Genomic DNA, 57,181 nt, shown 5'->3' with positions numbered 1-57,181 from the left:
TGCATCCACAGCAGCACCGGCGTGACGCTTTCATGCGCCGTGCCCGAGACGAAAGACAGGAACACCGGCCAAGACAGCGCGCACGAAATGAACAGCGCGCCGGTCGTGATCGACTTGGCGACAGTGTTGCCGAGCATCCGGTTGCCCAGCCCCGCCACGATCGCGGCGAGCATGGGCAGGAAGACGATTGCGAGGATCGAATTCACCGGGATCACCCCTTCATCCGGTTGACGTCGTCAACGGCGATGGTGCCGCGGCGGCGGAAGTAGATCACGAGGATCGCAAGGCCCACGGCGGCTTCACCGGCAGCCACGGTCAGCACGAACATCGCGAAGATCTGCCCCGTAAGGTCGCCGAGGAAACTGCTGAAGGCGACCAGGTTGAGGTTCACCGCCAGCAGGATGAGCTCGATCGCCATCAGGATGACGATCACGTTCTTGCGGTTGAGGAAAATCCCCAGCACGCCCAGCGTGAACAGAATCGCGCTTACCGCGACGTAGTGTTCGATGCCGATCACAGCGAGACCCCCCCGCCCACTTCGGGCTTCACGTTGACCGTCGCGTCCTGCGGACGGCGGGCAACCTGTTTCGAGATGTTCTGCCCGCGCACGTCGGTGCGCTTGCGGTGAGTCAGCACGATCGCGCCGACCATGGCGACCAGCAGGATCATGCCGGCAGCTTCGAACAGGAACAGGTACTTGCTGTAAAGCAGCGCCCCGATTGCCTCGGTATTGCTGGCGCCGAGCGGCGTCGCGCCCTCACCCGATGGCTTGCCGAGTTGCAGCCCGCCAATGCGATAGGCGCCCACACCGATCACCAGTTCAGCGACGAGGATCACCGCGAGCACCAGACCCAGCGGGAAGTTCTTGATGAAACCGGCGCGCAATTCGGCAAAGTCGATGTCAAGCATCATGACCACGAACAGGAACAGCACTGCGACCGCGCCGACGTAGACGATCACCAGGAGCATGGCTATGAATTCGGCGCCAACGAGCACCATCAGGGCCGCCGCGTTGAAGAAGGCGAGGATCAGCCAGAGCACCGAGTGCACGGGATTGCGCGCCAGAATCGTCACCGCGCCCGACACACAGGTCAGGATGGCGAAAAGATAAAAGGCGAAGAGCTGGATCGTCATTGCGCGCGCCCCCTATCGATACGGCGCGTCGGCTTCAAGGTTCGCGGCTATCGCCCGCTCCCACTTGTCCCCGTTCGCCAGCAGCTTGGCCTTGTCGTAAAGCAGTTCTTCGCGCGTTTCGGTCGCGAATTCGAAGTTCGGCCCCTCGACCACGGCATCGACCGGGCAGGCTTCCTGGCAGAAACCGCAGTAGATGCACTTGGTCATGTCGATGTCATAGCGCGTGGTGCGGCGGCTGCCGTCCTCGCGCGGTTCCGCCTCGATGGTGATCGCCTGCGCCGGGCAGACGGCTTCACACAGCTTGCAAGCAATGCAACGTTCCTCGCCATTGGGATAGCGGCGCAGCGCATGCTCACCGCGGAAGCGGGGCGAGAGCGGGTTCTTCTCGAACGGATAGTTGATCGTCGCTTTGGGCTTGAAGAAGTACCTCAAGGTCAGCCAATGCGCCTTCAGGAATTCCCAAAGGGTGAACGATTTGATGAGCTGCGCGGCGGTCATGCGCCATACCTCGTGAACATGAGATAGCCGCTCACCAGAACGACGAACATCAGCGACACGGGCAGGAATACCTTCCAGCCCAGGCGCATCAGCTGGTCATAGCGGTAGCGGGGAACGGTAGCCTTCACCCATGAGAAGATGAAGAAGAAGAACAGGATCTTGAGCAGCAACCAGACCACGCCCGGAATGTCGAACCAGGGGATCAGGTCGATGTTCATCGGAGGCAGGTAGCCGCCCCAGAACAGCGTGGCGTTGAGCGCGCACATCAGCAGCACGTTGGCATATTCGCCAAGCCAGTAGAGCGCGAAGCTCATCGACGAATACTCGGTCTGGTAGCCGGCAACGAGCTCCGATTCCGCCTCGGTCAGGTCGAACGGCGCGCGACCGGTTTCAGCCATGCCCGAGATCAGGAACATCACCCACATCGGGAACAGCAGTGGGTTGAACACGAAGCCGTTGAACAGCCAGACATGCTCCTTCTGCGCCTCGACAATGGTCTTGAGGTTGAAGCTGTCCGCCCACAGGACGACGCAGATCAGGATGAAACCGATCGAAACTTCGTAGGAAATCATCTGCGCCGATGCGCGCATCGCCGAGAAGAACGGGTACTTCGAGTTCGACGACCAACCGGCGATCACGGTGCCGTAAACCCCCAGCGACGAGATCGCGAGGATGTAGAGCAGGCCGACGTTGATGTCGGCAAGGATCGCGCCAGAGTTGAACGGCAGCACCGCCCAAGCCATCAGCGCGACGGTGAAGGTGATTATCGGTGCGATCAGGAACAGGCCCTTGTTCGCCGCGCTCGGGATGATGGTTTCCTGCAGGAAAACCTTGAGCCCGTCGGCGAAGGACTGCAGCAGGCCCCACGGCCCGACCACGTTCGGCCCGCGCCGCAGCGCCATCGCCGCCCAGATCTTGCGGTCGGCATAGATGATCATCGCCACGCCAACCATGAGCGGCAGTGCGATGAGCAGGATGCCGGCGATCGTCGCCAGCGCCCAGGCCCAGTCGTGGCTCATGCCCCAATTCATGAAGGTCTGAGTCATTCCGCAGCCTCCTCGAAGTCTTCCCCGTGGAGCAATTCTGCCGAGCAGCGCTGCATCGTCGCGCTGGCGCGGGCGATCGGGTTGGTAAGGTAGAAGTCCTTGATCGGATATCCAGCGAGAGTGCCTGCAGCGTTGACCTTGGCGGCCTTAGGCAGCGCACCGTAGCTAGCCAATCCCTCTACGCCGAGCGACGGCACGGCGACGATCATCGCGGCGCGCAGCTGGTCGAAGCTGTCGAAGCCGACCGACACGCCCAGCGCATCGGCCATGGCGCGCAGGATCGTCCAGTCCTCTCGCGCATCGCCGGGGGCGAAGACCGCCTTGTCGGCAAATTGCACGCGGCCTTCGGTGTTGACGTAGGTGCCAGCCTTTTCGCTGAACGCCGATCCGGGTAGGATCACGTCGGCGGCATGGGCGCCCTTGTCGCCGTGGTGGCCGATGTAGACGATGATCGAGTCCGAGAACTTCGCGTAATCAACTTCATCCGCACCGAGCGAAATCAGCATCTTGGGCTTGGCGTCCGCGAGATCGGCAATGCCGCCCTTTTGAGCATAGCCCAGCATCAGCCCGCCCATGCGGCTGGCCGCCATGTGCAGGACGTTGAAGCCGTTCCAGCCGTCACGGACGAGTTTGAAAGTACCGGCAAAGGCCAGCGCCGCGCCCAGAGCGCCCTGCCCCAGCGCCGCTCCGCCGACGATGATCGCCGGACGTTCGGCATTCTTGAAGGCTTCGGTCACGTCGCTCGGCAGCTTGTCCAACACCGCAATGTCATTGCCCAGGAACGTCGTCGGCACGGTGGTTTCCCATTCCGGCCCGACGAGGAACAGCTTCGCGCCGCGCTTTGCCGCCTTGCGCAGGCGGGTCATCACCAGCGGCGCTTCCCAGCGCACGTGGCTGCCGACGATCAGGATCGCATCGGCTTCCTCGATGCCCGAGAACGTCGAATTGAAATTCACCGCCGCAAGGTTCGAGCAGTCATAGGACAGACCCGTCTGGCGGCCTTCGAGCATCGTGGAACCGAGCGCTCCGGCCAGCGCCTTGGCCGCAAACATCGTCTCGCAATCGACGAGATCACCCGCGACCACGCCAACATCCTTGCCCGGCTTGACCTTGGAAATGGCGGCAAACGCCTCTTCCCAAGTGGCCGCAACCAGCTTGCCGTTCTTGCGCAGCCACGGCTTGTCGAGCCGGCGCGCGGTGAGGCCATCGACCTGGAAGCGGCCCTTGTCGGACAGCCATTCCTCGTTCACGTCATCGTTCACACGCGGCAGGATGCGCAGGACCTCGCGGCCGCGGCTGTCGAGCCGGATGTTGGCCCCGCAGGCGTCGGACACGTCGATCGACAGCGTCTTCTTCAACTCCCACGGGCGCGCCTCGAAGGCATAGGGGCGCGAAGTGAGCGCGCCGACCGGGCAGAGGTCGATCACGTTGGCGCTCATTTCGTGAGTCGCCGCGCGCTCGAGGTAGGTGGTGATCTGCATTGCTTCGCCGCGATAAAGCGCGCCGATTTCGTCCACGCCGGCGATCTCTTCGGAGAAGCGCACGCAGCGGGTGCAGTGGATGCAGCGGGTCATCGCCGTCTTGATCAGCGGACCCATGTACTTTTCGGTGACCGCGCGCTTGTTCTCGTCATAGCGCGAGGCGCCGCGGCCATAAGCGACCGACTGGTCCTGCAGGTCGCACTCGCCGCCCTGATCGCAAATCGGGCAATCGAGCGGGTGGTTGATGAGGAGAAACTCCATCACCCCTTCGCGCGCCTTCTTGACCATTTCGCTGTCGGTGCGGATGTTCTGGCCATCGGCAGCGGGCAGCGCGCAGCTTGCCTGCGGCTTAGGCGGCCCGGGGGCAACCTCGACCAGGCACATGCGGCAATTACCCGCGATTGACAGGCGCTCATGATAGCAAAAGCGCGGGATTTCCTTGCCGGCCAGCTCGCAGGCCTGCAGGACGGTGGCGCCCTGCGGAACTTCGAGTTCGATGCCGTCGACGGTGACCTTGGGCATTACAGGGAGGCTCCGGAACTTTGAGCCTGTGACAGGCGATAATAGGCGATAGCGAGCGCGCCGCGCACGCTGATGCGGTCGAGGCTGACGGTTTCACCCGCCTTGACGCACTGGCCGAGCATCGGTCCGAGCGCGTTGAGCGACTGTAGCTCCGCTGGCGTTTCCAGCGCAGTGCCCAGCACCGTGCGCGACTGCTCCGGGGCAATGCGCACGACGCATTCGCCGAGCTTGCCCATCAGGGTCGCTTCGGTCTTGCGGGCTATGGCGGCGCGTTGGCGGGCGAGCTTTTCCTCGGGAACCGGCTTGCCGTCAGGGTAAGTCATGCGCAGCGGGCGCGGTTCGTCGTAGGTGAGGATCGCAACCGCCTTGAGGCCATCAATCGAGAGCGCCTTTGCACTCTTGCCGACCAGTGCTTCGGCTATGACGCCGCGATAGGTGTCATCGTCGAGACGCATGCGAAGCCGGCCCTGAAAGCCCGACGCGGTGTTCGCCAGCAGGTCCTCGTCCATGCATTCGCGTTGCTTCAGGCGCTTGCCTTCTGGACTTTCGCGATTGAAGTTAGCGCCCGAGACAACGGCCTTGTGCGCCAGTTCCGGCTCGCGTTTGGCAATGCAGGCGCCGTAATCGGCAAGGAACTTGCGGATCTGCGCGGGGCTCGGCGGTTCAGCAGCATGAGCCGGCAGCACGACGGCGGCGGTACAAAACGCCAGAATGGAACGAGTCAGCTTCATTCCGCCGCCTCCCGCACGTTTTCCGCGATGCGGCGTTCGAGTTCGGGGCGGAAATGCTTGATCAGGCCCTGAATCGGCCATGCCGCCGCATCGCCGAGCGCGCAGATGGTGTGGCCTTCGACCTGCTTGGTCACCTGCTGGAGCATGTCGATTTCGCCGACCTCAGCGTCGCCGGTGCGCAGGCGTTCCATCATGCGCCACATCCAGCCGGTGCCTTCGCGGCACGGCGTGCACTGGCCGCAGGACTCATGCTTGTAGAAGTACGAGAGGCGGCTGATGGCGCGGACGATGTCGGTCGACTTGTCCATGACAATGACCGCCGCCGTGCCGAGGCCCGAGCCGACAGCTTTCAGGCCGTCGAAGTCCATCGGCGCGTCCCAGATCTGGTCGGCGGGGACGAGCGGAACCGAGGAACCGCCGGGGATAACCGCGAGCAGGTTGTCGCGCCCGCCGCGAATGCCGCCGCAGTGCTTTTCGATCAGCTCGCTGAAGGGGATGCTCATTTCCTCTTCAACGACGCAGGGCTTGTTCACGTGGCCGCTGATCTGGAAGAGCTTGGTGCCCTTGTTACCTTCGCGGCCGAACGAGGAGAACCACGCCGCGCCGCGCCGGATGATCGTGGGGGCAACGGCGATCGATTCGACGTTGTTGACGGTTGTCGGGCAGCCATAGAGGCCCGCGCCGGCCGGGAATGGCGGCTTCAGGCGAGGCTGGCCCTTCTTGCCCTCGATCGATTCGATCATCGCGGTTTCTTCGCCGCAGATGTAGGCGCCGGCACCGCGGTGGACGAAGACGTCGAAATCGTAGCCGGACTTGCAGGCGTTCTTGCCGATCAGGCGGGCGTCATAGGCCTCCTGCACGGCGGCAAACAGCGTCTCGGCCTCGCGGATGTATTCGCCGCGAATGTAAATGTAGGCGGCGCGCGCGCCCATGGCGAAACCGGCGACCAGCGCGCCCTCGATCAGCTTGTGCGGATCGTGGCGGATGATCTCGCGGTCCTTGCACGAACCTGGCTCGGATTCGTCGGCGTTGATGACGAGAAAACCCGGACGGTCCGGACGGTATTCCTTGGGCATGAACGACCACTTTAGGCCGGTCGGGAACCCTGCCCCGCCGCGTCCGCGCAGCCCGGAATCCTTGACCTCCTGTACGATGGCATCGCGGCCCTTGGCAAGGATCGCCTTGGTATTGTCCCAGTCACCGCGCTTGCGGGCAGCCGCAAGGCTCCACGGCTGATAGCCGTAGACGTTGGTGAAAATGCGGTCCTTGTCAGCGAGAGCCATGGCTTACCACTCCCCTCGGTAATCGTGATTTTCGGTCGCCATCGCCTTCAGCGTCGAGAGCGCGCCGGCGGGCTCCACCGTGTGGCGGCCCGGTTCCTGCGTTCCGGCCTTGGGCGCCTTGCCGGCAGCAAGCGCATCGAGCACGGCATCGAGGCGTTCTGCGGTCAGGTCCTCGAAATTGTCGTCGTTAATCTGGACCATCGGGGCCGAGGCGCAATTGCCCATGCATTCGACCTCGGTCAGCGTCCACAACCCGTCATCGGTGGTGTGGCCAATGCTCATACCGCGCTTAGCGCAGGCGGTGAACAGGTCGTCGGAACCGCGCAGCATGCACGGCGTAGTGCCGCAGACCTGCACGTGGAACTTGCCCACCGGAACGAGGTTGTACATGAAATAGAAGGTCGCGACCTCGACCACGCGGATGACCGGCATCTCGAGGTATTTGGCGACATATTCCATCACCGGGATCGGCAGCCAGCCCTGCGTGTTCGTTTCCTCGCCCACCTGGCGCTGGGCATAGTCGAGCAACGCCATCACGGCCGAGCGCTGGCGCCCGGCGGGATAGCGCGCGACAGCGGCCTTGGCCTTGGCATCCCATGCGGGATTGAAGGTGAAGCCGGACCAGCGCTCGCGCAGTTCGGGTGTATCGGGGGCGAGACGGCGATCAGCCACGGCTGCGGTTCCTGCGCTGTGCGACCTGCTGGCCGAAGAAGAAGACTTCGAACCCGGCAATCGCGGCGGCGAGCGACGCGATCATGTCGAAATCGGCGCTGCCCGACAGGCCGAGCGCAATGGCCGCGAGCGCGAGCACTATGCCGGTCACTGCGGCAAGGACGCGCAATTGTTCAACAGGAGTGAAATTCACCGGACAAACTCCACGCGAGAGCATTTGTCGCCCTCGAAAGAATAGATTGCGACCACGTCGAACGGTTCGACCAGTTCCGAACCATCAGAGGCCGGACCGCGCGTCACGTGTTCGCGCATCAGGACATAGCTGCCGATGGCCTGAGCCTCGACGATTTCGGCATGGTTCTGCGGCCACTTGGCAAAAGCGGTAGCGAGGCCGGAGCGCGTGCCTTCCTTGCCCTCACGCACGACCGCACCGCGATAGTTCGCTTCGCAGGCGTCGTCGGTCATGAACGACACATAGGTGTCCACGTCCTGCGCGTTGTAGGCGGCGATCATGGCCTTGGCGGTTTCGAGGTTGGTCACCGGTCACACTCCCCGAACACCACGTCGATGGCGCCGATAATGGCGGTGACGTCGGGCAGCATGTGGCCCTTGGACATGAAGTCCATCGCCTGCAGGTGACTGAACGCGGTCGGGCGGATCTTGCAGCGATAGGGCTTGTTCGAGCCGTCGGCGACGAGATAGACGCCGAATTCGCCCTTGGGGCTTTCGGTGGCGACATAGACTTCGCCCGCCGGAACGTGGAAGCCTTCGGTGTAGAGCTTGAAGTGATGGATCAGCGCTTCCATCGACTGCTTCATCTCCGCGCGCTTCGGCGGTGAGACCTTGCGGTCGTCCGAGGCAACGGGGCCGCCCGGCATTTCGGCCAGGCACTGCTTCATAATGCGGGCCGACTGGCGCACTTCCTCGACGCGGACCATGAACCGGTCATAGCAATCGCCGCGCGTGCCGACCGGAATTTCGAAGTCCATCTTGGCATAGACGTCGTAGGGCTGGCTCTTGCGCAGGTCCCACGGAATGCCCGAGCCGCGGATCATCGGGCCGGAGAAGCCCCATGCCAGCGCGTCTTCCTTGGAGACCGTAGCGATATCGACGTTGCGCTGCTTGAAGATGCGGTTGTCGACCACGAGGCTCATCGCGTCCTCGAACAGTTGCGGCAGGCGGCTGTCGAGCCAGACGCCGATATCGACGAGCAGCTTTTCCGGCACGTCCTGATGCACGCCGCCGGGGCGGAACCACGCCGAGTGCATGCGGGCTCCGCTCGCGCGTTCGAAGAAGTTGAGGCAGTCCTCGCGGATTTCGAACATCCACAGGTTCGGCGTCATCGCGCCGACGTCCATGACGTGGCTGCCGAGGTTGAGCATGTGGTTGCAGATGCGGGTCAGCTCGGCAAACAGCACGCGCAGGTACTGCCCGCGCGCCGGCACTTCGATGTTGAGTAGCTTCTCGATCGCCAGCACATAGGAGTGCTCCATGGCGAGCGGCGAGCAATAGTCCAGCCGGTCGAAATAGGGCAGCGCCTGCAGGTAGGTCTTGTGCTCGATCAGCTTTTCGGTGCCGCGGTGCAGCAGGCCGACGTGCGGATCGATACGCTCGATGATCTCGCCATCAAGCTCCATGACCATGCGCAGCACGCCGTGCGCCGCCGGGTGCTGCGGGCCGAAGTTGATCGTGTAGTTGGTGATTACTTCATCACCGGTGGTCGGCGACTGTTCAAGCTGGAGCGACATGTTCAGCTACCCTCCGGCGCGCGGGGCGACTTGGCCGAGGCGCTCTTGGCGCGGGGTTTGCGAGCCGGGCGGCTCTCGGTCGGAGCAGGCGCGCCGGGTTCAGCCTTGGCGGTCCGCTTGGGCGCACCCGGCTTGGCAACCTTCTTGGCCGCGGCCTTGTTGGTCGCTGCACCAGCGCCGGTATCAGCGGGCTTTTCCGTCGTCTTGGGGGTCGGCGGCGCGGCGGGCGGCGGCGGAGGCGGCGATTGCACGGCCTTCTCGTCACCCGGCAGGACATAGTCCGCGCCTTCCCACGGGCTCATGAAATCGAACGAGCGCAGGTCCTGCGCCAGCTTGACCGGTTCATAGACCACGCGCTTGTCCTCTTCGGAATAACGCAGTTCCTGATAGCCGGTGAGCGGGAAGTCCTTGCGGAACGGATGGCCTTCGAAGCCATAATCGGTGAGGATGCGGCGCAGGTCGGCATTGCCGGCGAAGATCACGCCGTACATGTCATAGACTTCGCGCTCGAGCCATCCGGCGACCGGCCACAGCGTGGTGACGGTCGGCACCGGGGTGCTTTCCGAAGCCGTGACCTTGACCATCACGCGGTGGTTCTTCGTCACCGAAAGCAGCATGTAGACGACGTCGAACCGCTCGGCGCGCGACGGATAATCGACGCCGGCAATTTCCATCAGCTGCTGGTACTGGTGATCGTCCCGCAGCGTACGCAGCGCGTTCTCGATCTGGTCGCGCGCGACGGTGATGACGACTTCGCCATATTCCTCGCGAGCGGCAATAACCGAGGCGCCAAGTGCGGCGGTCAGCGTTTCAAGGACGCCATCGTTGCTGGCGAACTTCGGGGCGGAGTGGAGGACCTGTGCCATGCGTCCGTCCTCAGCGCTCAAGCGTGCCGACGCGGCGGATCTTCCGCTGCAACTGCATCACTGCATAGAGCAACGCCTCAGCCGTCGGCGGGCAGCCAGGGACATAGATGTCCACCGGCACGATCCGGTCACAGCCGCGAACGACGCTATACGAATAGTGATAGTACCCGCCGCCATTGGCGCAGGAACCCATCGAGATGACGTACTTCGGGTCCGACATCTGGTCGTAAACCTTGCGCAGCGCCGGGGCCATCTTGTTGCACAGCGTGCCGGCGACGATCATCACGTCCGACTGGCGCGGAGAGGCACGCGGGGCGACGCCGAAACGCTCCATGTCATAACGCGGCATGTTCACATGGATCATCTCGACCGCGCAGCAGGCGAGGCCGAAGGTCATCCACCACAGCGAGCCGGTGCGAGCCCACTGGAACAGTTCCTCGGTGCTCATGACAAGGAAGCCCTTGTCCGAAACCTCGGCATTGAGGCCGTCGAAGAACGACTGGTCGGGCGCCGTGATCAGGCCCGGAGCGGCGGGGGGGACGAGTGCATTCATCAGATCATTCCCAATCCAGCGCGCCGACTTTCCACGCATAGGCAAGGCCCACCAGCAGTTCGCCAAGGAAGACCATCATCGTGATCCAGCCCGGCCAGCCGGTGAAGTCCAGGCTGACCGCCCAGGGAAACAGGAAGGCCGCTTCAAGGTCGAAAACGATGAACAGGATCGCGACCAAATAGAACCGCACGTCGAACTGGCTGCGCGGATCCTCGAACGCGGGAAAGCCGCATTCGTATTCGCTGTTCTTTTCCGCATTCGGGTTGTGCGTGCCGGTAAGGTACGAAACGCCCATTGGCAGGAAGACGAATGCCGTCGACAGACCCAGCGCGATGACCAGGAAAATGAGGATCGGAAGATATTGTGACAGATCGACCATGATTACCCAGTGTGAGCGGCGGAATCGCCATCGATAAGGCTTTGATCCGGCCCCTAGTCCCGCCCTGCGGCGCGCGCAAGTGGGGTTAGGTCCATATTCCACGAAGCGCCGGTTCCCCTGCCTGTCGTCCCGGGCTTGACCCGGGACCGCTGGCCTCATCGACGCGGTGCCTCGTCCAGTCTCCAGCGGTCCCGGATCAAGTCCGGGACGACGATTATTTTCCCAGTTCCCGCCTCAACTGGGCCGCAGTTGCCTTGCCATAGGGCGGGCGCAGGCCGGCGATTCCGGCAACATTGATGCGGGTCTGGCGGAACACGGCGCGGGCATGGCTGAACTCGCGGAAGCCTTCGACGCCGTGGTAATGGCCCATGCCGGACGGGCCGATGCCGCCAAACGGCAGGTCATCGTTGGAAATGTGCATGATCACGTCGTTGACCGTCACCCCGCCCGACACGGTGCGCGACAGCACGCGCTCTTCCTCCGTCCGATCGCGCCCGAAGTAATAGAGCCCCAGCGGCCGGTCATGGGCATTCACGTAAGCAATCGCCTCGTCGATGCCGTCATAGGTCATCACCGGCAGCACCGGGCCAAAGACCTCTTCCTGCATCACGGTCATATCGTCATTCACCCCGCGCAGGATAGTGAGCGGCATCTTGTTGCCGTTGGATCCGGCAAAGTCCTCGCCCGCCGGGTTGACCTCAATCACTTCCGCGCCCTTGGCCCGCGCATCGGCGACATGGGCGGCGAGGCGGTCACGGTGGCGGGCGTTGATCACGCTGGCGTAGTTGTCGTTGGAAAGCAGCGTGGGATACATCGCCGAGGCCTGAGCGACGAGCGCACTCACCATCCGCGTTTCATCCTCACGGGGCACCAACAGGTAATCGGGCGCGAGGCAGATCTGCCCGGCGTTCATCATCTTGCCGAGAGCGATGCGGCCGGCTGCCTTGTCGATATCGGCGCTGCGCCCGATGATCGTCGGCGACTTGCCGCCCAATTCAAGCGTCACTGGCACAAGGTTGTCTGCGGCCGCGCGCATTACGTGCCGCCCGATAGAGGTCGCGCCGGTGAACATAAGGTGGTCGAACGGCAGTGCGGCGAAGGCTTGTCCCGTCTCTACTCCGCCGGTCACCACGGCGACTTCCTCGGGCGCGAAAAAGCGCGCGACCAATTCCGCCAGCAGGTCCGAAGTCCGCTCGGTAAATTCCGAAGGCTTGAGCATCGCGCGGTTGCCGGCCGACAGCACGCAGGCCAGCGGCGTCATCACCATGCCGATGGGGAAGTTCCACGGCGCCATGATGCCGATCACGCCCTTGGGCTGATAACGCACCTCTGCCTTCGCGCCCAGAAATCCGAGCGGAAACAACGGGCGGCGCTTGTCCCCCCTCGCCCAGCTGCGGAAATGCTTCCTGGCGTGGCGCAGCGCGTTCACCGCCGGGAGAATGTCCGTCAGCATGGTCTGTTCGCGGCTGCGGCTTCCGAAGTCGGCGGAAACGGCGGCGGCGAGCAGCTCCTTATTCTCGATCAGCAGGGCAATCGCCCGCTTCAGGCGACCATCCCGCGCATCGAGCGATTCGGGCATGGCGGCGGCAAAGGCGGCCTTCTGGGCGCGCAGGGCTGCGTTCATTCCCTCGGCGATGGTGGACATGTGCGGCTCCCCTGCGACTTTCACCGCGTTTTCAGGGCTGGACGCGTGAATGGCAAGGGCGGCGCGAAATTTGCCCTTGCCGCAGTGCAGCATTAGGATCACTGGGAATCAAACCCTAACCGTTTGCAGAAGGCTTCGCATTCACATGGCCCAGATCTCCGCCTCCGATCCGATCGTTGTCCTGTCCTATGCCCGCACCCCGATGGGCGGCCTTGCCGGTGCCTTCGCCGATGTCGCGGCGACCGATCTTGGCGCCACTGCGGTCAAGGCAGCGGTTGAGCGCGCCGGTATCGACGGCGCCGATGTCGAGCGGATCTACATGGGCTGCGTGCTTCCCGCCGGCCTCGGCCAAGCCCCTGCCCGCCAGGTCGCGCTCAAGGCCGGCCTGCCCAAGTCGGTCCAGGCAAGCACGGTCAACAAGGTCTGCGGCTCAGGCATGCAGACGGTGATCATGGGCGCCGAGGCGCTTGCCGCCGGTTCGCTCGATCTGGTGATCGCTGGCGGCATGGAAAGCATGACCAACGCGCCTTACCTGCTCAAGAAGCACCGCGCCGGCGCACGTGCGGGCCATGATACGGCCTATGACCACATGTTCCTCGACGGCCTTGAAGACGCATACGAAGGCGGCTCAATGGGCTCGTTCGCGCAGGTTTCGGCCGACGAATACCAGCTCACCCGCGAAGGGCAGGATGCTTATTCGATCGAATCGCTGCGCCGCGCGCAGGAAGCCATCGCCACCGGCGCTTTCGCCAGCGAAGTCGTGCCGGTAACGGTCAAGACCCGCGCCGGCGAAGTCATCGTCGATACCGACGAGCAGCCCGGCAAGGGCCGCCCGGACAAGATCCCCACCCTGCGCCCCGCCTTTTCGAAGGACGGCACGATCACCGCCGCATCCTCCTCGTCGATTTCCGACGGCGCGGCTGCCATGGTGCTCACCCGCCAGTCGGTCGCCGACGCCAAGGGCCTGACCCCGGTCGCGCGCATTGTTGCGGTTGCCGGCCATGCGCAGGAGCCTTCGAAGTTCACCACGGCTCCGGTCGGCGCGATCAAAAAGCTGATGGACAAGGCCGGCTGGGACCTTGCCGATGTCGACCTGTTCGAAATCAATGAGGCCTTTGCCTGCGTCGCCATGTTCGCCATGCACGACCTCGGCATCCCGCATGACAAGGTCAACGTCCACGGCGGCGCGACCGCGCTGGGCCACCCGATCGGCGCATCGGGCACGCGCATCATCACCACGCTGATCGGCGCGCTGAAGCACAAGGGCCTGAAGAAGGGCGTTGCCAGCCTGTGCATCGGCGGCGGCGAAGCCACTGCCGTTGCGATTGAACTGATCTGATTTGCTGGTCGTCCCGGGCTTGGCCCGGGACTGCCGGCCTCATCGAAGCAAACTTTCATCCAGCCGCCAGCGGTCCCGGATCAGGTCCGGGACGACGCGCGAATCACGCGTTTGTCTTGATCACGTGTCTTGATCACGGATTTTGGGCGCCCCACAGCCGGTCCTGCGGCACGAAGCCCTGGTGCCCGGTCGGCAGGCTGAAATCGCACCAGCCTTCGCTGCATTCGCCCAGCTTGCCGGTCACGCCCGGCTCCAGCCGCCACTTGAGCTTGGAACCGGCTTCGGGCTTTTCGTGCATTTCGGCGAGGCCTTTGCCCTGCACCAGCCCGGCCCGGCGCTGCGACATCAGGCTGCCCAGCACCCAGCCGGTCGCGCCGTCGGGATCCTCGACCCGCCACCAGCCTTCCTTGGTCCGCACAACCTTCATCGGCAGGCTGACGCGCTTGTAGACCCAGAGAACGCGGTAATCCTCACCCGGGCCAACGCGCATATTGACGGTTGCCGCCTTGGTCGAGGCCCAGAACGGCGGTTCGGGATCTTCAGCGGATAGGGGGCTGGCGAAAGTGGCGGCCAGCAGGGTGGCAAAAAGGGTAATCCGGCGCATCCGCTTGCCTTAGCGCCGATGGCTGTCCCGTATCAAGGCAGGTCGGCGTGTTACACGCGTTTCCGCAATATTGCTGCGCTGCGCCCCTTGATGCTGGCATATGCTTGCCTTAGAGGCGCAGGTGAGGAAATGCGCCGGGTGAGGCGGCGCACGTGAGGGGATTGCACCAATGAACAAATGGATCGCGCGCGCTGCTGCGCTGGGCATGCTGCTCGCCCCTGTTGCCGTGCAGGCGCAGGAAGCTGTGATCGATGCGGCGGATAGCGGCGATACGGCCTGGATCCTTGTTTCCTCGGCTTTTGTCCTGATGATGACCATGCCGGGACTTACCCTGTTCTATGGCGGTCTGGTCCGCTCGAAGAATTTCCTGTCGGTCTGCCTGCAGGTCGGCGCGATCGCGGCAGTGGTATCGCTGTTGTGGATCTTCGTTGGCTACACCTTTGCCTTCGGCCCCGTGACCAACGGCTGGCTGGGCGCGGGGACCAACTGGATGCTCAACAACATCGGTAATGTCCGTGATGGCTATAATGTGCCGGAAAGCGCCTTTGCCCTGTTCCAGCTGACCTTCGCGGCAATCACTCCCGCGCTGATGGTCGGCGCCTGGGTCGATCGCGCCCGCTTCGGCTGGGTCGTGCTGTTCAGCGCGCTGTGGAGCCTGATCGTTTACGTACCGGTCGCCCACTGGATCTGGGGCGGCGGCTGGATGGCCACCAAGCTCGGCACGCTGGATTTCGCGGGCGGCATTGTCGTCCACACCACCGCCGGCGTTTCGGCGCTGGTCACGGCCGCCCTGCTCGGCAAGCGCACCGGCTTCCCCAAGACGCTGATGCTGCCGCACAGCCCGGCGCTGACCATGGCCGGCGCGGCCCTGCTCTGGGTGGGCTGGTTCGGCTTCAACGGCGGCTCTTCTCTCGCCGCCACGGATGACGCGGCTTCGGCCATCATCAACACCCATGTTGGGGCCTGCGCTGCCGCAATGATGTGGCTGCTGATCGAACGCATCAAGGTGGGCAAGGCAACCAGCGTCGGCTTCGCCACCGGCGCGATTGCCGGACTTGCGACGGTTACACCGGCCGCGGGTTTTATCTCGCCGGGTGCCGCATTCCTCCTCGGCCTCATCGCCGCACTGGTCTGCTTCCCGATGATCCAGATCGTCAAGAACCGCTTCCACATCGACGATTCGCTCGACGTCTTCGCCGTCCACGGCGTCGGCGGCATCACAGGTTCGATCCTGCTGGCGGTGTTCTACAACCCGGCCCTCGGCGGCACTGCCGATCCGGCGACCTACTCGCTCGGCGGGCAGTTGATTGCCCAGATCGCCGGCGTCGGCATTGTCGCGGTGTGGTCGGCGATTGCCAGCTCGATCCTGGCCGTCGCAGTCGGGCTGATCTTCCCGATGCGGGTAAGCGAGGATGACGAACGCGAAGGGCTCGACCTTGCCAGCCACGGCGAGCGCGCTTGGGAAATGGACTGATCCCGAAATTCGGACGGTGGCCATCTTCAATTTGATTGCCACCGTCATCGAACTGACGCCGTTGAGTCATCTGCGCGACGCCAAAGGAGTCTAGGTTTCCCGTGTGAGCAAACACGGGACTTGGACGATATGCTCGGCGAAACAGACTTGATGGAACGCCTCACCAGAGGAAACTCCGGCAAGGGAAACACCCCCAACTGGCTCCTGCGGCCCGAACCGAAGGGGTTCCGCCCGAAACGGCGCTGCCGGGCGGTCTGGATCTCCGACATCCATCTCGGCACCAAGGGCTGCAAGGCCGAGATGCTGGTCGATTTTCTGCAGTCGATCGAGCCTGAGACGCTCTATCTGGTTGGCGATATTGTTGACGGCTGGTCGCTACGAAAAGGCTGGTACTGGCCCGACGCGCACAATGAAATCGTGAGGCGCATCCTCAAGATGGCGCACCGCAATACGCAGGTGATCTTTGTCGTCGGCAATCACGATGAAGTGCTTCGCGACTATGCCGGTTTGAGCTTTGGCGGCGTGTCGCTGGCGCTCGAGGCAGAGCATATTACCGCCGATGGCCGCCGACTGCTGATCACCCATGGTGACAGTTTCGACGGGGTCGTGCTCTATGCCCGCTGGCTCGCGTTCCTTGGCGACAAGGCCTATTCGCTGCTGCTGCGCGCCAATATCGTGGTCAATGCGGTCCGCCGGCGCTTGAACCTGCCGTACTGGTCGCTGTCCGCTTACCTCAAGAAGCGGGTCAAGAACGCCGTTCAGTTCGTCTGCAATTTCGAGGAAGCGCTCGTCCACGAGGCACGGAGTCGCGGTTTCGATGGCGTCGTCTGCGGCCATATCCATTCCGCCGAGATCCGCCAGATCGACGGCATCACTTATTACAATGATGGCGACTGGGTCGAAAGCTGCACCGCCTTGCTCGAAGATGCCGCTGGTCAGATCTCGATCATCGAATGGGGCCGCGAACCCGCTGATCCGATGATTGTTCCGGCGCAGATGGAGCAGGCGGCATGAGACTCGCAATCGCCACCGATGCCTGGCTACCGCAGGTCAACGGCGTTGTCCGCACCCTTGCCGCGACCGTCACCGAACTCGATCGCAGGGGCTACGAAGTCGAGCTTATCACTCCGGCGCAGTTCACGACCTTGCCGCTGCCGGGCTATTCCTCGATCGATGTCGCCATTGCGCCGCGCTTTACCGTGCGCCGCACCCTGAACGCCTTTGCTCCCGACGTCGTCCACATCCCGACCGAAGGACCAATCGGCTGGGCAGCGCGCAACTGGTGCCTGTCACACGGGGTCCCGCACACCACCGCCTTTCACACCCGGTTTCCCGACTATGTCGCGGCCCGGACGGGCATCAGCGCCGATCGCCTCTGGCCGATATTCCGGCGCTTTCACAAACACAGCCGCGCCGTTCTCGCCGCTACGCCCAGCCTTGAGAACGAGCTCATATCGCGCGGCATCGGGAAGGTTCGCCGCTGGACGCGCGGTATCGATCACTGGCTGTTCCGCGCAGAAGGCGCGTTACATCCGGCGATGGTCGACCTGCCCCGGCCCTTGCTGCTGAATGTCGGCCGGGTTTCCCGAGAGAAGAACCTTGAGGCTTTCCTTGCGCTCGACGTGCCGGGCACGAAAGTCGTCGTGGGTAGCGGGCCGGACGAGGAAATGCTCCGCCGCAAGTATCCGCACGTCCATTTCCTGGGGATGCTAGCGGGCGAAGAGCTGGCGAGCGCTTACCGCACGGCAGACTGCTTCGTCTTTCCCAGCCTGACCGATACGTTCGGACTGGTGGTGATCGAGGCACTGGCCTGCGGAGTGCCGGTTGCGGCCTTCCCGATATCCGGGCCGCTGGACATCATCGGACTAAGCGGCCGCGGGGCTGACAGCGATTTTCCAGCGCGCATAGGCAGCTGCGACGCCCGGCTCGATTCTGCGATCGCGGTGGCACAGCAATCAGATCGCCGGGCGGCAGCTGTTTTCGCGCAAAGGTTCAGCTGGGAGCACGCTACGGATCAGTTCCTTGCCGCGCTTACCGATGCCTTGGCAGGATCAAGCACCCAGTCCGGTGCCAAACCTCAATTTGCCGAATGAGCGGACGCGTCCTTGCCGAGGCGTTCGGCGATCAATCCGGCCACCGACCGCGCGGCCACCTTTGACGCAGCGAAGCCCATGTGGGTGCATGCCAGTTCGATCTGTTCGTCAGACTGATCGGGTTTGCCCCGGGATGTCTCTGGCGCAACGACTCCATCCAGCGGTGACCAGATTGCGACCGTGCGCACCGGCGGCTTGCGGGTGAAGGCAACGGGGATCGGCAGATTGTCGACGGTGTGGCTGTTGATCGCGTTGTAGAGCCGCCAAGCATGATTGGCATGCAGGTCACCCTCGAACGGACTGCCCAAGGTGACCACCATATCGACCAGATCAGGTGCCATATGCGCCAGTTCACGCGCATAGATTCCGCCCAGGCTCCACCCGACGACAATCACCTTCGCACCACCCGCAGATTGCGAGATGATGGCTAGCCGGGCGACAAGGGCAATGAGCAGATCGCCGCGCAAGCCAAGGTTGGAGCCGCGTCCCCATCCGTGCGCGGCAAAACCCGCTGCGCCAAGCGTATGACGCAAGACCGATGTCGATGCATCATTGGCCAGAAAACCCGGGATAACCATGACCGGCTCGCCATGCGCAAGCCGATCAATCTTCGCCGTCCCACGAAACCGAGCGGTGAGCAGCAACGGGACATCCGCCAGCTCGCGCAACAGCCGAGCCAGTTTCGGAGGCTTTGCCATCAGTCCCCGGTCAGGATGCGATCGACCAGTTCCTTCACGGTGGGCGTGAAGTTGTTCGAATAGAACGGGTCCTGCTTGAAACGATAGGCAGCGTGGCCGGCGAACATCAGGTTCTCGTCGATCGGGCCGCCGTGAGCGATGTCCTGCAGCGTCTTCTGAATGCAGAAGCTACGCGGATCGGCGAGGCGCCCGGTGGTGTAATCGTCATGGTCCTTCCACGACGAGAACCCGCAGTGCGACAAGCAGCCCATGCAATCGGACTGGTCCTGCTTGATCACCGCGCGCTCGGCCGGTGAGACGAAGATGATCGTATCGTCGGGGGTGCGCAGGCCTTCGGTGAAGCCGGCGCCGAACCATGCCCGGGCGCGGTTGAGGTCTGCGGGCGTCACCCAGAAGTTCTTGCCCTTCACGCCGACATCGAGCTGCACCGTGTGCTCGCCTGCTGCGACCTTCGAATAGGGCACCTGCCGTTCGCTGCGCGCTTCAAGGCTGCGCAGGAACGGATTGCGCACGGCGGAGGAATAAAAGCCGGTCGGGCTGAATTTATGCAGCAGCACGTCACCGGGTTCGAGTTCGCGCAGAGCGTTTTTCCAGCCCATCGGGATCGGGCTCTCTTCAGTCAACAAGGGCCGGGTGCCGAACTGGAACGCGATCTGGCCGAGCTCGGGATTGTCGATCCAGTTGTCCCACTCGCGCAGGAACCAGACGCCGCCGGCCATGACGATCGGCACCGAATCCGAAACACCCTCGGCCCGCATCGTATCGCGCAGCGCCTTGACGCGAGGATAGGGGTCTTCGGGTTTGCGCGGGTCTTCGGCGTTCGACAGGCCGTTGTGACCGCCGGCGAGCCAGGGATCTTCATAGACCACCGCGCCCAGCAGTTCGCTGACCTTGGAATAGGACCGCTTCCACAAGGCGCGGAAGGCGCGTGCGGAGCTGACGATCGGCAGATAGTGGACGTTGAAGCGCTGGGCGATCTCGGCCAGCTTGTAAGGCATGCCCGCGCCGCATGTGACGCCGGTGATCAAGCCCTTGGTGCGTTCGAGGATACCCTCGAGAATCGGCTGCGCGCCGCCCATTTCCCACAGGATGTTGATGTTGATCGCACCCTTGCCGTTCGAAACGTCATAGGCGCGCTTGACCTGTTCCACGGCGCCATCGATGCCGTACTGGATCAGTTCCAGATGCCGTTCCTTGCGGGTCAGCGCATGGTAAATCTGCGGGATGATCTTGCCTTCGGGATCATAGCTGTCAGCATTGACGGCGCTGACCGTGCCGATGCCGCCAGCAGCCGCCCAGGCACCCGAGCTCATGTGATTGGTGGCCGAAACGCCCTTGCCGCCTTCCACCAGCGGCCAGACTTCGCGTCCGCCGTAGGTAATCGGCTTTAACCCCTTGAAACTCATTGTACTTCCTCTGTCAGCGCTGCACTGCAGTGCCGTCTGCGCCCAACTTGCACGGCTTGATCGCAGCGGGTTCAGGGCGAGCGCCCACAGCCTCGAACTGCGCGTAATAGCCGGTCAGTTCCGGCTTACGGACAAATTGCACCAAGCGAAAGCCCACAGCGCCCATTTCACAAAACAAAAGCGCCGGGGGAATACCATGTTTATCGGTCGGCCGGTCGACATCGACCACGATAACCTGACCGCCCGGTTTCAGCGCCGGGCGCATGGCCCACAGGAAGCCATAGGGGTCGGCGACCTCATGATACATGTGGACCATGAACACCCGGTCAAACGAAGCATCTGGCAGACGCGGATTTTCCGGAAGGCCCGTCTTGATCGAGACATTGTCGAGCCGCTCGCGCTCAACCCGTTGGCCAAGCCGTTGGATCGCACCGGGATCGATATCGACCGCGAGCACCCTGCCCTTGGCGCCGACGCGTTCGGCCAGACGGACCGTGTAATAGCCCTCACCCGCGCCCAGATCGGCCACGGTGGTGCCTGCGCCGATCTTGGCCAGGTCCATCACCATATTGGCCTCGCCCAGCTTGTCGCGCTGGACTTCGGTCGAGAATTCGGTGGCGCCGACGGCCGAAACCGGACGGTCGGGTTTGGGAAACGTCGGAGACTGAGCCGGCTGCTTCGAACAGGCAGCCAGAGCGATTATCGTCAGGACCGAGGCAGCAAGTTGCCTCAATCGACGTCCTCCACCTCTACCTTTTCGCCGGTCACGCGCTGCGACAAAGCCGCCGCCATGAACTGGTCGAGATCGCCGTCCAGCACGTCATCCGGCGTCGGGCTGGTCACACCGGTGCGCAGGTCCTTCACCATCTGGTACGGCTGGAGAACGTAGGAACGGATCTGGTGGCCCCAGCCAATGTCGCTCTTCGCCGCAAATTCAACGTTGGCCGCCTCTTCGCGCTTCTGCATTTCGGCTTCGTAGAGCCGGGACTTGAGCATGCCCATGCAGATCTCGCGGTTCTTGTGCTGGCTGCGATCTTGCTGGCTGGCAACAATGATGCCTGAGGGCACGTGAGTCATGCGCACGGCCGAATCGGTGGTGTTGACGTGCTGGCCGCCGGCGCCAGACGCGCGGTAGGTGTCGATCTTGAGGTCAGCCGGGTTAATCTCGATATTGAAATTGTCATCGATCACCGGGAACACCCAGACCGAGCTGAACGAGGTGTGGCGCCGCGCCGAGCTATCATAAGGGCTGATGCGGACGAGGCGGTGGACGCCGCTCTCGGTCTTGGCATAGCCATAGGCGTTCTCGCCCTTGATAAGGATCGTCGCGGACTTGATTCCGGCCTGATCCCCTGCCTGGTATTCGATCGTTTCCGTCTTGAAACCGCGCTTGTCGGCCCAGCGGGTGTACATGCGGAACAGCATTTCCGCCCAGTCCTGGCTCTCGGTGCCGCCAGCGCCGGCGTGGATTTCGATGTAGGTATCGTTGCCGTCGGCTTCCCCTGCGAGCAGCGCCTGAACCTTGTCACGGTCGGCGCGCTGCGCGAGCGCAGCCAAGGCATCGAGCCCTTCCTGGACCGTCGCCTCGTCGCCTTCCAACTCGCCAAGTTCGACATATTCGACCGCGTCGGACATTTCCTGCGAAATGTCCTTCACCGCGCCAATCGACGCTTCGAGCCGGCGACGTTCCTTCATCACCGCTTCGGCTTCTTTGGGATTGTCCCAGAGCTTGGGATCTTCGACCCGGGCGTTCAGTTCATCGAGGCGGCGCAGAGCGCGCTCCCAGTCAAGGAACTTGCGGACCAGCGCGAGTGCGGCGTTGATCCGGTCAATATGGGCCTGCCCTTCGGCACGCATGATTCGTCACTCCAAGAACACGAAAAAGCAGGGCGGCACCTGCGCCGCCCCGCTTAGCGAAAGGGACCTGAAAGTAAAGGCCGCCCCGCCTGAGATGGGAATGCTGAGAGCCTCAGCCCTTCTTGCCGGCCTTCATCTTGCGCACCGCCTCAAGCGTCAGCTTGACGTGATCGCGCCAGTCGAGGTTCGAATGGACGAAAGCGATGCGGCCGTTCTTGCCGATGACATAGGACGTGCGCTTGGTCAGGCCTGCCGGCATGCCCGGGCGGCTGAGCGCGACGTCATAGGCCGCGACGATTTGCGGGGTTGCCGATGCGACCGCGAACTTGTCACGGCAGGCTTCCTTGGAGAACTTCTGCAAGGTGGGCACATCATCGTTCGACATGCCGACCACGCTGGCCCCGGCCTTGGCGAAATCGTCAGTCGCCTCGGCAAAGGCGTGAGCTTCAAGCGTGCAGCCCTGCGTGAAAGCCTTGGGATAGAAATAGAGCACCACCGGCCCCTGCTTGAGCCGCTTGGCCAGCGACACGTCGATCGGGTTCCCGGCCAGCGCACCCTTGGCAACGAACGCAGGTGCCTTGGCACCAACGGCGAGTTCAGCCGAAGCCGGAGCGGAGATGAGCATGGCGGCAACAGCGGCCAGCGGGGCGAGCGGGACAAGTCGGCGTGAGATCATGGCGCCGGGTATGCGCCGGGTGATCTCATCAGTAAAGCCCGACTGGATCGCCTGCAGGTTTGACTGGCGGCTCTTCCTTGGGCGCGGCTTCTGCTCCCTGCGGTTCCGACGCCTTGCGAACGCGGCGCACGGCGGCGACGAGGGCATCGCGCTGTTCTTTCAGCTTGTCCTCGCGGCTGGCCTCGCGCAGTTCGGCCTCGGCCTTGAAGGCTTCCCAGATGATCGCCGACTTGCCTTCGTTGATCGCGGTTCCGCCGAACACCTGCTTGCCGGTCACCCGGTCGACCTTGACCATGTGGATATCGCGCGGGGCGGTGAATGGCAGGCGCGACCAGCGCGGCTTTGTGGCCTGTACGACCTGCTTGAAGATCGGCGCGGCCATGGTGCCGCCCTGCGCATAGCCGCCGAGTGAACGCGGCTGATCGAAGCCAAGATAGACGCCGCCGACGATATCCTGATTGCCGCCCATGAACCAGACGTTGGTCGGGCCCGAACTGGTGCCGGTCTTGCCGAACAGGGGCAAGCCAAGATCACTGAGCACAGTGGCGGTGCCGCGCGTGACCACGCCTTCGAGCATGTGGACAACCTGATAGGCCGTGCGCGGATCCATCACTTCGCGGCCGCGCGGGGCAAAGCGCGGCATGGCGCTGCCATCCCATTCTGCCATGTTGCACTTTTCGCAGCGGCGCTCGTCCGCGCGCCAGATGACCTTGCCGTTGCGGTCCTGCACATAGTCGATCATCGACTGGTTGAACTGCACGCCATTGTTGGCCAGCGCCGCATAGGCGTTCACCATCTGGGCAACGGTCGTCTCGCCAGCGCCCAGCGCGAAGCTGAGATAGGGTTCGTACTTGCCGATGCCGACGCGGTCGATCGTCTTGACGACGCGGTCCATGCCGGTGTCATTGGCAATGTGGACGGTCATCAGGTTGCGCGACTGTTCAAGGCCCCAGCGCATGGTGTGAATCCCGCCCGCGCCGCGCATGTCGAAGTTGCGGAAGCACTTCTGCCCCAGAGCCGCACCCTGATAGACGCAGAAGGCCTGGTCGGGGACCATCGTCGCTGGCGTCATGCCGTAATCGAGGCCCGTGCCATAAACGAAAGGCTTGATCGTCGAGCCCGGCTGGCGCTGTGCCTGCGTCGCCCGGTTGAAGCTGCCCAGACCGGCGTCGAATCCGCCCTGCATCGCCAGCACGCGACCGGTACTTGCGTCCTGAAACAGCATCCCGCCCGAAACCTCGGGCACGGCGCGGACGGTCCAGGCGTTTCCGACCGGCGAGGCGGCGGTTACGTCGCCTGCCTTGATTGTCTGGGGCAGGCCGACCAGCGGCGCGGTCGAACCATCGGTAAAGCCGATGGTCGCCCGCGGGCCGTCGCGCTGGGTGACAACGCCAATACGCCAGTCCTGATAATGGATGGTATGGTTCGCCGCGACCAGCGGTCCGAGCCACTTGTCGGGCGTTACGTCCAGCTTGTCGATCGGGCCGACCCAGCCCCGCCCGCCATGATAGCGCAGCAGCGCGGCGCGCAGGGCTTCTTCGGTGGCCTTCTGCATTTGCGGGTCGAGCGAGGTGCGTACCCACAGGCCGCCGGAATAGACGCTGTTCGGCCCCTTGTCGGCAGTTTCACCGTATTTCTCGGCCAGTCGCCGGCGGACTTCCTCAACGAAATAGCCGTTCGAGGGGTCATAACTCTCCACCCGGCGGGCAATGATGCCAAGCGGCTGCGCCTTGGCTTCGGCCACCTGTTCAGGCGTCGCCCAGCCATTGTCGGCCATCTGCTCGAGCACCCAGTTGCGGCGCTCTATCGCAGCTTCTGCATATTTGGCGCGGCCATAACGTTCGGGCGCCTTGGGCAGGATGGCGAGGAACGCCGCCTCGCTCAGCGACAGCTGATCAACGTCCTTGCCGAAATAGGCCAATGCCGCCGCTTCCACGCCAAAGCTCTGCCGGCCAAGCGGGATTTCGTTGAGGTACAGCTCGAGAATCTGCTGTTTGTTGAGCACCGATTCAATGCGCCCAGCGAGGACCATTTCCTTGAACTTGCGGCCCAGCGAATATTCGTCGCCGATCAAGATGTTCTTCGCCACCTGCTGCGTGATGGTCGAGCCGCCTCGCGCACGGTTGCCCGAGCCGATCTTGGTGACATAGTCGACCACGGCGCCGGCGATGCCGGTGTAATCGATGCCGCCATGGCTCCAGAAGGTCTTGTCCTCGGCCGAGAGGAAGGCATTGATCACCGGCTTGGGGAAATCGACGAAACGCAGCTGGACGCGCCGCTCACGCGCATAGGAATAGACGATTTCGCCGTTCACGCCGCGCACCATGGTGGGCAGCGGCGGCTGGTAGGTCAGCAGGCTATCGGCCGATGGCAGCGTGCGCAGAATCGCCAGCCAGATCACCGCATAGATCGTCAGCAGCGCGCCCAGCAGATAGCCGCCCCACCGGAAACGCCGGCTTTCCCGCCAGTTCGAACGAAACCATTCAGCCGCGCCGCTCGCCTCGCGGCGAATGCGCAGGCGGGTCGAAGCCAAGCTCGATTCAGGGGCAGTCTCGTCGGCCATCGCCGGCTCCTAGCATGGGGTCGCGCGCTGTTGCCACAGGCTTTTCTCAACCGGGCTGATGACGGGCGAAATAGACGCGGATGGCCTGGGCAACGCTCTTCGAAAAGGCATCGCGCCCTTCCCCGGACTTGAGCCATGTCGCATCCTCGGGGTTGGTGATGTAACCGGCTTCGAACAGGACCGAAGGCAGGTCGGCGCTTTTCAGCACGATGAAGGCAGCCGACTGGATCGCGGATTCGCGGAACCGCATCTCGCCGCGCCCTTCGCGCAGGATCAGCGCAGCGAAATCCTCTGACTGGGCCAACGTTTCACGCTGCGCCAGATCGACCAGGATCGAGCTCACATCACCGGATTGCCGCGAAAGCTGCACGCCGTTGATCACGTTGGCGCGGTTTTCCTTTTCGGCCAGCAGCGCCGCTGTCTGGTTCGACCCGCGTTCCGACAGGACATAGACTGTGCCGCCGCTCGCTTCGTCAGTCGGCGCGGCATCGGCATGGATCGAAATGAACAGGTCCGCCTTAAGCCGGCGGGCGATTCCGGCCCGTTCTTCAAGGACCAGGAACTTGTCGTCACCGCGCGTCAGGGCAACCCGCACGCCCCCGCCTTCGATCAGGCGGTCGCGCAGCGCGCGGGCGAGAGCTAGGGTGACATCCTTTTCGCGCACCCGCTCGCTCCCTGCCCCGGGATCGAAGCCGCCGTGCCCGGCATCGATCACCACCAGTGGCCGGCTGGGATCGAGCGGGCCTTCGATCGGCGGCAGGCCAACCTCGCCCGCCGGCGGCGGCAGATCGAGCCGGATGACATAGTCGCGCCCGCGCCCGGCAAAGCCGAAGGCACTGTCAAGCCAGACCAGCCCCGCCAGCACCGCGACAGGGATCAGGAGCAACAGGATGAACGGCGGAGCGCGACGCATGGGATTTCCCGTTAAGCGGTTGTTAGGCCTGTCGCAATCGCTGCGCGCTATTCATCCTCAATCCTTGCGGGGCGGCACCAGCAGTGCTAGCAGACCCGCGCCGGAGCATGAATGTTCCGCTATGCCGGACCGCAAGAGTTCCGGATTCGAACAGGTTGATGCTGGAATGACAAGCCTTTCACCGTTTTGCCAAGCCCTGCGCCCCACGGCGCGGGCAACGCTGACGGTGCTGGAATCGCAATGCGATGCGCGCAACTTTTCGCCGCGCCTTGACTATCCCGCAGTCGCAACACGGCCATCTGGCCAGCCCGCGCGCGCATTTCGGCAGCGCGGAAACACCCACATCGCCATGACCAACACGGCAGGTTCATCCTGCTCCACCGGCCATGGCGTGTTTGCATATGGACGCGCCGCCCTTCTCCCGATGGAAGTGCGGCGGCGCGCATGGAGTAATACCAATGACAACGCGCATGCTTATCGATGCGCGCCACCAGGAAGAGACCCGGGTGGCGGTGCTAAAGGGGAACAGGATTGAGGAGTTCGACTTTGAATCTGCTGAACACAAGCAGATCAAGGGCAACATCTACCTCGCCAAGGTTACACGCGTAGAGCCATCGTTGCAGGCCGCTTTCGTCGATTTCGGCGGAAACCGGCACGGCTTCCTGGCTTTCAGCGAAATCCATCCCGACTACTACCAGATCCCCAAAGAGGATCGCGAACAGCTGCTTGCTGAAGAAGCCGCCCATGCCGAGGAAGAGGCCGCCCTGCGCGCCAAGGCCGAGGGTGAGGAAGACTTCGTTGGCGACGACGAGCTGGGTGAAACCCTGGCCGACGACATGGCCGGGACCAGCCACGAACATCACCACGATGGCGATGACTTCGGCGGCGTGATGGAAGTCGACACGGCCGAGAAGGACGAAGTTGCGACCATCGAGGATGGCCACGTCGAAAACGGCTTCGATCACGATGGTGAAGAAGCCGAAGAAGGCGAAGGCGGCGATGATCGTCGCGGCCGCGGCCGTGGACGCCGGCGTCAGGGTGGCGGCGGAAATCGCGGCCACGCCAAGGAAGCCGATGACCTGCGCGCCAAGCGCATGGCGCTGCGCCGCCGCTACAAGATCCAGGACGTCATCCAGCGCCGTCAGGTGCTGCTCGTCCAAGTCGTCAAGGAAGAACGCGGCAACAAGGGTGCTGCCCTGACCACGTACCTCAGCCTTGCCGGCCGTTACTGCGTGCTCATGCCCAATTCGAGCCATGGCGGCGGCATCAGCCGCAAGATCAACTCGGCAGCTGACCGCAAGCGGCTCAAGGGCATCATTGCCGAGATGGACCTGCCCAAGTCGATGGGTTGCATCGTCCGCACGGCAGGCCTGCAGCGCACCAAGACCGAGATCAAGCGTGACTTCGATTACCTTGCCCGCCTGTGGGACGGCATTCGTGAGACCACGATGCGGTCGAGCGCACCGGCGGCGATCCATTCGGACAGCGACCTGATCAAGCGGGCGATCCGCGATATCTACAACAAGGATATCGAAGAAGTCATCGTCGAAGGCGAACACGGCTACCGCGCCGCGCGCGACTTCATGAAGCTGCTGATGCCCAGCCACGCCAAGCGCGTGAAGGCCTATTCGGACCCGGTGCCGCTCTATCAGCGCTACGGGGCGGAAGACCAGCTAACCGCGATGTTCGAACCGGTCGTCCAACTCAAGAGCGGTGGCTATCTGGTTATCAACCCGACCGAGGCGCTGGTTTCGATCGACATCAACTCGGGCCGTTCCACCAAGGAGCACGGCATTGAGGCGACGGCGCTCAGCACCAACCTTGAAGCCGCCCGCGAAATCGCCCGTCAGTTGCGCCTTCGCGACATGGCCGGTCTCGTCGTGATCGACTTCATCGACATGGAATATGGCTCGAACGTCCGCAAGGTCGAGAAAGCCATGAAGGACGCGCTGAAGAACGACCGCGCCCGTATTCAGGTCGGCCGGATCTCCAGCTTCGGCCTGATGGAAATGAGCCGCCAGCGCCTGCGCACCGGCGTGCTTGAAGCCTCGACCCGCGCCTGCCCACACTGCGACGGCGTCGGCCTGGTCCGCACGGCATCAAGCTCGGGCCTTGCCGCACTTCGCCTGATCGAGGACGAAGCCGCCAAGGGCCGTGGCACGGTAATCACGCTCTATGCCTCGACCGAGGCATCGATCTACCTGCTCAACACCAAGCGCGCCGACCTGCACGAGATCGAGGAACGCTACGGTGTCCAGGTACAGGTCATCCCCGAAGGCGAGAACGAAGGCGCGAAGATGCGCGTCGCTTCGTCCGGCCCGCGCCCGACGGTGATGCCGCGCTTCGAGCCGATCAGCGAGCCCGAGGAAGACGATATCGTCGACGAGGACTTCGATGACAAGGAAGAAGAGGAAGAGCGCCAAGATCGCAGCGAACGCGGCGAGCGTAGTGAACGCGGTGAACGCGGTGAAGGTGAAGATCGCGGCAAACGCCGCCGTCGCCGCCGTGGCGGCAAGGGCCGCAGCCGTGATGGCGATCGTGAAGAAGGCGATCGTGAGGAAGGCCGGGAAAACGGCCCCGAGGAGCACCGTGAAGACGGCCGCTCTGACGACGACGCTGAAGGCGAAACCGGACGCGACGACGACGAGGAAATCGAAGGCGGCGAAGAGCGCGCCGAAGGTGAAGGCGATGGCGAAGGACCGCGCAAGCGTCGCCGTCGTGGTCGTCGCCGGCGTGGTGGCCGTGGTCGCGGTGAAGAGGGCAGCGAAGGCGGTAGCGAGGAAACCGCTGGCGAGGACGGCGATGCCGATCAGGCCGAGCCGGCTGCTAACGAGGCTCCTGCGGCCGAGGAAGCTGCTGCTGAAGAGCCCGCTCCCAAGAAGCGTACCCGCCGCAAAAAGGCCGATGTCGAAGCCGAGGCCGTAGAGGCTCCTGCTGAAGAAGCTCCGGTCGCGGAAGAAGCACAGGTGGCCGAAAAGCCCAAGCGGACGCGCAAGAAGAAGGTCGAGCCTGAAGCCGAAGAGGAAGCTCCGGCCCCTGTGGCAGAACCGGAAGCCGAAGTGACCGCCGAGCCGGTTGCCGAAGCCAAGCCGAAGCGCACCCGCAAGAAGAAGGCCGATGCCGAACCGGCAGCCGCCGTCGAAGCGGAAGCTGAGGTAGCAGCCAAAGCCGAACCGCGACCTGCTGCTGACCTGGTCGACGATGCCGGCGAAGAAGCACCCGCTTCCGGCCCTGCCCGTCGCGGTTGGTGGCAGCGCACCTTCGGCGAATAAGCCGCCAAGGTCTGCCAAGACCCAAACGAAACATCCCCTCCCCGCCACCCGGCCGGGAGGGGATTTTCGTTTGGGGGTCAGACTTTTCGAATTTCCACTGGCACGGCGGAAAAGCGCGGCATGAAGTTGATCGGCTGAACATGCTCGCTGAGCGAGGTCAGCCGCCCGACATTGCTCCCACCCTCGCCGCGCGGATCACCGGTGCCATCCAGCGTGCCGAACATGTGCGTCATCGAAACGACGCCGCGCCGCAGCCGGTCCTCGCCCTTCACAAAGGCCCGGATCGCGCCGTGGGTCGAGACGATCGCCACCTCGCAGCCGTCCTCCAGGCCCAGATCCGCCATGTCCGCCGGGGCCATGTAGGCGTGATTGACCGGATGCCGCTTGCGATTGCCGCGCGACTCCCTGAACGCGCCGTTGAGGGCATGGAGCACGCGCCGGCAGGTCAGGCGGAACGGCGCAGGATCGGGCGCTTCCTTTGCAACCACGGCCAGTTCCGCCGCCATATCGGACGGGCACAGATCTAGCCGCTGGTCCCAGCCCTCGGGCGCGGAGAGCACGTGAACCGGGTCGCGCTGCGGGCGCACCCCGCCGGGATTTGCGGCCAGTTCGTCAAACGTGACCGCACCGTCGCTGCACAGGAAGCGGCATAGGGCTTCAGGCTCTGGACGCTCTTCGCATGACAGCGGCAGACCGCCCGGGATCGAACCGTAATCCAGCCCATAGCCCCAATACTTGAACGTCAGATCCAGTCCCATCCGCGCGGCGACCGACCAGAAAAACTCCCAGTCGTCGACGACATCGCCGGGTTTCGCCACCAGCGGCGGCGAGTATTGTGCGAAGGGTTCAGGATAAAGCGCATCGGCGGCAAAGGTCAGTTCGTGCCGCTCGAATGGCTGGCTGGCGGCCACGACATAGTCGGCCAATTTACCGGTCTCGGTCATCCGGCAATCGAGCGAGACCAGCAGGTCGAGCGCCTCGAACGCAGGTTTGGCCACGCCGGGATCGCCCAGCGCCATCAGCGGATCACCGCCGAACACCACCAGCGCGCGGATGTGGTCGGGGTGGTCGGCTATGATCTCGCGCGGGATCAGGGCCGTGGGCAATTCGTGCATCAGCGGCCCGACCGGCTCGGACAGGCAGAACGGTGCCTTTTCAAAACTGCGGCTGGGCGCCAGCGCCATTTCGCGTACGACCTTGGGTTTGAGCGTGCCGGGATTGCGCACAAGGTCGCCCGCGCGGCGGTAGCCGCCGGCCAAAAGGCCGACGACATCAATCATCGTCTCGGCAAGGTTAGAATGGTCCGCCATCGATGGCCCGGTGCCGCTGCCCACGACCGGGCGCTTGGCCTCGCCGAGCCAGCGGGCGAGCGTTTCGATCTGTTCCACCGGCACGTCCGCCCGCGCTGCGGCCACTTCTGGCGTGAATGGCGCAACCGCCGCGCGCAGGTCTTCCAACCCGTTGCAATGGCGCGAAACGAAGCCGCTGTCCCACGTGCCATCGCGCAGCATAACGTGGGCCACCGCGGCAAAGATTGCCGCGTCTTGCCCCGGCCTCGGCTGAATATGCAGATCGGCATAGCGCGCGGTCTCGGTTCGGCGCGGGTCGATCAGCACGACCTTGCCGCCGCGTTCCTTGAGCCGTTCGAACGACCGCCCCGGCGCGCCGCTTTCGGCCACGGCATAAGGCGCGCCCTGATGTGTGACGACCGGATTACCGCCGCTGAGCACGGCCAGATCGGCATCGCGGATCGCATGTTTGCCGCTCGCCATGATGCCCACCCGCGCGGCGGATACCCATTTGCCAGACTGGTCGATGGTCATGGTCGAGAAGAAATTGGGCGTGCCGAGCTGCGCCACCCAGGCGCGCTCCATGATATTGCCAAGCACAGAGCGATAGGCCCCGGTGCCATGATAGACCGCCACCGCGCGCGGGCCATGTGCGGCGACGATTGCCGCGAGCCGGTCGGCGATTTCCGCCATCGCCGTGTGGCTGTCGATTGGCGCATAGCCGCCCTCGCCTGTCCGCTTCAGGCTGGCGAGCAGCCGTCCTTCCGCCCCGTTGTGAAAATCCACCGAGGCGCGACCCTTGGGGCACAGGTAAGCGCCATAAGGCGATAGCGTCCCATCGGGCCGCGCGCCCGCCAGCCGGCCATCGACCACGTCGACTTCCATCGCGCAGTGCGCGCTGCAATTACGGCAGAAGGTTTTGGCCGTGTGCCTCTCCATCGGCGCAGGCTAGGCCGCCTCGCCTGCACCGCAAGAGCGCAAGGCAGGCCAATCAAGCGAAAGCGCCGACAGGGTCAGGCGTTACATCCCGCCTGCCTCAAGCAGCATGGAGTTGGCCAGTTCCAGCGCCTCGGAAAAATCGTCGCGCGCCGATGGGATGTGCAGGCGATAGTTGAAGAAGCCGTGGATCGTGCCGTCGGCCTCCAGCAGCTTCGTCGGCACGCCTGCCGCTTCCAGCAGCCGCGCATATTCGCGGCCTTCGTCGCGCAGCGGATCGAGCCCGGCAGTGACGACCATCGCGGGCGGCAGTTCGGCGAGATCGGCGCGCGCTGGGGACGAACGCCAGTGCGAGACGTCGCTGGCATAGGCGCGGTCGAAGTAGGCCATGTCATTGCTCGACAGGAAGAAACCGTCTGCAAAGGTCCGGCGCGAAGGGTGGAGTGTCTGCGAATCGGTGACCGGGTAGATCAGGAACTGGAACAGCACCGGCAGCGCCGCCGGCGCGTCACGCAAGGCAATCGCAGTGACGGCGGCAAGGTTGCCCCCGGCGCTATCCCCGGCGAGCACCAGCGCGGTTGGTTCGATGCCCAAAGCCGCGCCGTTTTCCGCCACCCAGCGCGCTGCAGCCTCGGCATCGTCGGGCGCTGCGGGCCAGGGATTTTCCGGCGCGAGGCGGTATTCGACCGAGACCACCGGCAGGTTTATCGCCCGCGTTATGTCAGCGCAGACGGCGGCGTGACTGTCGATCGACCCAGCCGCAAAGCCGCCGCCGTGGTAATAGACCACCACCGGACCGGGTGCGCGTTCGGCCTTGGCATCGAACAGGCGCAGCGGAATGTCGCCGCCCGGCCCCGGCATTGTCAGGTCACGGATTACCGCCAGTTCGCCCACGGGCAGGTCGAGTGAGGGGATCGCTCCCGGCGGCAGGCTGCGCATATAGGCGACCAATTCATCGCTCATCGGCGGGCGGGGATTGGCCTTCATCATGTCGAGGAAAGCCTGAACGTCGGGCCGGACGAAATGGTCGCTCACAGGTGATCTTCTCCGGTCTGTTATCGTTGTATCAGGTCCTGCCCGGCCCGCAGCGCGCGTTGCACTGCCGGGCGGGCGACTATGGCGCCATGCCATGCGGCAAGGCGGGGCCGGCTGGCAAGCCCACCGCCGTTATCGGGGTATTTGTCGATCCACGTCCAGCAGGCCATGTCGGCAATCGAATAGGCACCGCAGAGGTATTCACGGCCTGCCAGCCGGGTTTCGAGCACGTCGAACAGCAGCGCGGTTTCCTTGGTGAAGCGGTGGATTGCCAAGCCGGTTTCCAAGGGATCGCGGCCGTCCTTGCGCGCTGCGCGGGTGAACCAGTTGACGTTGCCCGATGACGGCCCCAGTCCGGCCATCTGCCAGAACAGCCATGAATCGACTTCGGCCCGGCCGGCTTCGTCCGCCGGGTAGAACCGCCCGGACTTGCGCCCAAGGTACTGCAGGATCGCCGCGCTCTCGAACACGGTTACCGGGCCATCGGTGAGCACCGGGACCCGCCCGTTGGGGTTGAGCGCACGGAATTTCGGATCGTCCTGACCGCCGTTCAAGATGTCGATGAAAGCGATCTCGTAGGGCAGCTCCATTTCCTCTAGCGCGATCGTCACCTTGTGGGCGTTGAGCGTCGGGAACATGTGCAGGGTGATCGTCATGTGATCTCGCGGAATTCGATGGCCATGCGGGTGCGCGCCTCAAGCCCGATGTCGGGGAAGGTCGATACGTCATAGGGATCGCGGCCGCCGATATCGAAGTAGACCGCCGGGGCGTCGGAACGGTTCTGCAAGTGGTGGGCATTGGCGACCCCGGCCTTGAAGGCCACGCAATCCCCCGCGCGCAGCACTTCCTCGCCATCGTCGGTGACCAGCACCAGTTCGCCCGAAATGACGATCACCGCCTCGTCATTGGTCCGGTGCCAGTGGCGGTTTGACGACCAGCCGCCGGGTGGCAGCTCCACGCGGTTGACGCCGAACTGGGTCAGGCCGAATTCGCGCGTGACGATCCACGTCTTGCGCCCCTCCAGCTTCTCGCCATGTGGCGGCGGATAGGAGCTGGGGCCGCCGTGCGCCTTGTCCGGGCTGAAATCTGCCTTGGCCATGTCTGTCCTCTCAGAATTCAATGCGCTGTCCGTCCCACGCAAACAGGCCGCCGCTGTCTTCGCGGGCCAAGCCCTCGATGACCTCCAGCAGGTGCCCTGCGGAGCGATCCGGGGTAAACAGCTTGTCTTGCGGTACCCCGCGCTGGAAGGGCTGCGACAGGGCGGTGTCGACCGTCCCCGGATGGAGGGCGACCGCAATGGCCTTGGGCCGGGTGCGCGCGAATTCGATCGCGCAGTTGCGCACCAGCATGTTCAGCGCGGCTTTGGATGCGCGGTAGGAGTGCCAGCCTCCGAGCTTGTTGTCGCCAATCGATCCGACGCGCGCCGATAGCACGGCCAGCACCGCGCGGGATTCGCGGCAAAGCAGCGTCACGACATGTTTCATGACCAGCGCGGGACCGATGGTATTGAGCGCAAAGACCTGCGCCATCGCCGCGCCATCGATCTGCGAGAGACTCTTTTCCGGGCCTTTGCCTTCGCCGAGCGAGAGAATACCGGTGGCGATGATCGCAAGGTCGATCGCCCCGCCCTCGCCCATCTGAGCCACGGCGGCCGCTATCGTGGCTTCGTCGGTGAGGTCGAAGGCGAGGCTCGTAACCTTGTCCCCGCCCGCATCCGGCTGGCGCGACAGGGCAAAAACCTCCGCCACATCATCGCGCGCGGCCAGCCGGGCGACCAGCGCGGCACCAATCCCTCCGGACGCGCCGAAGACGCAGGCGCGCATGGTCATGGCCGTGCACCGGGACTGAAAACAGACGGTTTCATGTGCACCAAGGGACCACAGCCCAAGTCATCCGGCAAGCCGCCTTGGACGTTCATCGGACAGGCGTTGACATTGGTGAAAGTAGCTTGATGTTGCGCCCATTCCGATTTGGGGACACCTTTCGTATGCTTCGCACTTTTGCTGCCGTATCTACCCTCGCCATCGCCATTTCCGCCCCCGCCCTCGCCGCTGAACCAGCCAAGGAAGCCAAGTGGGACGTCAATGCCCCGCCGGGGATGAAGACCCGGCCCATCGCCATCGACACCGCCGAGGGCACGTGGATGAACCTCGACGTTTCGCCCGATGGCAAGCGCGTGGCCTTCGACCTGCTGGGGGATATCTACACCCTGCCAATCGAGGGCGGCACGCCAACCCGCATCGCGGAAGGCCTCGCCTATGAAACGCAGCCGCGCTTCTCGCCCGATGGCAAGCGGATCGCCTTCACTTCCGACCGGGGCGGCGGTGACAACATCTGGATCATGAACGCCGATGGCAGCGACAAGCGCCAGCTGACCACGGAAAACTTCCGCCTGCTCAACCAGCCGAGCTGGAGCCCCGACGGGCAGTACATCGTTGCCAAAAAGCACTTCACCACCCAGCGCTCACTCGGCACCGGGGAGGTCTGGATGTACCACGTTTCGGGCGGTGCCGGCGTGCAACTGGTCAAACGGCCCAACGAAACGCACCAGAAGGAACTGGGCGAACCGATCTTCGCGCCAGATGGCAAGCACATCTATTTCACCCGCAATACCACGCCGGGCGGCACCTTCATCTACGCACAGGACAGCAATACCCAGCTGTTTGCCATCGAACGCTATGACCTTGAAACCGGTGAGACCGATCAGGCCATCGGCGGCGAAGGCGGCGCGGTGCGGGCCACGCCTTCGCCCGATGGCAGCAAGATCGCCTATGTCCGGCGCGAACGGACGAAGTCGAAGCTCTATGTCCGCGATCTTGCCACCGGCACCGACCGCAAGGTTTATGACACGCTCGATCAGGACGTGCAGGAAACCTGGGCCGTGACCGGCGTCTATCCCAACATGGCCTGGACGCCTGACAGCAAGACCATCGTGTTCTGGGCCGGCGGCAAGCTCAACCGGCTCGACCTCGCCTCGGCCAAAGCGAGCGTGATCCCTTTCCGCGTCAATGACACGCGTCTCGTCGTCGATCCCCCGCGCCCGGCCATCCCGGTGGCACCGGCGACGTTCAACACCTCGATCCCGCGCGGCGCGACTGTTTCGCCAGATGGCAGCCAGATCGTCTTCGAAACGCTCGGCAAGCTGTGGGTCAAGCCCGCAGCCGGTGGCACGGCCCGCCGGCTGACCAGCGAGACCGAGGCGATGGAAGCCTATCCCGCATGGTCGCCTGACAGCCGCCGCGTGGCTTTCGTGCGCTGGACCGACACCGGCCTTGGCGAAGTCCGCACGGTGGGAACCGATGGCACCGGCGCAGCTTCCGTCACATCCACCCCCGGACATTATGCGCGCCCCACCTTCTCCCCCGATGGCCGCACAATCGTCTTCGAAAAGCAGCAAGGCGGCGGGCTCGTCTCCCCGCGCAATTCGGCGGAGCCCGGCCTCTACAAGGTCGCGACCACCGGCGGCGCAGTGACCCGCGTGTTGCGCGATGGCGGCCACCCGCAGTTCGGCGCGGCCAGCGACCGCGTGTTCGCCTATGTCTATGAAGGCGGTAAGGGCAAGCTGGTCAGCACCGACCTCAATGGCGAGGCCAAGCGCGTCCATGCCGAGGGCGAGCTGGTGAACGACTATGCGGTTTCGCCGGATGGCAAGTTCTTCGCCTTTCGCCAGAACTATCAAGCCTTCGTCATGCCGATGCTGCCGGGCACCCAGACGCTCTCCGCCCAGCCTTCGGGAACGCCGCTGCCGGTTACCAAGGCCAGCGCTGACGGGGCCGACTGGATCCACTGGTCGAACGCCGGTAACAAGCTGCACTGGTCTCTCGGCCCCGTGCTCTACACCGCCGACCGCGCCACGTTCTTCGCCAATGCCCCCGGCCCGCGCCCGGCGAAGTACACTCCCCCAACCACCGGCGTTTCCCTCTCCATGCCGGTCAGTCTCGACAAGCCGAAGGGTTCGGTTGCCATCACCGGCGCGCGGATCGTCACGATGAACGGCGCAGACGGCGGCGTGATCGAGGACGGCACGATCCTGATCGAGGGCGACCGCATCAAGGCCGTCGGCCCGCGCGCTTCCGTCGCGGTTCCGTCAGGCACGCCCACGGTTGACGCTTCCGGCAAGACGATCATCCCCGGCCTCGTCGATGCCCACGCCCACGGCCCCTACGGCATCGATGAACTGACCTTGCAGGCGAACTGGTCGGAACTGACCAACCTCGCGCTCGGCGTCACCACCCGGCACGATCCGTCAAGCCGGTTGGCGCTGGTCTTCCCGCAGCTGGAAATGCAGCGCGCCGGCCTCGTGCTCGGCCCGCGCAGCTTCTCGACCGGCGAGATCGTCTATGGCGCGAAGAGCCCCGGCGTTTACGCCGAGATCAACTCTTATGAGGACGCGCTTGCCCACGTCCGCCGCCTGAAGGCGCAGGGGGCATTCTCGATCAAGAACTACAACCAGCCCCGCCGCGAGCAGCGCCAGCAGGTGATGCGGGCTGCTATTGCCGAGAACATGCGCTCGGTGGCCGAAGGCGGTTCGCTGTTCGGCTTCGACATGTCACTGATCGCCGATGGCAACACCACGATCGAGCACAACGTGCCGGTCGATGTGATGTACACCGACGTGCTGCAATACTTCTCGCGCTCGAAGGTCGCCTACACGCCGACTCTGGTGGTGACCTATGGCGGCCCGGCGGCCGATCCCTATTGGCGCTCGCACACCGAGATCTGGAAGCACCCGCTGCTGCAAAAGCACGAACCGGCATCGGCCCTCGCCGCCGCCGGCGCGCGCCGCGAAATCGCTCCCGAAGAGGACTATGTCGACGATAACAGCGCGCGCGAGGCGGCCAAGCTCGCCCGGCTCGGCGTGCCGGTATCGATCGGCGCGCATGGTCAGGAAGCCGGGATCGCCGCCCACTGGGAACTGTGGTCCTTCGTGCGCGGCGGCATGACGCCAGTGGAGGCCCTTCGCGCCGGCACCATCGAAAGCGCCCGCAGCCTTGGCTTCGATGCGGATATCGGCAGCCTTGCACTAGGCAAGCTGGCCGATCTTGTCGTGCTCGATGCCGACCCGACCAAGGACATCCGCAATTCGGACAAGATCGCCAAGGTCATGATCGGCGGCCGGCTCTATGACGCGGCCACGCTTAACGAGGAAGTGACCGGCACCCGCAAGCGCCCGGGCTATTGGTGGGAAAGCGAAGGCGGCGCTGCCGGCTTCACCGGTCCTTCGGGCGGTTTGGGCGCGGACGTCGACTGAGTCTTTTACCGGAATCCGGGCCGCTGCCGAAGATCAGCGGCCCAGGTTCAGCGGTTGGCCGGCGGCGGGTTAACAGTGAGCGGCAGGCCTATCGCCTTGATCAGGCCGCTGTGCGGCACCAGACGGCGCGACCCTGCGACGCTGAGGTGGCTGCGGTCGCGGAACACCAGTTTCCCGTCGATAGCGGTGCGGCAAATACCTTCCGGGCATACCGCCTTGTCGAGCTGAACGAACCTAGCTCCGGTGCGCCGCGCCACTTCGTCCAGCAGTTCGCTGACGCGGAGGACCTGCGGATGAATGTCCTGCAGGGTGAAGGCACAGCTTTTCACGGAAAGGTTTGGCAGGCCTTCGCGCTGCCGGACCTCGCACTCGGCAGGATTGAACGTCGGATGCGGCACGGGCGAGACGAGGATGACGCGCTTGCCGCTGGCCTGGAGCCGGCGGATTGCGGCTTCCACTGCGGCAACCAGTTCCTCGGGCCGGGCATCGGTGCGCCCACCAAGCAGGAACGGCGTGTCACCTGTCAGCAGACGAAAGCGCGAACTGATGACAACGACATCGACCGCTTCCACCGCCCCCAGCTGATCGAGCACCGAATCCGTGAACTCAACGCAATTATCCATGGCGATGCGGTAGTAGCCCGGGCGCAACTCCGCAGCACCAGGGATCGGAGCACAGGCGCTGCGCGTAACTTGCAGCAAGGAATTGGCGATGCCCGGTTCGGCCAGCAGGCCGGGCAACAGGTGCATGGCGAAACTGTCTCCCCAGATGGCGATCCTCGGGGCTTGTCCGCTGCGGCACGCCTCTGCCGGCTGCCTGCGATTGCCCAGCTCTCCGCAGTCATTCGCCAGCCCGCGATTGGGGCGCAGTTCGTGGGCAAGCTCGGCCCCCCTCGCCTGCGGACCGCCGATCATCATCGGCAGGCTGGCTGCGGCAATAGCGGCGAGCATGATAACAGGCACGGCAATTGCTCGGCCGCGCTGCGCCCAGAATTCCGCGTGGCGCAACGGCTGTTCGACATGGCGATATTGCAGCCAACCCAAACCAATCGATACAAGCAACAACGCACATTTCAGCCAGAGCGGCGGGTTGCCGAGATAAACCAGCCCCGCAAACCACAGCAGCGGCCAGTGAATCAGATCGATCGAATAGGACCAGTCGCCGATCCGTGCGGTGGCCATTGTGACCAGATTGCCCGGAAGCCAGCCATCCCGTCCCAGCAGGATCAGCGCTGTCGCCGCGCAGACCGCAATCGCTGGCCAGCCCGGCTGGATATGATCCGATGCCATGCACAGATGGCGATGATGGCGGCCAGAGCCGGCCTCCGCCAGAGCAGACCCACGGCAGGACGGCGATGGATCGCCAGCCACGCGCACAGCGATCCGGCCAGCAGTTCCCAAGCCCGTGCCGGAAGCAGATAGAACGCCAGGTTCGCCTTGCCCCCCAAGCGTCGTCCAGTCCACTGCAATGGCCAGACTGGCCAGCAGCCCGGCAAGGATCAGCGCGAGTCGCCAGCGGCGCGGCGTGAATACCAGCGCAACCGGCAGGATCAGGTAATACTGCTCCTCAAGCGAGAGCGACTAGGTGTGCAGCAGCGGCTTCGTCGCCGCCTCGCTATCGAAATAACCCGCCTGGAACAGCAGCGCGACATTGGCGACGAAGGCCAGCGCGCAGTAAAGCTGGCGCAGATAGTCGTGCCACTGCGCCGAAGTCAGGAACAGCCAGCCCAGCAAGGTTGTGGCGAGAAGCGTCGTCCATGCGGCAGGAAGCAGGCGGCGCGCCCGGCGCAGGTAGAAGCCCGTGAAAGTGAATGTCCCGCGCCCCAGCCTGTCCAGAATGATCCGCGTAACGAGATAGCCGGACAGGACAAAGAACAGGTCGACGCCAAGGAAACCGCCGCGCGCGATTCCGGGGAACGCGTGGAAAGCCAGCACGAACATCACCGCGATCCCGCGCAGGACCTGGATATCGAAACGGTGCTCACGCGCTGACTGCATGTCTGCGATTTGACTGAGATGGCCGCACAAGGCCGGAACCTAAGGGTCCGTTTTGCGACTTGTCCGCGTTTTAGCGAACTTTCCTACACGGCTGCGGTCTGCCAAAGTCGGCTGGCTCTTTGACCTGTCCAGACCAACCGAAACCCGAAAAGCCGCGCCCACCAGAGCGGCTTTCGCACATCCAGGCCTCGCGCGCGAAAGACGCTGCGCTGCGCCTGTACTTCATCAACTTGCGTTTACTGCAATCAGGGGAGCGCAGTTCGCACCCGCGTTGCCTGCCCTCAAATACCCTGCCCCCTTGCCCCGCCGCGCTGAATCGCTAGAGGGGTGCGCAAAGCATAGGACGGAACCGGATTCATGGCCGAATTTTTCCTCGACGCGAAGAGCAAGATCAGCGGCAAGGGCCAGCACCACAAGGCTGAGGGTGCCGCGAAGGTGAAGAAGTTCACCGTCTATCGCTATGACCCGGATTCGGGCCAGAACCCGCGTTACGACACGTTCGAGATCGACCTCGAGAAATGCGGGCCGATGGTCCTCGACGCGATCATCAAGATCAAGAACGAGGTCGATCCGACGCTGACCTTCCGCCGTTCGTGCCGCGAAGGCATCTGCGGTTCCTGCGCCATGAACATGAACGGCCGCAACGGCCTCGCCTGCACCACCGCGATCGAAGACCTCAAGGGCGATATCCGCATCACCCCGCTTCCGCACATGGAAGTGATCAAGGACCTCGTCCCCGACTTCACCCATTTCTATGCGCAGTACGCCTCGATCCGCCCCTGGCTGCAATCGGTCACTCCGACGCCTTCGGGCAAGGAGCGCCTGCAGTCGCCCGAACAGCGCGAGAAGCTGGATGGCCTTTACGAGTGCATCCTCTGCGCCTGCTGCTCGACCTCGTGCCCGAGTTATTGGTGGAACTCGGACAAGTTCCTCGGCCCGGCAATTCTGCTTCAGGCCTATCGCTGGCTGGCTGACAGCCGCGACGAAATGACCGGCGAACGGCTCGACGAGCTGGAAGATCCCTTCCGCCTCTATCGCTGCCACACGATCATGAACTGCGCGAACGTCTGCCCCAAGGGTCTTTCACCCGCCAAGGCCATCGCCGAAATCAAGAAGATGCAGGTCGAACGGCACGTTTGACGGGCGCTGCGGCTAAGCCATGACTGACGCCGCCCAGCCCGTTCATATGCGCTGCGAACCCGACCCGGCCAATCCGGGATGGCTGGTCTATGAACTCGGCCCGGAGAGCGCTTATAACCGGGCAGTCCTCGGCAATTTCCTGTGCCGCCGCGAAGGTGATACCTGCCGAGTCCGGTTGCCGATTCAGCCGCACCACGTCAACTCGGCCGGCCGCATCCATGGCGGCATCGTGCTCGGACTTGTCGATGTCGGGATGTTTACCGGGGCCTACGTCCTGTGCGGTATCGAGCCGGCGGGCGCGGTATCGGTCGACCTGCAGTGCCAGTTCATCAGCCCGGGCGATGGCAAGCGGCCACTGGATCTGGTCGTCGAAGTTCTGCGGGAAACGGGGCGCCTGATATTCCTGCGCGGCAAGCTTGTGCAGGATGACGATCTCGTCGCCAGCTTTTCATCGATCGGCCGCAAGCCTACACGGCGTCCATGACAGGCCTAATTCAACGATACGAAGCGCTGGTGGCATCGGGCGAACTGCGCCCCGATGCCGAACAGGCGGCAGCGGCCGAACGGCTGGCTAATTTGCAGCGAGAGCTAGAGTCGACCGCCGCCCCGCGCGGGATGCTCGGCAAACTGTTCACCCGCAAGCCCCCTGCCCCGAAAGGCATATACCTGTGGGGCGGCGTCGGACGCGGCAAGTCCATGCTGATGGACCTGTTCCATGAAAACCTGAACATCCGCCGCAAGCGCCGCGTCCACTTCCACGCCTTCATGATGGAAGTTCATGCCCTGCTCCGCGAAGAGCGCAAGAAGGAAGCGGGCGATCCGATCCCGCCGGTCGCCAAGGCTCTAGGCCAACACATCCGCTGCCTCGCCTTTGACGAAATGGTGGTGAACAACAGCGCCGATGCCATGATCATGAGCCGGCTGTTCACCGCGCTGATCCGCGACGAAGGCGTGACTGTAGTGACGACCTCCAACCGCGCGCCGTCACAGCTTTACAAAGACGGGCTGAACCGCGAGCACTTCTTGCCCTTCATCTCGCTAATTGAACGCGAACTTGACGTGTTGGCACTTAACGGCCCGGTAGATTACCGGCTCGAACGGCTTGGCGGCATGCCCACCTGGCACGTGCCGCTTGGTGAAGCGGCGACGGCGCAGGTACGCGAAGCGTTCTTCCGGCTGACCGACTACTCGCCTGAGGACTACCTGCACGTCCCCTCGGAGGAACTCGATGTCGGTGGCGGGCGCAAGTTGACCGTGCCCAAAACACTCAAGGGCGTCGCCGTATTCAGCTTCAAGAAGCTCTGCGCCGAGGCGCGCGGCGCGCCGGACTACCTGGCTATCGCCCAGAAGTTTCACACGGTCATCCTAGTCGGCATCCCGAAAATGGGGCCGGAAAACCGCAACGAGGCCGCACGTTTCGTCACGCTGATCGACGCGCTGTACGAGCATAAGGTCAAGCTGCTGGCAACAGCGGCAGCAGACCCTGAAGACCTGTACGAAGCCGGCGATGGTCGCTTCGAATTTGACCGCACGATCAGCCGCCTGATGGAAATGCAGAGCGCCGAATACCTTGCATTGGGCCACGGCGAAGACTGACTTGAAACTCCGTCGTCCCGCCCCATATGGCGGTTATTCCGGCGGTCACACCCCGCCGAGGTGGATAATCCAATGATCGATATTCGTCCTTTCGCCAGCCTTGGGGCTGCCGACCACGGCTGGCTCAATGCACGCCATCACTTCAGCTTCGCGAATTATCACGAACCCGCCCGCATGAGTTGGGGCGCGGTCCGCGTCTGGAACGACGATACTATCGCGGCGAAGAAGGGCTTTGACCCGCACCCGCACAACAACATGGAAATCGTCACCTTCGTCCGCTCCGGCGCGATCACGCACCGTGATTCGATGGGCAATGAAGGCCGCACCGGCGCCGGCGACGTTCAGGTGATGAGTGCAGGCAGCGGGGTCGTCCATGCCGAATACAATCTCGAGGACGAAGCCACGACGTTGTTCCAGATCTGGATCATACCTGACGAGCGCGGCGGCGAACCCCATTGGGGCCAGCGCGAATTTCCGCGCGGAGAGCGATCGGGAAAGTGGGAGATTCTCGCCAGCGGCGATCCTGAAGGTGACGATGCGCTTCCGATCCGCGCCGATGCGCGCGTCATGGCGGCAACACTGGCGGCAGGCTCCACGATCACCTATTCTGCTGATCCGGCGCGCCACCAGTATCTCGTGGCACCGGTCGGCCGGGTCAAGGTCAACGGATTGCCTGCTGAACCTCGCGACGGGATCGCCGTGACCGGAGAGACGACGATCATTGTCGAAGCCCTCGACGATACCGAAATTGTGATGGTCGACGCGCGCTAATCCAGCGGCGCGCTAGTCCCATTGGCGCGCAAGGACCCGGAAACCAGTGCTGCAGACCCGGTAGGTCTGCGGCACTGCACCGCTTCACGGCCTGATCGGTTACATGCCCCTGCCGGATTCGCGCTCCTCCCGGATTGACGAAAATCTCCATAGCCAGACGTACAAACACCCCAGCCTAGGGCCGGGGTGCTGAATGATCGGAAATGCTTAACACATTCCGTTCGGTTAACTGCCCTAACTCCTCACCCTCTGGTGATTCGCCAAGCCAATCTCTTATCGACCCCTGATGTCCGGGATTCTAGGAATCCGTTTCAATTCAGAGATTTAGCTTTTACTGGAAGAGCCACTTCCAGATCGACCAACCAAAGTCCATTGCGAGTCTCCAAAAAATTGGACACCCGTCATCTACGCCTAATTTATTCGGTTAACAAGTAGTTAACTTCCTACCTTGCTTAATCGCATCGCCAGGCAGCTCTGGCGGAACTGCTCGAAGCCTTCCGGCCGGCCGATGAAGAATCCTTGTCCGGTGTCGCAGCCCATGCGTGACAGCAGCTCGAATGTCGCCTGATCCTCGATGCCCTCAGCGACAACGCTTTGCTTCAGCGCATGAGCCAGAGAGATCGTGCTTTTGACGATTTCGCGCTCGCGTTCACCGGTCAGAATTCGCGATACGAAGTGCTGGTCGATCTTCAATTCGTCGCTCGGCAGTTCGGCCAGATAGAGCAGGCTGGATTCGCCGGTGCCGAAATCGTCGATAGCCAAACGGAAGCCCATGGCGCGCAGTTGCTGCAGGTTCTGAACGGCAGCGGGGCGATTATAGACCGCAGCGGTTTCGGTCACCTCGATCGTGAACTCGCGGCAATCGATGCCGCGGCGGCGGACGATTTCCGAGATCGATGACAGCAGCGATGGCTTGTCGACCAGCTGGGCTGACAGGTTGATGCTCATCTGGAAGCCCGGGAGGATGCCGGCCATGGCCTGGGCAGCGGTGATGGCTTCCTCGAACACCCAATAGGTCAGTGCATCGATGCGCCCGGCCTTTTCGGCCTGGACGATGAAGGCATCCGGCCGGATCGGACCACGCACCGGGTCGTTCCAGCGCACCAGAGCCTCGGCACCGCAGACACGCGCGCCGCGATAGTCCCACTGCGGTTGGTAGGCGAGCCAGATGTCGCCGTTCTTCATGCCCTCGTCGATCCGGGCGAGCAGCGACAGCTCCCATGGCGCATCGGCAAGCCGCGATGCCTCAAACTGCTCGATCGTCCGCCCGGCCTTGAGCGCTTCATTGGCGCTGGCCAGTGCAGTATTCAGCCGGGTGACGGCGTCGAGGTGGTAATTGCGATCAAGTCCGAAGTGCACGTTCGTATCGAACATGTGGCCGCCAACCAGAAGCGGCGCGGCAAACAAGGCGCGCATGCCTTCAAAATGTTCGGTCTGTTGGTCTAGCGGACAGGAATGCTCGAACCACGCGAAATGGCCGTTCTCGCCGTGATAGATCTGCTCTATTCCGCTGCCCACAGCAAAGCGGCGGGCAACCTGCGCGGCGCATTCGGCATGGAGGCTGGCCGGTAGAGTTGCGAGGAATTCCTCGTACCGGCCGATCACGGCAACCACGATATCGTGGTTGGGCGGCAATTTCGCATCGCTGAGCGCGACGAAGTTCGGGAGACCCGAGGCGCTGGTCTGCAACACGCGGCGGCGCCATTTGCTCCACAGCGTCAGGGCACCAAAGACCGACAAGGCAATGACCCCAGTGGACGGGGGCGAATAGAAGCCGAAGCTTTGCAGTATGGCAGGGGAAGCGAAGACCCCGATCGCCAGGACCGCATAGGCCGACCGGCGGAAGTGCGTGTGGCCGATCCGCGCAATTGCGATTGCACCCAGCACAAAGACAAAGAGCATCGGCAAGTCGCCGATATTGTTGCTGCGCGCGGCGCTGACACTGACGGCACCGGCAATGTCCATGGCCACGGGATTGACACGGCCATGGCCGAAGTACCCGATCTGCGAGTCCGCCGCTGTGCGATCTGCCGATATGATGACTGACCGGCCGGTCAACAGGCCCGTTGCGATCTCGCCGGACGACAATTGGCGCGCCGAAACGATGCGGATCGATTCCGGATCGACCGCAAAATTGGGAATGAAGTAGGCGCTGGGTGATGCCTCGCCGCCGGCGAGATCGACCGCTAGTGAGGGATAGACCTTTCCGCCCGCCTCGACGGCATTGGGCGAGCCTTGAGCGTAGCTCAGGAAATTTACGAACCAGCCGGAATAAGCGACCCGCGCATCACCGATGACGCTGCGGTCGGGGATCTGGACAGCTTCCGGATCAAACCGCTCGACACTGGCAGGCCGGGTCACGACGGTGATCTTCGACCCGAGCGCCCGGATCTTCTTCGCGGTCTCGCTCTCCGCTCCGAAATTGATCGGCTGATCGAAATAGATCGCCTTGGGGGCCTGTGCGACCACCTGATCGATCAGATTGGCCAAGGCTACGTCCGACAATTCGGTGTAGCGCGACCCTCGAGGGGTCGTGACCAGAATGATCGATTGCGGAGCCTCAACCCTTTCGAGGCGAAAACGCGCATTCCAGTACGCATGATCGATCGGCTGGCCAAGCTTCAGCAGCCCGAACAGGCATGCGACAAGTGCCGCAATCACAAGGGGTTTTTTGAGAAACGCCCGCATTTCCTGCTCAGTTTGGATCCATAACAACAGGACTGTAGGAAAATTGGTTTAAAATCTGCTTACCATTGTCCCCGCCGGGATTCCGGTGGAACTCCATTCACTTGTCAGGCGAGTCCGAGCCGGGTGAGCGATTTTTCAAGCATCAGCAGCTGCCAAAGGGCGCGCGAATGGTCACTTCGCCCACCGATATGCGCTTCGGCCATCTGAGCGACTCGTTCCGGCACCATCCACCCGGTGCGGGCCAGCGCTGCGCCCTTGGCGATGCCTCGGGCCTCACCGGCCAGCGGCCCGCGGAACCACTCGGCGATTGGCGTGACAAAGCCCTGCTTGGGCCGGTAAAGGATGTCATCGGGCAAATGCCGCGACATGGCTTTCTTCATCAGCCATTTGCCGTCCATGCCGCGAATACGCATCCGATCAGGCAGGCGCGCCGCGAATTCGACGAGGCGGTGATCGAGCAAGGGTTCGCGCGCCTCGAGCCCCACCGACATGCTGGCCCGGTCAACCTTGGTCAGGATATCGCCGGGTAACCAGAACGCCAAATCGGCGTACTGGGCCTTGTCCAGCCCCGAACGGGCCGGCGCCCCGCGCATCAACTCGATCATCGGCTGCTCGGCGCGGTAATCCCCGCGCAGGGCAAGGTAATCCGGGCTGTACAGGCCATCGCGCAGGCCCGGCGCCATCACGCAGAGCGACTTGGCGTAAGCTGCCTCGCTCGACGAGGCGAGCGATTCAAATGTGGATTTCGCCCGGAGTGGACGCGGTGCCCAGTCCGCCTTTGGCCATACCGCCGCAAGCGATCCGAACAAGGGCGAGCGGATGCCTTGCGGCAGCAAACCGCGCAATCGGTCCTCATTCAACTGGAACCGGTGCCGGCGATATCCGCCCAGCGCTTCATCCGCACCGTCACCCGACAACGCCACCGTCACCGACTCTCGAGCCAACTGGCACACCCGCCAGGTCGGCAGGGCCGAAGCATCGGCAAAGGGTTCATCGAACATGGCGACGAGCGTGTCGATCTCCTCGAAGTCGTCAGGCGATACCTTGCGGGCGCGGTGATCGGTGGCGAAGCGCTTTGCAACCTGAGCGGCATAGTCGCTTTCATCTAGCCCCTTGGTGTCGAAGCCGATCGAGCAGGTCTTGACCGGCTGATTGCTGCTTTGCGCCATCAGCGCGACCACGCTGGAACTGTCGACCCCGCCGGAAAGGAACGCGCCGAGAGGCACGTCGGCGGCCATCCGCGATGTCACTGCCTGTCCCAGCAGATGCAGCAATTCCGCTTCGAGATCGGCTTCCTTGCCCTTGTGCCGATCGGCAAAGGAGATGTCCCACCAGCGCTTCGGCTCCGGCATTGGCTTGCCGTGCGCCAGCAGCAGCGAATGCGCCGCCGGCAGCTTGCGCACACCCTTGATGATCGAGCGGGTGTCCGGGACGTACCCCCAGGCGAGGTAATCCTCAATCGCCAGCGGATCGACCTCGCGCCGCAGCAGCGGATGGGCGAGCAGCGCCTTTAGTTCAGACCCGAATATCACGCTCCCGTCGCTGAGCGAGGCGTGGAACAGCGGCTTTACGCCGAACCGGTCACGCGCAAGGAAAAGCTGGCGGCTGGGCAGGTCATAGATGGCAAACGCGAACATGCCGTTCAGCCGGGGCAGGCAGTCCGGCCCCCATTTCTGCCAGGCGGCAAGGATGACCTCGCTATCGCCATCGGTATGGAACATGGCGCCATAAGTGGCCAGTTCAGCGCGCAGTTCGCGGTAATTGTAGATCTCGCCGTTGAACACCAGCATCGCGCGGCCATCGGTCGAGGCCATTGGCTGCGGCGAGCCGGCAAGATCGATGATCGACAGGCGCCGGTGCCCAAGCCCGACGCCGGGCGCGGTCCAGACTGCGGAGCCATCGGGCCCGCGGTGCGCGATCGCGTCGCACATCTTTTCCACCCGCGCCGGATCGACCGGCTTGGGGGTTTCGAGATGGAAAATTCCTGCAATTCCGCACATATGCCGCGCGCCTACCGGATCGCGCCGACGCGGTCCATCCACACATCGACAGGGCCGATGGCGGATTGGAAGCGCGCGACGCTGGCTTCGGGCTTCAGGGTTCCCGTCTTTTCCGAAGACAGGATGAGCACGGCAGTGGGCCGCGATCGCAACAGCAGGCGGTCCAGCGTGTTGGCCAGTTTCAGGCGGGCATTGCTGCCGGTAAGCGTTCCGCCGCTGCGGTACCATGTGAAGGCGACCCGCTCGATCTGGCCGCGTGCCAGCAGTCGGTCTGCCTTTGAAGCACCAAGCTCCGGCCCCGGCGAAAGCCACGACCATTCGGACTGCGGCATCAGCGCGCCCTCGCCAAAGCCGCCGGCTTCGCGCCCTTCGGACTGGCCCGAATAGAGCGCGTAGAACACGTCCACCGTTTCACCCTGCGCGTTGACATAGCGGCCCAGCAGGCGGTGTTCCGCGCCCGAAGCGCGCGGCTCCCAAGGGGCCTGCGGTATATAGTCGGCGCGCTGCCATCCGGCGACGTCAGGCAGGAACAGTTGTTCGGGCAGACGCGCGGACAGCCGCTCTGCCGCCATCGCCCAGCTCGTCGCGCCAAGTACGGCCAAACCCATGATGACCAGCGCCGGGCGGATGCCGACCGAACGCCGCGACCAGCGATCCAGCAGCGGCGAGGCAAGGATAGCCTCGCCATCAATCATCGGTGCGCCGGGCGGACGGTCGAAGAAGTGCCAGCCCAGCACGATGACCAGCGCGATCACTAGCGCGAAGAAGAACCACCCGTAGACGATGTGATCAAAGCCGGTGGCATATTCGGCGCCCTTGAATTGCGCGACGTAGATCGTCGCCCAGGCACGCACCCCGTTGGCCAGGATCGGCGCGGCAATCGCCAGAACAAGAAAGGCAATGCGCCGTTTCCAGCTGAGGAAACAGACATGCGCCGCCAGCACGCCGAAAGCGATCATGGCGATGAGGAATTTCACCCCCGAACAAGCCTCTGCTACTTCGAACAGGCCGGCGGAGGTATCGATGAAGACGCCATCAATCACGGCGGGAATAGCGGACAAGCGGGTCAGCAGGATCACCATTTCAGCGGTGATCATCTGCAATGCCGGGACCAGCTCGTCACCGAAGGGCACGAGAAATGCCATGTAGGCCAGCGGGAACATAAGCGCCCGGCCAACCTTAGGTCCAAGGATAGCCAGCGCGCTCGCTCCCAGCATGGCGACGGCGGCAGCCTGTCGGATCAGGTTGAAGCCCGAAAAGGCCCCCAGCACCCAAAGGATCGCGGCACCGGCGAACAGCCAAAGGCCGATCCGCCAGCCTATTGGCGTCATCTCGCGCAGTTGCGGCCAGCGTTGCCAAACCAGCCAGCCGATAATCGGCGGGACGAGCAGCACGTGGGTGTAGGTCGAAATGTTCCACCACTGGTCGAACATCGCCGCCCAATCGCGCGCGAAGCAGGCGATCAGCAGCAGCCAGCCGACAGCCAGTCCCGCCGCCGGTTCGCGCCACTGGGCCGGGACTCGGTCGATATAGGTGCGGGGAAAGCCGATGGCCGGCGTTTCACGCGGCATGGCTCTCGCCCTGCCCGGTCATCCCGATGAGTTCGGGGAGCGGTGCCAAGACGGCTTGCCACGAACGCCGGTCCTGCAGATAGCGCCGCGCTGCCAGCCCCATGGTCTTCGCACGCTGACGGTCGCGCAGCAGTGCGATACTGTGGCGGACAAGTGCGTCGTCGTCCTCGCCAATCATGATCTCGCGCCCGTGCTGCGCGCCGATGCCGGTCGCGGCGCCCTCTGAAGCGACGACCGGCACGGCCATGGCCATCGCTTCAAGCACCTTGTTCTGCACCCCGCGCGCAATTTCGAGCGGGACGAGCGCAAGGTCCGCCGCGCGCAAATAGGCGGGCATGGAATCCACCCTGCCCCAGACCCGGCAACCGTCGACGCCGTCGAGCGCCTTGACATGCGCGGTAGGATAGCGGCCGATGATGTGAAGCTGCACGCCGGGAATAACCGAGCGAATTCGCGGCATCAGGCTTCGTGCAGCTCGCAGGACGGCAGCCACGTTGGGCGCGTAGTCCATCTGCCCTGTGAACACGATCTTGTGCCCGGGCAGGCCCGCAAAGACCGGGTCCGGCAGCGTTGAAAATGGGTCGAAAGTCGCCGAATCGATACCGTTCTCGAGCGCCTCGACCCGCGCCGGAACTGTAAGCCGACTGGCAAACAGTGCGGCCTCCTCATGCGATACCAGCAGGCTGGTGTCGGCGCGGGCGGCAAGACGGCGTTCTTCGGCCTTGAGCACCCTGCCCTCGCGCGCGTTAATCAGCCGCATCGCCGGGTTGCCGGACTTGGCATAAGCCTCGAACTTGGCCGAATCGACGTCAACGAAATCGATCACCAGCTTTCCCCGCCAGTTGGCAGGGACATATTGGCCCATCTGGCCGGAGAAGACGTAGATCGCCGAAATGTCGCGCGAGCGGAGCGTGCGTTCAACAAACTGCTCGATTGCGGCATCGTGGAAAGCGGTCAGGCTGACCGGCTGGCCCCGAAGAACGGCCTCTGCCCCGGCGCGCCACATCGGTTTCGTACGCTGGGAGACAATGCTGGTTCGTGCCAGAGCTTCGAGATCGCGCTGGGCTTCGACATCGTTCTCGTCATCAGCGAAAGTTGCAACATGGACGGGGCCGAGTTGCGCCAAAGCTTTCAGCACATGGTGCGAGCGGATCTTGTCGCCCCGGTCCGGCGGGAACGGGATGCGATGGGCCAGGAACAGGATCTCTCCCATCAGCCCAGGCCCTTGGCGATCAGCGGCCCCAACCGGTTGGCAACCGCGAGGGGCAGACGCTGCCAGACGGCGATCTGCATGGCGTGCTTGGCGCTCGTCGGATCGGCATCGCGCACCGGCTGGCCGGGCGCAGTCCAGGCGGCATAGGATAGCGGCTCGGGCTCAAAGCCCCAGTTGCGCTTGAAGTGATAGGCACCGCTGCCCGTCTTCGACCGGCCGAAATCGAACGAGGAGCAACCCCGGCGGCGGGCGTGGAGCATTAGCTCGAAATACATCCGGTCATTGGCGCGCAAGCGCCGCGCGTCCCACGTGCCGCCGCCCCAATAGGGCATAACTGCGCCGCGATGATAGAGCGAGAGGACCGACGCGACAGGGCGTTCGCCTTCATAGATCGTCAGGATGTCGGCAGCGTCACCGAACCGGTCGAGGACGGCGTCGAACAGAGCGCGCGGAAAAACCGGCGTGCCAAGGTTGCGCACTGATTCCGCGTAGACGGCGTAATGTACAGCGCGATCCTTGGTTGACGTGCCGATCTCGACCCGCAGATTCTTCTCAAGGCCTTTGCGGACTTCGGCGCGCTGTTTGCGCGGAATGGCAAGCAGTTCAGCTTCATCATCGGCGGCGAGTGGACGCGCGAAGCCGCAATGCGATTCGGTTTTGATGACCCAACCGGCGCGATCTTGCGGCAGGTCGCCGCCGCGCAGTTCGATCGACGGGCACGAGCGCATGAGCGCCTGGCGCTCGGCCTCGGCCAGCAAAGCGTCGCCATCGCAGCCGGCGGTCAGCAGCCCGCCGCCAACGGCAAAGCCGCTCGATGCCAGCATCCGGCCAAATATCGGTGAATGGATTTCATTAAGCGGCAGCCAGGCGCAGACGGCCCCGCCCCGCTCGCCAATCAGGCCGAGCGCACGGTTTCCAGTTCCTGCCGCGACGGCGCAAAGCCACGCTGGGCGGTGGAACGGGGTTGCGCCGGGACGGTCAGCAAGGAAGCCTTCGAGGCGCGCAGCCTCGCCCGCGTCGGCGGGATCTATCAGGCGCAGCGTTATTGCTTCCGGACGAAACGGCGCGTTCATGCCGCGAGCCTGAGCGGAGCAGCGCGCGAAGCTTCGCCCGCCACCAGCGCGTCCATCCGGCCCCAGACGAAGTCGCCGAGCAATTGGCGCAGCTTCGCGGCCATGACGTCGAGGTTGGTGTAATGCCTGAACTGCGACTTGAACGGCGCATTTTTCATGCGCGGCTGGTCGGGATCGACCTCCCACGGATGGAAATAGAATACCGCGGGCCGGCGGTCTCGTTCATTCACCTGACGGATCGCCCAGCGTGAAAAAGCGTAAGGCAGCACGCGGAAGAATCCCCCGCCACCTGCGGCAAGGCGCCGGCCGGCAAATTCTGCCGTTGTCACCGGAACCTCGATCAGGTCCGAGTCCGTCATCGGCTGGAAGGCAAAGCGCGGCGCGGCGCGCCAGCCGTAGTGATCGTGCGCGATCGGCGCGACGCTTGAGGAATAGGTGTAGCCCTGCTCGGCGAGCACCTCGAAGGCCCAGGGTGTGCGCTGGTCGATCGAGAAACTCGGTGCGCGGTAGCCGGTGGCGGCCTGACCACTTGCCTGTTCAATCGCCTCGCGGGCGCGCTTCAGGTCTGCGGCGAAAGCCTCGGCCCCCAGCGTGAAGACCCGGGCGTGATCCCACCCGTGGCTGGCGATTTCGTGACCGGCATCGGCAATGCGCCGCATCATGGCGGGATGACGCTCTGCCACCCAGCCCAGCGTGAAGAACGTCGCCTTCACGCCGGCATCGTCAAACAGACCGAGAATCAGGTCGCAATTGCGCTCGACCCGGCTGGCATGACCGTCCCACTCCGAACGCGCGATGGTGCGTTCAAAGGCGCCGACCTGGAACCATTCCTCGACGTCGACCGACAGGCCATTGATGATCGGTTGGCGATCCAAGAGCGCGACCCCTCTTCGCCCGATCAGGCTGCAATCTGTTCGTCGGCCTCAAGCCATTCGACCAGCATGGCAAGCGTGTGGCGAACAGTCTGTTCCTGTTCGACAAGCCGCGCTTCCAGTTCCTCGATCCGCTGATTGAGCGCATCGACAGCACCGTTGTCTACGCTCACCACAGGCGCGGGATGTTCATTGCCATTGGCGAGTTCGAGCACAGCCTGCTGCAATTCGGAAATCTGCGCGTCGCGAGCAGCCAGAGCGGCCTCAAAATCGGCATTGCTGGGCGCCGCTTCGGCAGCGGCCACGGCCTGATAGGCCGGCGAAGCATCGACCTGCGCAGATGGACGCGGCAGGTTCCCCGGCGCGCGAACCGGCTCGGGCCGGGGCCGGCGGGTCGAGAGCGGCAGCGCCGTATCGTCGGCCAACTCTGCCAGCACCTGCTGCAGCATCGCGGCATCAATGCGCGTGCGTTCCTCGACAGCGCCGAGCAACATGAGACGGTTGAAGATCTGGTTTATCCGGCGCGGCACGCCGCCCGAGGCTTCGTAAAGCTCCGCAAAGACGCGCTGGTCGAAGCTGGGGTTGCCCTGCCAGCCGACGCACGACAGGCGGTGTTCGACATAGGGCTGAACTTCCGCCGGCTGCATCGCATCAAGGTGATGCGCCGCGATCACGCGCTGGCGCAGTTGTTCCAGCTGCGGCGAAAGCTGGATCAGGTCGCGGAATTCAGGCTGGCCGAGCAGAAGCGTCTGCAGCAGGGGATGCGCGCCAAGCTGGAAGTTGGACAACATGCGCAGCTCTTCAAGCGCGCTGATCGACAGGTTCTGCACCTCGTCGACCACCAGCAGGCAGCGGCGTCCAGCGCGCGCTTCTTCGTGAAGGAAGCCCTCGATTGCGCCAAGCGCGGCGGCCTTGTCATGGCCTTCGATCATCAGGCCGAAAGCCTGCGCGATGACGTGGATGATCTCTTCGCCATCCAGCGACGAGGTGACGACCTGCGCTGCGGTCAGCCGCGCGGGGTCGATCGTCGCCATAAGGTGCGCGACCAAGGTGGACTTGCCTGCCCCGACTTCACCAGTAATGACCACGAAGCCTTCGCCCTGGGCCAGACCGTAGGACAGGTACGACAGTGCCTTGCGGTGGGTTCCGCTCTCGAAATAGAACGATGCATCGGGCGTCAGCTGGAACGGCTTGCCCTTCAGGCCATAGAAATCATCAAACATGGTCAGCTTCCCCTAGCAGGCTCAGAACGAATACCGGACGCCGACCAGCGCCGAGGCGCTCCACAGGTCGGGCAGGGTTTCGCGGTTCAGTCCATCGACACCGACGGCGAGATTTGCCGTCAGGTGATCGGTGATATTGCGGAAATAGGCGGCGCTGGCACCCAGCGTGGTGCCATCTTCGGCCGTCACGAAACCCGAGTTGAACCAGGTCGCATAGACGTTTGTGGCAAAGCGCGAGTTCGCATCGATGCGGCCATTGAGATAGGCCGACATCCAGTAGTTCTCGTCCACCAGGCCGTTGGCGGAAGCGAGGATCGTTCCCGGAGCGGCGATAAATTTGCGGCGGTCATAGCCAAGGCCGACACCGGTCTGCAGGTTGCCAAGGTCATAGCCAAGGCTCGCCGCGACACCGCGCGAACGGAAGGTCGACGAGCGCACCGAACCGAGCGCATTGCCGAGGCAATTGCCGCCTTCGAGACTGGCAAGACAGGTATTGAGATCGCCCGTCAGCGGATTGCGGTTGGCCTGGAAGTTCGTCGGCAGATTTGCCAGCGCCTTGTTCAACTGGCCGCCGAAGCCCGCGATGTTGTCATAGACGGCGATGTTCAGGCTCATGCGGCGATTGGGCGCATAGGCGAAGGTGCCGTAATAGCTTGTCGTGCCGTACCGCTTGCCGACATGGGCTTCGAGCGCGGTGCGCTTGGACGGGCGCCACATCACGCCGGCATCCCAGATGAAGCCGCTGGTGTCATAGGCAAGCACGCGCGGGCTGGACTTGTCGGTAACGTAGCGGCCGTTCGATCCGCGGATCGGCGCGCCAAGCGCATCGCGCTGAACATCGCGCGCGGAGATCTCGACGTCCTCGTAACCGACGCCGCCAACCAGCGCGAGATCGCGCGAAACCGGCAGGGTCACGTCGACCCGGGCGTGCAGGTCCTTCACCCGCTGATCGAGGTTGGAGATGTCTTCCTGATAATAGCCTGCGCCGGCACCGATGCCGACCGGCAGCATGGCACCGGGGCTGACACCGGCATGCAACTCAGCGTTGTGCGAGGTCGAATGATCGAACACGTCGACCGCCGGTCCGCCGACAGCAGTGGCGATCGAGCTGTCCGTGCCGACCTTGGTATAGCCAATGCGGTAGCCGCCATCGATGGCAACATCGCCGGCGCGCGACTTGATCGTCGGGCCGCCATAGACCGACCAGACCTGCGTCGAACCGCCGCCGACAAAACGACCGCCCGGGGTGATCGAACCGTTCGCTTCCACTTTGGAGCGCGCCGCCATGGCACCGGCTTCAAGGTTCAGTGCATTAGGCACGACTGCCACACCGACGCGGGCGATGCCGCTGATCGTGTCACCATCAGCGGCCTTGCCGTAACCGAAGCGGCGCTCATAGCGGACCGAGGCGGCGCCCTTGGTGTTGCGGCCTTCGATGCTGGCATCAAGGCCGGCGGCAATCGCCGAATAGGTAAGGAAGTCGCTGCCGGGCGAAAGCTCGGCCGTGGCGACTTGCGATGCCTCGATATACGGCGTGATCGACACCTTCTTGCCCGAACGGCCGCGCTTTCCGCGCGAATCGCTCGACTTGGCATCATCGCCATCATCGTCGCTGCTGCCGACCTTGCTCGACCCGTCGTAGGACATGGTCTGGGCATGGGCATGAAGCGGCAGGGCCAGCGCCATGCCAAGTGATGCGAGTACGAGTTTGCTGGTGCGCGTGTTCATCGCACTACCCCCTGTATCCATAATAGGAACCAAAACGGCGGCCGCTCGGGCTGAAATGCACCCCGTTGAGCAGCAGCTGGATATTCGGGCAGGCCGAAAGCAGCGAGATCGCGTCTTCCAGGGCGCCCTGCCCGGTCTTGTCGCACCGGGCGACCACAACGGCCTGACCGGCATACTTGGCAAGTTCGGCAGCAGGCGAAGCCGCCAGCGCCGGGGGGGAATCGAAAATGACGATGCGGTTCGGCGCGCCCTGCACCAGCCGGTCGAGCACCTGCGCGGTGTGCGACGACGCCAATTGCTCGGTATCACTGTTGGTCATCGACCCTGCCGGAAGCACGTAGAGGCCGCTGACATCGGTGCCAATCACGCAATCCGCAACGTCGATCGAAGGATCGGTCAAGGCATCCATGAGCCCCTTGCCGCCGGGCAGACCGAGCGTTGAAAGCACGGATGGCTTGGCGAAATCGGCATCGACCAGCACGACTTCGCTTTCCTTCTCTGCCGCGATCGACAGGGCAAGGTTGACCGACGTGTAGGTCTTGCCCTCGCCCGGAAGCGGAGAGCAGATGAGGATGCGCTGGGCCGCATAGCCCATACCGCCGCGCGCCAGTTCCTTGGCCTGCAGCAGCAGCTGCCGTTTGATAATGCGGAATTCTTCAAGCAGACCGGAAACCCCGCCTTCGGGCTGGATCATGCCTTGCTGGCGCAGCAGCGCGCGATCGATCTTGTGGCGCGGTCCGTTGAACGTGACCGGTTCGACAGCGATCGCCGGTGCGGCGGGAGCGGCCGGAATTGGGGCCTGAGCCGGAGCGGCACTAGGCGCGGCCGGCGCATCCTCGATCCGCTCAAGGCGACTCGGCGCAGGCTCGGGCGCGACGGGCGCAGCTTCCAGCGGCTGTTCGTCCATCCGCCGGACCTTGCGCAGTTGCCGGCGCGGCGGGATCAGCTCTGCCGGGATCGGCATGCCGCCCAGCGAAGCGAGGTCGAGGCCTTCGCTTGCGCGTTCGAGTGACGACTTGCGGCGCGGCTGCACGGCATCTGACGGAAGGGGGATCTTGGTCTGTTCGGTCATCGTTTCACCCTCACGCCACCATGCCGACCTGGATCATCTCTGACACCAGCAGCAGGACGAAGACGCCGAGCAGGGCGACGCAGCCCGCATAAAACTGCTTCATCCGCTTGCGGCGCAGCGCACGTCCGGCTTCGTTCAGCGTCTGGCTGATCGCGCCAAGCACTGGCAGTCCAAGCGAGCGCTCCAGCTTGGCCGTGGTCGCAAACGTCGAGCGCAACTGGCCAACCGCGAAAGCCGCGCCGATGCCGGCACCAATGCCCATGATCAGCACGC

General features: G+C 63.9%; 52 protein-coding genes (2 of these 52 cut by a window edge). 11 read left to right on the top strand and 41 right to left on the bottom strand.

From position 1 onward, the window contains the following. The 16 genes from nuoL to WG900_RS03305 form a co-directional block, all read right to left on the bottom strand. Positions 1–206, bottom strand: the 5' portion of a protein-coding gene (gene nuoL / locus WG900_RS03380) for an NADH-quinone oxidoreductase subunit L (RefSeq protein ID WP_339964647.1). The gene continues 1,834 nt to the left of window position 1, outside the view; the window shows 206 of its 2,040 coding nt (coding positions 1–206); its start codon is at positions 204–206; the stop codon falls past the left edge of the window. Positions 207–211: 5 nt separating this feature from the next. Further along, on the bottom strand, positions 212–517 hold the full coding sequence (gene nuoK, locus WG900_RS03375; protein WP_101796208.1) for an NADH-quinone oxidoreductase subunit NuoK: 306 nt from the start codon (positions 515–517) through the stop codon (positions 212–214). After that, a complete protein-coding gene (locus WG900_RS03370) occupies positions 514–1,134 on the bottom strand; it encodes an NADH-quinone oxidoreductase subunit J (protein ID WP_339964645.1) in 621 nt (206 codons plus the stop codon). Before WG900_RS03370 ends, nuoK begins: the two co-directional genes overlap by 4 nt. A 12-nt stretch (positions 1,135–1,146) precedes the next feature. Beyond that, positions 1,147–1,632, bottom strand: a complete 486-nt coding sequence (gene nuoI / locus WG900_RS03365; protein WP_339964644.1) for an NADH-quinone oxidoreductase subunit NuoI — start codon at positions 1,630–1,632, stop codon at positions 1,147–1,149. Beyond that, positions 1,629–2,678 (bottom strand): NADH-quinone oxidoreductase subunit NuoH, encoded by a 1,050-nt coding sequence (gene nuoH / locus WG900_RS03360; RefSeq protein WP_339964643.1) that lies wholly within the window; start codon positions 2,676–2,678, stop codon positions 1,629–1,631. The genes nuoI and nuoH overlap by 4 nt, the downstream gene beginning before the upstream one ends. Next, a complete protein-coding gene (gene nuoG / locus WG900_RS03355; RefSeq protein ID WP_339964642.1) occupies positions 2,675–4,681 on the bottom strand; it encodes an NADH-quinone oxidoreductase subunit NuoG in 2,007 nt (668 codons plus the stop codon). Before nuoG ends, nuoH begins: the two co-directional genes overlap by 4 nt. Continuing rightward, the gene (locus tag WG900_RS03350; protein ID WP_339964641.1) at positions 4,681–5,412 is read right to left on the bottom strand and encodes a hypothetical protein; all 732 of its coding nucleotides are present in this window, start codon (positions 5,410–5,412) and stop codon (positions 4,681–4,683) included. The genes nuoG and WG900_RS03350 overlap by 1 nt, the downstream gene beginning before the upstream one ends. Then, on the bottom strand, positions 5,409–6,695 hold the full coding sequence (gene nuoF, locus WG900_RS03345; RefSeq protein WP_339964640.1) for an NADH-quinone oxidoreductase subunit NuoF: 1,287 nt from the start codon (positions 6,693–6,695) through the stop codon (positions 5,409–5,411). The genes WG900_RS03350 and nuoF overlap by 4 nt, the downstream gene beginning before the upstream one ends. A 3-nt stretch (positions 6,696–6,698) precedes the next feature. Further along, a complete protein-coding gene (locus WG900_RS03340) occupies positions 6,699–7,367 on the bottom strand; it encodes a complex I 24 kDa subunit family protein (protein WP_339964639.1) in 669 nt (222 codons plus the stop codon). Further along, positions 7,360–7,560, bottom strand: a complete 201-nt coding sequence (locus WG900_RS03335) for a hypothetical protein (RefSeq protein ID WP_339964638.1) — start codon at positions 7,558–7,560, stop codon at positions 7,360–7,362. The genes WG900_RS03340 and WG900_RS03335 overlap by 8 nt, the downstream gene beginning before the upstream one ends. Continuing rightward, complete coding sequence (locus WG900_RS03330; protein ID WP_339964637.1) at positions 7,557–7,907, bottom strand: nuclear transport factor 2 family protein; 351 nt, start codon at positions 7,905–7,907, stop codon at positions 7,557–7,559. The genes WG900_RS03335 and WG900_RS03330 overlap by 4 nt, the downstream gene beginning before the upstream one ends. Further along, the gene (locus tag WG900_RS03325) at positions 7,904–9,115 is read right to left on the bottom strand and encodes an NADH-quinone oxidoreductase subunit D (protein WP_339964636.1); all 1,212 of its coding nucleotides are present in this window, start codon (positions 9,113–9,115) and stop codon (positions 7,904–7,906) included. Before WG900_RS03325 ends, WG900_RS03330 begins: the two co-directional genes overlap by 4 nt. Before the next feature lie 2 nt (positions 9,116–9,117). After that, a complete protein-coding gene (locus WG900_RS03320; RefSeq protein WP_339964635.1) occupies positions 9,118–9,981 on the bottom strand; it encodes an NADH-quinone oxidoreductase subunit C in 864 nt (287 codons plus the stop codon). A gap of 10 nt (positions 9,982–9,991) precedes the next feature. Beyond that, positions 9,992–10,534 carry a NuoB/complex I 20 kDa subunit family protein gene (locus WG900_RS03315; RefSeq protein ID WP_339964634.1) on the bottom strand — a complete coding sequence of 181 codons (543 nt, stop codon included), beginning with the start codon at positions 10,532–10,534 and terminating at the stop codon, positions 9,992–9,994. Positions 10,535–10,538: 4 nt separating this feature from the next. Beyond that, the gene (locus WG900_RS03310) at positions 10,539–10,913 is read right to left on the bottom strand and encodes an NADH-quinone oxidoreductase subunit A (RefSeq protein ID WP_310533053.1); all 375 of its coding nucleotides are present in this window, start codon (positions 10,911–10,913) and stop codon (positions 10,539–10,541) included. Between the two features lie 214 nt (positions 10,914–11,127). Next, entirely contained in the window at positions 11,128–12,558 is a 1,431-nt protein-coding gene (locus WG900_RS03305; RefSeq protein WP_339964633.1) for a coniferyl aldehyde dehydrogenase, read from the bottom strand. 145 nt (positions 12,559–12,703) lie between these two features. Here WG900_RS03305 and WG900_RS03300 point away from each other — a divergent pair, with 145 nt between their 5' ends. Next, entirely contained in the window at positions 12,704–13,897 is a 1,194-nt protein-coding gene (locus WG900_RS03300) for an acetyl-CoA C-acyltransferase (protein ID WP_339964631.1), read from the top strand. Positions 13,898–14,030: 133 nt separating this feature from the next. Here the strand turns inward: WG900_RS03300 and WG900_RS03295 are convergent, their stop codons facing one another. Then, complete coding sequence (locus WG900_RS03295; protein WP_339964630.1) at positions 14,031–14,501, bottom strand: SH3 domain-containing protein; 471 nt, start codon at positions 14,499–14,501, stop codon at positions 14,031–14,033. 169 nt (positions 14,502–14,670) lie between these two features. On the opposite strand from WG900_RS03295, the gene WG900_RS03290 reads away from it, so the two are divergent. From WG900_RS03290 to WG900_RS03280, 3 genes are all read left to right on the top strand, one after another. Then, positions 14,671–15,975: an ammonium transporter gene (locus tag WG900_RS03290; protein WP_339964629.1), complete on the top strand. Its 1,305-nt coding sequence runs from the start codon at positions 14,671–14,673 to the stop codon at positions 15,973–15,975. Positions 15,976–16,125: 150 nt separating this feature from the next. Further along, entirely contained in the window at positions 16,126–16,989 is an 864-nt protein-coding gene (locus WG900_RS03285; RefSeq protein ID WP_339964628.1) for a UDP-2,3-diacylglucosamine diphosphatase, read from the top strand. Next, complete coding sequence (locus WG900_RS03280; protein WP_339964627.1) at positions 16,986–18,068, top strand: glycosyltransferase family 4 protein; 1,083 nt, start codon at positions 16,986–16,988, stop codon at positions 18,066–18,068. The genes WG900_RS03285 and WG900_RS03280 overlap by 4 nt, the downstream gene beginning before the upstream one ends. On the opposite strand, the gene WG900_RS03275 is transcribed toward WG900_RS03280, so the two are convergent. From WG900_RS03275 to WG900_RS03245, 7 genes are all read right to left on the bottom strand, one after another. Continuing rightward, positions 18,053–18,766, bottom strand: a complete 714-nt coding sequence (locus WG900_RS03275) for an esterase/lipase family protein (protein WP_339964626.1) — start codon at positions 18,764–18,766, stop codon at positions 18,053–18,055. The genes WG900_RS03280 and WG900_RS03275 overlap by 16 nt on opposite strands. Next, positions 18,766–20,172: an NAD(P)H-dependent flavin oxidoreductase gene (locus tag WG900_RS03270; protein WP_339964625.1), complete on the bottom strand. Its 1,407-nt coding sequence runs from the start codon at positions 20,170–20,172 to the stop codon at positions 18,766–18,768. The genes WG900_RS03275 and WG900_RS03270 overlap by 1 nt, the downstream gene beginning before the upstream one ends. Positions 20,173–20,185: 13 nt before the next feature. Next, positions 20,186–20,905, bottom strand: coding sequence for a class I SAM-dependent methyltransferase (locus tag WG900_RS03265; RefSeq protein WP_339964624.1), 720 nt, complete (start codon positions 20,903–20,905; stop codon positions 20,186–20,188). Beyond that, on the bottom strand, positions 20,902–22,029 hold the full coding sequence (gene prfB / locus WG900_RS03260; RefSeq protein ID WP_339964623.1) for a peptide chain release factor 2: 1,128 nt from the start codon (positions 22,027–22,029) through the stop codon (positions 20,902–20,904). Before prfB ends, WG900_RS03265 begins: the two co-directional genes overlap by 4 nt. A gap of 112 nt (positions 22,030–22,141) precedes the next feature. Further along, positions 22,142–22,705, bottom strand: coding sequence for a peroxiredoxin (locus tag WG900_RS03255; protein ID WP_339964622.1), 564 nt, complete (start codon positions 22,703–22,705; stop codon positions 22,142–22,144). A 28-nt stretch (positions 22,706–22,733) separates the two neighbouring features. Further along, positions 22,734–25,268, bottom strand: a complete 2,535-nt coding sequence (locus WG900_RS03250) for a penicillin-binding protein 1A (RefSeq protein ID WP_339964621.1) — start codon at positions 25,266–25,268, stop codon at positions 22,734–22,736. Between the two features lie 46 nt (positions 25,269–25,314). Continuing rightward, positions 25,315–26,181: an N-acetylmuramoyl-L-alanine amidase family protein gene (locus WG900_RS03245; RefSeq protein WP_339964619.1), complete on the bottom strand. Its 867-nt coding sequence runs from the start codon at positions 26,179–26,181 to the stop codon at positions 25,315–25,317. Between WG900_RS03245 and WG900_RS03240 the strand changes: the two genes are divergently transcribed. After that, positions 26,180–26,716, top strand: a complete 537-nt coding sequence (locus WG900_RS03240) for a hypothetical protein (RefSeq protein ID WP_339964618.1) — start codon at positions 26,180–26,182, stop codon at positions 26,714–26,716. The two genes, WG900_RS03245 and WG900_RS03240, sit on opposite strands and share 2 nt — an antisense overlap. After that, positions 26,640–29,453, top strand: a complete 2,814-nt coding sequence (locus WG900_RS03235) for an Rne/Rng family ribonuclease (RefSeq protein WP_339964617.1) — start codon at positions 26,640–26,642, stop codon at positions 29,451–29,453. The genes WG900_RS03240 and WG900_RS03235 overlap by 77 nt, the downstream gene beginning before the upstream one ends. Before the next feature lie 77 nt (positions 29,454–29,530). Here the strand turns inward: WG900_RS03235 and WG900_RS03230 are convergent, their stop codons facing one another. The 5 genes from WG900_RS03230 to WG900_RS03210 form a co-directional block, all read right to left on the bottom strand. After that, positions 29,531–31,681: a molybdopterin-containing oxidoreductase family protein gene (locus WG900_RS03230; protein WP_339964615.1), complete on the bottom strand. Its 2,151-nt coding sequence runs from the start codon at positions 31,679–31,681 to the stop codon at positions 29,531–29,533. An 81-nt stretch (positions 31,682–31,762) separates the two neighbouring features. Then, on the bottom strand, positions 31,763–32,713 hold the full coding sequence (locus WG900_RS03225) for an alpha/beta hydrolase (RefSeq protein ID WP_339964613.1): 951 nt from the start codon (positions 32,711–32,713) through the stop codon (positions 31,763–31,765). A 20-nt stretch (positions 32,714–32,733) separates the two neighbouring features. Continuing rightward, positions 32,734–33,369 carry a glutathione S-transferase family protein gene (locus WG900_RS03220; RefSeq protein WP_339964611.1) on the bottom strand — a complete coding sequence of 212 codons (636 nt, stop codon included), beginning with the start codon at positions 33,367–33,369 and terminating at the stop codon, positions 32,734–32,736. Beyond that, entirely contained in the window at positions 33,366–33,812 is a 447-nt protein-coding gene (locus WG900_RS03215; RefSeq protein WP_339964609.1) for a cupin domain-containing protein, read from the bottom strand. Before WG900_RS03215 ends, WG900_RS03220 begins: the two co-directional genes overlap by 4 nt. Before the next feature lie 10 nt (positions 33,813–33,822). After that, on the bottom strand, positions 33,823–34,542 hold the full coding sequence (locus tag WG900_RS03210) for an SDR family NAD(P)-dependent oxidoreductase (protein ID WP_339964608.1): 720 nt from the start codon (positions 34,540–34,542) through the stop codon (positions 33,823–33,825). A 158-nt stretch (positions 34,543–34,700) separates the two neighbouring features. Between WG900_RS03210 and WG900_RS03205 the strand changes: the two genes are divergently transcribed. Continuing rightward, entirely contained in the window at positions 34,701–37,964 is a 3,264-nt protein-coding gene (locus tag WG900_RS03205; protein ID WP_339964607.1) for an amidohydrolase family protein, read from the top strand. Positions 37,965–38,011: 47 nt separating this feature from the next. Here the strand turns inward: WG900_RS03205 and WG900_RS03200 are convergent, their stop codons facing one another. Both WG900_RS03200 and WG900_RS03195 read right to left on the bottom strand, forming a co-directional pair. Further along, positions 38,012–39,253: an acyltransferase family protein gene (locus tag WG900_RS03200; RefSeq protein WP_339964606.1), complete on the bottom strand. Its 1,242-nt coding sequence runs from the start codon at positions 39,251–39,253 to the stop codon at positions 38,012–38,014. 291 nt (positions 39,254–39,544) lie between these two features. After that, the gene (locus tag WG900_RS03195) at positions 39,545–39,961 is read right to left on the bottom strand and encodes an acyltransferase family protein (protein WP_339964605.1); all 417 of its coding nucleotides are present in this window, start codon (positions 39,959–39,961) and stop codon (positions 39,545–39,547) included. 357 nt (positions 39,962–40,318) lie between these two features. Here WG900_RS03195 and WG900_RS03190 point away from each other — a divergent pair, with 357 nt between their 5' ends. The 4 genes from WG900_RS03190 to WG900_RS03175 all read left to right on the top strand — a co-directional run bounded on the left by WG900_RS03190 (position 40,319) and on the right by WG900_RS03175 (position 43,468). Then, positions 40,319–41,101 carry a succinate dehydrogenase iron-sulfur subunit gene (locus WG900_RS03190; RefSeq protein ID WP_310533028.1) on the top strand — a complete coding sequence of 261 codons (783 nt, stop codon included), beginning with the start codon at positions 40,319–40,321 and terminating at the stop codon, positions 41,099–41,101. A 19-nt stretch (positions 41,102–41,120) separates the two neighbouring features. After that, complete coding sequence (locus WG900_RS03185) at positions 41,121–41,585, top strand: PaaI family thioesterase (RefSeq protein WP_339964604.1); 465 nt, start codon at positions 41,121–41,123, stop codon at positions 41,583–41,585. After that, positions 41,582–42,697 (top strand): cell division protein ZapE, encoded by a 1,116-nt coding sequence (gene zapE, locus WG900_RS03180; RefSeq protein ID WP_339964603.1) that lies wholly within the window; start codon positions 41,582–41,584, stop codon positions 42,695–42,697. The genes WG900_RS03185 and zapE overlap by 4 nt, the downstream gene beginning before the upstream one ends. 72 nt (positions 42,698–42,769) lie before the next feature. Next, complete coding sequence (locus WG900_RS03175) at positions 42,770–43,468, top strand: pirin family protein (protein WP_339964602.1); 699 nt, start codon at positions 42,770–42,772, stop codon at positions 43,466–43,468. Positions 43,469–43,903: 435 nt separating this feature from the next. Here WG900_RS03175 and WG900_RS03170 read toward each other — a convergent pair whose 3' ends face one another. The 10 genes from WG900_RS03170 to WG900_RS03125 form a co-directional block, all read right to left on the bottom strand. Further along, positions 43,904–46,129 (bottom strand): EAL domain-containing protein, encoded by a 2,226-nt coding sequence (locus WG900_RS03170; protein WP_339964601.1) that lies wholly within the window; start codon positions 46,127–46,129, stop codon positions 43,904–43,906. A gap of 131 nt (positions 46,130–46,260) precedes the next feature. Continuing rightward, the gene (locus WG900_RS03165) at positions 46,261–48,156 is read right to left on the bottom strand and encodes an XrtA/PEP-CTERM system amidotransferase (RefSeq protein WP_339964600.1); all 1,896 of its coding nucleotides are present in this window, start codon (positions 48,154–48,156) and stop codon (positions 46,261–46,263) included. 11 nt (positions 48,157–48,167) lie between these two features. Further along, positions 48,168–49,727, bottom strand: a complete 1,560-nt coding sequence (xrtA, locus tag WG900_RS03160) for an exosortase A (RefSeq protein ID WP_339964599.1) — start codon at positions 49,725–49,727, stop codon at positions 48,168–48,170. Further along, positions 49,717–50,940, bottom strand: coding sequence for a TIGR03087 family PEP-CTERM/XrtA system glycosyltransferase (locus WG900_RS03155; RefSeq protein WP_339964598.1), 1,224 nt, complete (start codon positions 50,938–50,940; stop codon positions 49,717–49,719). The genes xrtA and WG900_RS03155 overlap by 11 nt, the downstream gene beginning before the upstream one ends. Beyond that, a complete protein-coding gene (locus WG900_RS03150) occupies positions 50,940–52,013 on the bottom strand; it encodes a FemAB family XrtA/PEP-CTERM system-associated protein (protein ID WP_339964597.1) in 1,074 nt (357 codons plus the stop codon). Before WG900_RS03150 ends, WG900_RS03155 begins: the two co-directional genes overlap by 1 nt. Next, on the bottom strand, positions 52,010–52,873 hold the full coding sequence (locus WG900_RS03145; RefSeq protein WP_417596903.1) for an XrtA system polysaccharide deacetylase: 864 nt from the start codon (positions 52,871–52,873) through the stop codon (positions 52,010–52,012). Before WG900_RS03145 ends, WG900_RS03150 begins: the two co-directional genes overlap by 4 nt. Before the next feature lie 38 nt (positions 52,874–52,911). Beyond that, complete coding sequence (locus tag WG900_RS03140) at positions 52,912–54,108, bottom strand: XrtA/PEP-CTERM system-associated ATPase (protein ID WP_339964595.1); 1,197 nt, start codon at positions 54,106–54,108, stop codon at positions 52,912–52,914. 21 nt (positions 54,109–54,129) lie between these two features. Then, complete coding sequence (locus WG900_RS03135) at positions 54,130–55,836, bottom strand: TonB-dependent receptor (RefSeq protein WP_339964594.1); 1,707 nt, start codon at positions 55,834–55,836, stop codon at positions 54,130–54,132. Between the two features lie 4 nt (positions 55,837–55,840). Then, complete coding sequence (locus WG900_RS03130) at positions 55,841–56,908, bottom strand: AAA family ATPase (RefSeq protein ID WP_339964593.1); 1,068 nt, start codon at positions 56,906–56,908, stop codon at positions 55,841–55,843. A gap of 10 nt (positions 56,909–56,918) precedes the next feature. Beyond that, positions 56,919–57,181 carry the 3' portion of an XrtA system polysaccharide chain length determinant gene (locus tag WG900_RS03125; protein ID WP_339964592.1) on the bottom strand. The gene runs 1,258 nt beyond the window's last position, so only the last 263 of its 1,521 coding nucleotides appear in the window; its start codon lies off the right edge, out of view; it ends in the stop codon at positions 56,919–56,921.

The sequence above is a fragment of the Novosphingobium aquae genome, assembly GCF_037572715.1.
In the GTDB taxonomy this organism is placed as follows: domain Bacteria; phylum Pseudomonadota; class Alphaproteobacteria; order Sphingomonadales; family Sphingomonadaceae; genus Novosphingobium; species Novosphingobium aquae.
This window is presented reverse-complemented; position numbering and strand designations above follow the sequence as displayed.

What these genes read in the sequence shown, in the direction of transcription:
- WG900_RS03280 (WP_339964627.1), top strand. Translation starts at nt 16,986, where the DNA reads ATGAGACTCGCAATCGCCACCGATGCCTGGCTACCGCAGGTCAACGGC.
- WG900_RS03255 (WP_339964622.1), bottom strand. Translation starts at nt 22,705, where the DNA reads ATGATCTCACGCCGACTTGTCCCGCTCGCCCCGCTGGCCGCTGTTGCC.
- WG900_RS03250 (WP_339964621.1), bottom strand. Translation starts at nt 25,268, where the DNA reads ATGGCCGACGAGACTGCCCCTGAATCGAGCTTGGCTTCGACCCGCCTG.
- WG900_RS03285 (WP_339964628.1), top strand. Translation starts at nt 16,126, where the DNA reads ATGGAACGCCTCACCAGAGGAAACTCCGGCAAGGGAAACACCCCCAAC.
- WG900_RS03185 (WP_339964604.1), top strand. Translation starts at nt 41,121, where the DNA reads ATGACTGACGCCGCCCAGCCCGTTCATATGCGCTGCGAACCCGACCCG.
- WG900_RS03295 (WP_339964630.1), bottom strand. Translation starts at nt 14,501, where the DNA reads ATGCGCCGGATTACCCTTTTTGCCACCCTGCTGGCCGCCACTTTCGCC.
- WG900_RS03270 (WP_339964625.1), bottom strand. Translation starts at nt 20,172, where the DNA reads ATGAGTTTCAAGGGGTTAAAGCCGATTACCTACGGCGGACGCGAAGTC.
- WG900_RS03210 (WP_339964608.1), bottom strand. Translation starts at nt 34,542, where the DNA reads ATGACCATGCGCGCCTGCGTCTTCGGCGCGTCCGGAGGGATTGGTGCC.
- prfB (WP_339964623.1), bottom strand. Translation starts at nt 22,029, where the DNA reads ATGCGTGCCGAAGGGCAGGCCCATATTGACCGGATCAACGCCGCACTC.
- WG900_RS03315 (WP_339964634.1), bottom strand. Translation starts at nt 10,534, where the DNA reads ATGAATGCACTCGTCCCCCCCGCCGCTCCGGGCCTGATCACGGCGCCC.
- nuoH (WP_339964643.1), bottom strand. Translation starts at nt 2,678, where the DNA reads ATGACTCAGACCTTCATGAATTGGGGCATGAGCCACGACTGGGCCTGG.
- WG900_RS03130 (WP_339964593.1), bottom strand. Translation starts at nt 56,908, where the DNA reads ATGACCGAACAGACCAAGATCCCCCTTCCGTCAGATGCCGTGCAGCCG.
- WG900_RS03305 (WP_339964633.1), bottom strand. Translation starts at nt 12,558, where the DNA reads ATGTCCACCATCGCCGAGGGAATGAACGCAGCCCTGCGCGCCCAGAAG.
- WG900_RS03350 (WP_339964641.1), bottom strand. Translation starts at nt 5,412, where the DNA reads ATGAAGCTGACTCGTTCCATTCTGGCGTTTTGTACCGCCGCCGTCGTG.
- zapE (WP_339964603.1), top strand. Translation starts at nt 41,582, where the DNA reads ATGACAGGCCTAATTCAACGATACGAAGCGCTGGTGGCATCGGGCGAA.
- WG900_RS03320 (WP_339964635.1), bottom strand. Translation starts at nt 9,981, where the DNA reads ATGGCACAGGTCCTCCACTCCGCCCCGAAGTTCGCCAGCAACGATGGC.
- WG900_RS03215 (WP_339964609.1), bottom strand. Translation starts at nt 33,812, where the DNA reads ATGGCCAAGGCAGATTTCAGCCCGGACAAGGCGCACGGCGGCCCCAGC.
- WG900_RS03275 (WP_339964626.1), bottom strand. Translation starts at nt 18,766, where the DNA reads ATGGCAAAGCCTCCGAAACTGGCTCGGCTGTTGCGCGAGCTGGCGGAT.
- WG900_RS03135 (WP_339964594.1), bottom strand. Translation starts at nt 55,836, where the DNA reads ATGAACACGCGCACCAGCAAACTCGTACTCGCATCACTTGGCATGGCG.
- WG900_RS03175 (WP_339964602.1), top strand. Translation starts at nt 42,770, where the DNA reads ATGATCGATATTCGTCCTTTCGCCAGCCTTGGGGCTGCCGACCACGGC.
- WG900_RS03230 (WP_339964615.1), bottom strand. Translation starts at nt 31,681, where the DNA reads ATGGAGAGGCACACGGCCAAAACCTTCTGCCGTAATTGCAGCGCGCAC.
- WG900_RS03200 (WP_339964606.1), bottom strand. Translation starts at nt 39,253, where the DNA reads ATGGCATCGGATCATATCCAGCCGGGCTGGCCAGCGATTGCGGTCTGC.
- WG900_RS03140 (WP_339964595.1), bottom strand. Translation starts at nt 54,108, where the DNA reads ATGTTTGATGATTTCTATGGCCTGAAGGGCAAGCCGTTCCAGCTGACG.
- WG900_RS03370 (WP_339964645.1), bottom strand. Translation starts at nt 1,134, where the DNA reads ATGACGATCCAGCTCTTCGCCTTTTATCTTTTCGCCATCCTGACCTGT.
- WG900_RS03150 (WP_339964597.1), bottom strand. Translation starts at nt 52,013, where the DNA reads ATGAACGCGCCGTTTCGTCCGGAAGCAATAACGCTGCGCCTGATAGAT.
- WG900_RS03290 (WP_339964629.1), top strand. Translation starts at nt 14,671, where the DNA reads ATGAACAAATGGATCGCGCGCGCTGCTGCGCTGGGCATGCTGCTCGCC.
- WG900_RS03235 (WP_339964617.1), top strand. Translation starts at nt 26,640, where the DNA reads ATGACAACGCGCATGCTTATCGATGCGCGCCACCAGGAAGAGACCCGG.
- WG900_RS03310 (WP_310533053.1), bottom strand. Translation starts at nt 10,913, where the DNA reads ATGGTCGATCTGTCACAATATCTTCCGATCCTCATTTTCCTGGTCATC.
- WG900_RS03300 (WP_339964631.1), top strand. Translation starts at nt 12,704, where the DNA reads ATGGCCCAGATCTCCGCCTCCGATCCGATCGTTGTCCTGTCCTATGCC.
- WG900_RS03245 (WP_339964619.1), bottom strand. Translation starts at nt 26,181, where the DNA reads ATGCGTCGCGCTCCGCCGTTCATCCTGTTGCTCCTGATCCCTGTCGCG.
- nuoI (WP_339964644.1), bottom strand. Translation starts at nt 1,632, where the DNA reads ATGACCGCCGCGCAGCTCATCAAATCGTTCACCCTTTGGGAATTCCTG.
- xrtA (WP_339964599.1), bottom strand. Translation starts at nt 49,727, where the DNA reads ATGCCGCGTGAAACGCCGGCCATCGGCTTTCCCCGCACCTATATCGAC.
- WG900_RS03325 (WP_339964636.1), bottom strand. Translation starts at nt 9,115, where the DNA reads ATGTCGCTCCAGCTTGAACAGTCGCCGACCACCGGTGATGAAGTAATC.
- WG900_RS03165 (WP_339964600.1), bottom strand. Translation starts at nt 48,156, where the DNA reads ATGTGCGGAATTGCAGGAATTTTCCATCTCGAAACCCCCAAGCCGGTC.
- WG900_RS03190 (WP_310533028.1), top strand. Translation starts at nt 40,319, where the DNA reads ATGGCCGAATTTTTCCTCGACGCGAAGAGCAAGATCAGCGGCAAGGGC.
- nuoG (WP_339964642.1), bottom strand. Translation starts at nt 4,681, where the DNA reads ATGCCCAAGGTCACCGTCGACGGCATCGAACTCGAAGTTCCGCAGGGC.
- WG900_RS03240 (WP_339964618.1), top strand. Translation starts at nt 26,180, where the DNA reads ATGGGATTTCCCGTTAAGCGGTTGTTAGGCCTGTCGCAATCGCTGCGC.
- WG900_RS03205 (WP_339964607.1), top strand. Translation starts at nt 34,701, where the DNA reads ATGCTTCGCACTTTTGCTGCCGTATCTACCCTCGCCATCGCCATTTCC.
- WG900_RS03195 (WP_339964605.1), bottom strand. Translation starts at nt 39,961, where the DNA reads ATGCAGTCAGCGCGTGAGCACCGTTTCGATATCCAGGTCCTGCGCGGG.
- nuoF (WP_339964640.1), bottom strand. Translation starts at nt 6,695, where the DNA reads ATGGCTCTCGCTGACAAGGACCGCATTTTCACCAACGTCTACGGCTAT.
- WG900_RS03155 (WP_339964598.1), bottom strand. Translation starts at nt 50,940, where the DNA reads ATGGGAGAGATCCTGTTCCTGGCCCATCGCATCCCGTTCCCGCCGGAC.
- WG900_RS03220 (WP_339964611.1), bottom strand. Translation starts at nt 33,369, where the DNA reads ATGACGATCACCCTGCACATGTTCCCGACGCTCAACGCCCACAAGGTG.